The sequence below is a fragment of the Catellatospora sp. NPDC049133 genome, from assembly GCF_040648455.1.
In the GTDB taxonomy this organism is placed as follows: domain Bacteria; phylum Actinomycetota; class Actinomycetes; order Mycobacteriales; family Micromonosporaceae; genus Catellatospora; species Catellatospora aurea.
Genome location: NZ_JBEZDT010000035.1, coordinates 1 through 57,450, shown reverse-complemented (window position 1 = coordinate 57,450; position 57,450 = coordinate 1). Strand labels below are relative to the sequence as shown.

The following is a 57,450-nucleotide window of genomic DNA, read 5'->3' as shown; positions in this document are numbered from 1 at the left end:
ACGACGCGAGCCGGGGCGTTGGTCGAGTAGACCTCGTTGTCCCGCTGGCCGTAGTCGATCCGGGCCAGGTAGCCGCCGCGGTGGTACGCGGCGCCGTCGACGTCGGTGCGCCCGCCCCGGGCGAAGTGGTTGGTCTCCCGGCCGTAGAAGTAGGAGATCACGCTGCCGCGCGGGTCGATGACGTAGTCGAGGTTCCAGCGCCAGGCCTGGTTGCAGTACGAGTCGGCGAACCCGCTGCTCTGGTGGCAGGGCTCGCCGGAGTCGTCGCCGTACACCGGCGCCGACCACACCGACTTCGTCTCCTCCTTGTTGGCGCTCCAGCCGTTGAGCCGGTTCTTGCCGAAGAAGTACTGCGTGCCGTCGGTGGTGGTGACCTTCCAGTACTCGCCGTTGTCGTCGCCGTTCACGGCGCCTTCCAACCGCTCGATCTTCGCGCCGTCGTCACTGGAGGACTTCCACGTGTTGTCGTCGATCTTCACCAGCGTGCCCGAGGCGCCGTTCAGCATGATGGTGCCGTTGTGGAAGGCCCAGCACTGGTCGGCGGACGTGTCGTGGCCGTCGTCCTTGCACGGCTTGTAGCGGCGCTCGATGTATCCCGGCTCGTAGCTGAAGCCCTGGCCCACCCAGGAGCCCTGGTTGTTGGTGGCCGCGGTGCTGCCGTCCACGCCCTGCGACGAGTACGACAGCGCGACCTGCGGGCCGAGGCCGCTGGGGGTGGCGGGGACGCGAATCGGGTAGTTCCAGGCGAATCCGCCGGAGCTCAGCGCCGTCTGCCAGGACGACGACGGGGCGAGCTGGGTGGCCTTGTAGTCGCCCTGCGCGGACGAGTCGCCGGCGGTGAGGGCGAACATCATCGCCCCGGCGCCGGTCGCCGAGGCCTGCACGTCGGCGCGCAGCGTCTGGGTGCCGACGTCGTTGACCGAAGGCACCGGGCGCTGGATGCGGCACTCGGCCCGCTCGGGGGTGGTCGCGGCGCAGGCAGGCAGCGCGACCAGGCGCAGCCGCGCGCCGAAGTCGCCGCCGCGGGCGTGCGCGAAGCCCTGGTAGCCGACCTGGACCCGAACGGTCGCGCCGGTCGCGGCGCCGTCGGCCCGGGACAGGCCGAACATCGGGCCGCTGACTCCGGCGCGCTCCGATACGCGCCGCTCCACGACCTGCGCCGTGACCCGCTGCACCCGGTCGGCGGGCTGCGCGGCACGGCCCCGCCCGTCGGCCGCGGAAGCCGCCGCGGCGACCGTGACGGGCATGCCGCCCAGCGTCGCGGGCTTACCGTCAGCGGCCAGCTCGGCGCTGCCGGCACTCGGCCAGGTGACCTTGTCGGCGCGGGTCATCGTCTTGTCGGCGGTCGGGTCCGGTTTGGCCTTCTCCGCCTTGAGGGCCGTGCCCTTGGCCGGGGCGGGCTGCGCCTGCATCCGCGGGCCGTCGGGCCGTTCGGCCGCGGCGGGCGGCGCGGGCACCTGCAGCAGGCCGGCGACGAGCGGCAGCGCGAGGGCCGCCACCAGCAGCCGCTTGCGCCGGCCCCGGCCGACACGCGCCGTCAACGGGTGGCCCGCATCGCCGCCACCAGCCCCATCGTCGCCGCCATCACGCCGAACAGTCGACGCGCGGCCCACCGACAGGCCACGAATGATTCCCCGCATGACCAACCCTCCATAGGCACTTGGAGCGGGATGGTAGGCCAAACAGGGGTGCCCCGCTGCCCGGTGAGAGGACGGCCGAGGCGGGGACACCGGCCCTCGGCGATGCCGAATGTCGATGGAATGTGCGGAGCGGCCACACCCGATCACGCTCCGTATTCGCGTTGCGGACGGGCGTCCAGATCTTCGCAATGACATGCATCACATTGGAGAGAAGACACGAAAGGCCCCTGCACATCTCTGCGCAGAGGCCTGTCTCAAGTGGGGCGCGGACCGTCAGCGGCCCGCACCCCACCCGGATGGTTCGGTTACACCGGCTGCCGGAACACCCGCTCGCGCAGCTCGTCGAGGTCGACCGGCTCGCCTTCGGGCAGGTTGCCCAGCAACTCCGCCAGCAGGAGGAACGAGTTCAGCATCCGCACGCTGAACACCATGCCCGCCGACCGGGCCGTGATGGGTTCGAGCGGCTGCACCCCGTCGTGGTACATGGTCACCGCCCGCATCGCCGCATCCAGCCCGCTAGCCGGCGGCGCCTCGCCGCCCAACTCGGCCGTCAGCCCGAGCCAGGCGTACCACAGGTTCGTCATGCCGGAACCCACGGGCGAGTCGAACGGCTGGATGTCATCGGTGTCACCCCCGTCGTAGCCCATGGCTCTGCACCACCGCCAGAAGACCGCGTTCGCCTGCTCCGCCACTTCGGGTGCGCCGTGTTCCGCGGCAGCGCGAACAGTGGTCAGCGAGTCCGCGATCAGGGGCCGCCAATCCGATGGCGTCGACGCCTCGTAGAGGTCGTCCAGCTCCCTGGTGATGATCCAGGCAGCGGCCAGGTACCGCGGGTAGGGCAATGCACGCAGGGTCATGTGCACCGTCCGCGAGAACTCTCCGAGCTCCATCGTCAATCCCATCCGATCACGTCCTCGGCCCCAGGCCGGATCGGCGGTCCGCCCCGGCCTCCGCCACCCCGCCAGCCCTGGGTGATGGCCGAGATGATGATCTTAAGCGCGTCGCCTTGTCGCGGCCCGAGCCCCGCCCGCCTTCGCAGCTCCGTCATCATGTCCTTGTCGAGTTCCGTGTTGCCAATTTTGCCCCAGCTGTCCTTTTTCAACTTGAACTTGGTGCCTTCGAGGTCATCCAGGTATTCGCGGCCGTCGACACCGCATTCGTCGCTGCAGGTGGAGTTACCCGGCACATAGTTCGTCACCTCCTCGATCTCACCGCCGAGGTCGGCCACCTGCCGCGCCACATCATTTGCCAACGAGGCGGCCGCGGCCTCCGCATGCCCCTTCCCGATGCGGCCCGACTTCGGCGATGCCTGATAGATGAAGAAGCAGTTCTCCTTCAGATCCTCGAGAGTGTCGTCGTCAAGGCCTTCGTGACTCACGAAGGCGATTCCCCGAGTCTCGAGCTTGCCATTAATCCTCACCTTGACGGTCGTCAGGATCACGGTCCGTCTGATCTTGAGGAACCAGCTCTTCGACTGTCTCTCGTCCACCGCTTCCAATCCGAGACGCAGCCACCACAGGTCGAAGTTCGGATCGTTCTGGGCGACCCTGATGATCTCGCGGTTCAGCTTCGGCTTGTAGACGAGCGTCGGTGGCGGCGGAGTGGTGCTGTTGCCGCCGTCGCCGAAGAGGATCCACAGCCCGGCCGGGTCGGAGCTGGTGACCGGGTTGTTGGCGGCGTACTGGTAGGCGTTGTACTGCCGCGGGTCCTCGATGACGAACGCCGGGTCGACGCTGATGAACCGCCCGAGCACCGGGTCGTATTCGCGAGCGCCGAGGTGGGTCAGGCCGGTCGGGTCCTGCGTGCCGCCGACGAAGCCGCGCTGGTCCGGCACGGGCCCTGACGGGGTCTGCCTGGTGCCACCGTACGGCGTGGTGCGCCGCCAGGTTATCGCCCCGGTGGTGGCGTTGATGCTGCAGACCGCCGTGCCGTGATGATCGGTCGCCTGGAAGTGCACCCCGGCCGTGCCGCGGACGGCCACGTTCTTGCCGCCGAAGTCGTAGTACCGGGTGCCGGTGACCATGCCCTCGTTGAGCGCGAGCTCCGTGCCGGGCAGGTAGAGGGTGGTCTTGCCGCCCGGTTCCTTCCGGACGATCCGCTTGCCGTCGGCGTCGTAGACGTAGGTCGTGGCCTGCCCACCGGCGGGTGTGCTGCTGGCCAGGTGGCCCTCGGCGTCCCAGGCCAGTGCCTGGTGGGCGGTCGGGGACCCGGTGACGCAGCTGTTCGTGGCGGTGCTGTTCGGGCGGCAGACCGTGTTGCCGGTGCTGTCGTAGGTGTAGGAGTAGGTCCGCTGGCCGTTGGGGCCGTTCTCGGTGACGCCGGTCAGGCTGTGCGGCTGGTTCTGGCCGCTGCCGGGGGCCGGGTACGTGTAATCGCGTTCGGTATCGGCGCCGCCCGTGGTCGAGTGGATGGTCTCCGTGTCACGGCTGCCCGTCTCGTCGAACGTCCAGCTGTGGTGGTACGGAGCAGGCCCGCCGACCCCGGTCTGCCCGACCCCGTCCGCGCACACGTTGGTGGTGGACGCGGTGGACCAGGCCCGGGTGAGCCGGCGGAGCCGGTCGTACTCGAAGCACTGGACGTCGCGGGCGCCGTTGGCCGGGGTGTCGGCGATGGACAGGACGTTGCCCGCGGCGTCGTAGTCGTAGTGTGCGTCGAGGTCGATGTTGCCGACGGTCTGGCGGTCGACCCGGAACCGCTTCAGGCGGTCCGTGCCGCGCTCGTACTCGTAGGTCAGCCAGGCCTTCTTGCCGGTGCCTCCGGTGAACAGCTCGGCTTGCTTGAGCTGGCCGGTGGCTTCGTACTGGGTCGCGGTGACGTAGGTCGAGCTGCCGGTGAGGGCCGTCGGCCGCAGCAGGTTGTCGTACGTGGTGGCGACCGCTTCGGCGGACAGGCCGCCCGCCTCGGGGAAGCCGACCGAGCTGACCGTGCCGTCGGTGTTGTAGCCGGTCGTGAACTCGTAGCTCTTGCCCAGCAGGGTGCCGACGCCTCCACTGGGGAAGGTGTAGCGGATCTTGGTGGGCCGGTAGAGGCTGTCCCGGGTGACGTTGACGGCGAAGTAGTTCTGGCCGCCCGCGATGCGCTGGCTGTAGTGCAGCTCGCCGATGTTGCCCGCGTTGTCGTACACCCAGGCGGCCTGCTTGACGCCCGTGTCGAGCTCGCCCTGCCAGAGTTCGGTCTTGCGGTCGAGGTTGTCGTACCGGTAGGACAGCTTGACGCCGCGGCTGTCGGTGGTCGAGGTGAGCCGGCCCTCGGCGTCGTAGGTGTAGCTGGTGTCGCCCGAGTCGGGGTCCTCGACGAGCTCCCGGAGCTGGCGCTTGTTGTAGTGGTAGCGCCAGACGTTGTCCAGGGCGTCGGTGATCGTGCTCAGCGAGCCCGCCGGCGTGTACGTGTACTTCGTGACGTCGGCCGGGCCGGTGGGCGTGGCCCCGTGGTACTGGTGCAGCTCGACGATCTTGCCGCGGGCGTCGTACACCGTGGTGGTGGGCGTGCCTCCGGCAGGCGGTGTCTCGTGGACGCGGTTGCCCTCGTACACCGTCGTGGTGGCCCAGCGGGCGTCCCCGGCCACCTTGAAGGTGCTGGTGACGACCCGGCCCACACCGTCGTAGACCTGGACGGTCTGGCCGTTGACGGAGCCCTCCGCCGTCACCAGCGGCACGTCGCCGCCGGTGCCCGCGACCAGGTACGCGCTGTTGTTCTTGTACGCGTTGCCGCGGCCGTCGTAGAACGTGTCGGTCACCAGCCAGCCGCCGGGTCCGGGAACCTGGGTCTGCCGGACCCGCAGCAGGCCGTCGTAGAGCTCGTACCGCGGGCGGTAGGTCCCGTCGTTGGCGAGCGTCTCGGTGGTGATCACCGTCGCCTTGTCCTTGCGGACCAGGTAGCCGAACTTCAGGCTCGGGGACGCGCCCTGCGACCGGTCCCGGTCGGGCTGCCAGATCGCGATCTGCCTGCCGAGCGCGTCGAAGGCGAACTCGGTCTTCCTGCCGTTGGCGTCGATCTGCTGTTCGGGCTGGCCCGACTCCGCGCCGAAGACGGTGGTCGTCACGTGCGCGGTCAGCGGCTTGGTCACCTTCGTCTGGGTGGTCAGGCCGTTGGTCTCGGTGTACTCGGTCGTGCCGGTGTGACCGGACGCGTCCCGGACCGCGGTCGGCCGGCCGAACCCGTCAGCGGCCGTCGTCTCCGACGCCGTGACGTAGTGGATGTTCGTGCCGTCGTAGCGGTCGAGGATCTCGTTGCGGGTAGCGATGCCGGCCGTGGGCGCGGCGTTGCGCGCCTTGAGGTCGTAGCTGGTGCGCACGTCGGAGATCAGGTGCTGGGCCAGGTCGGGGTTGGTGACCCCGCAGTGGACCGACACCGCCCACTCCCGCGACACGTACGCGTACAGGTACAGGCCGGGGTTGTCGACGTACTCGGTGCGGATGCACTGGTCGTCGGCGTCCTGGCCGGAGCCGACCACGCCGAGGTCCTCGACCTTGACCAGGCGGCCCCAGGTCGGGTCGAAGGTGCTCTCGGTCCTGGTCTCGCGCCAGACCGCGTTGCCCTGCGCGTCGTCGGGCATGGCCGTGAAGGTGCGCACGACGTCGGTGTTGATCAGGGCGGCGACGTTGGAGCCCCAGGTCTCGGTCTGCGTCCTGGTGACATGGCGCCAGGGCCGGTTGATCGTCTTGGTGACCACCTCGGTGCCGTCGTAGACGATCGTCTCCAGCTCGTGGCCGGACAGCTCGTCGTGATCGGTGTGCGCGGTCCCCGTGGAGTCGCTGACCGTCACGGCCGGGCTGGTGCCGTCCGGGCGCTTCGCGCCGCTCATGCCGCGCAGGAAGAAGTGGTCGGTGCGGCCGGGCATGGCCTGCCCGTTGCCGGTACGCACGATCACCTGGCCGTAACCGCGCCACTGCGACCAGGTCAGCTCCGAGGTCTTGGTGATGCCGTCGGGCGCGGACTTGCGCCACGCCGGATCGCCGACGTACTCGTACGCGGTGACCATGTCCTCGATGCCGGAGCCGCCGAGCAGGTCGTCCTCGCGGATGTCCTCGACGACGTAGGTGTGGAACCAGTCGGTGACCTGGTCGTCGTCGTCACCGCCGAGCGGGTTCCAGATCACCGGGTAGCAGCGCCGCGTGGAGTGCCCCGCCGTGGGCAGGTTGTCCTTGGTGCAGTCGGGGTCCTTGTAGTTGACCGTGATCTGCGAGCCGGTGTCGGTCTTGATGGTCGCCAGGCGGTAGCGGATCAGTGGGCCCAGGTTGTCGCCGTCCTTGACGATCCGGTTGGGCAGCTGCTCGCCCTCCAGCTCGGTGGCGGGCAGGCTGAGGGTGGCGCCGCCCCGGTGGCCGCTGCGCGTGATCTTCTTCAGCCAGAGCGTGCGCGACGCGTCGTCGTTGACCTTGAACTCGTGTTCGAGGTTCCACGAGTCCACCGGCGACCAGCCGCCGCTGACGCGGATCTCCGTCTGGACCTTGGTCACGCGCTTGCGGGTGAAGAAGGTAGGCGACGACTGGCTGCTCTCGCAGTGCGTGTTCGGCTTGCAGATGCGGTCCTCGGGGACGTCCGGCCAGGAGGCGGCGGTGTTGTCGTTGAGGTCCTCGGGGTCGCAGTCGACGCTGCCACCGGCGATGCAGCGCTCGGCGGTGGTGAAAGCGACCCGGGCCGGGGCGTGGGTGGTGTAGACCTGCCCGTCGCGCTGCCCGTAGTCGATCCGCGCGAGGTAGCCGGCCCGGTGGTAGGCAGTGCCGTTGACGTCCGTGCGGCCGCCGCGGGCGAAGTGGTTCGTCTCCCGGTCGTAGAAGTAGGAGATGACGTTGCCGTGCGCGTCGACGACGTAGTCGAGGTTCCAGCGCCAGGCCTGGTCGCAGTAGGAGTCGGCGAACCCGGAGGTCTTGTGGCACGGCTCGCCGGAGTCGTCGCCGTAGACGGGCGCCGTCCAGGTCGACTCGGTCTCCTCCTTCGTGGCGGTCCAGCCGGGCAGCCGGCCGAGCCCGAAGAAGTAGCGCGTGCCGTCGGGAGTGGTGATCTTCCAGTACTCGCCGTCGTCGTCGCCGTTGACGGTGCCGGTGACGCGCTCGACCTTGGTGCCGTCGTCGTTCGACAGCTTCCACGTGTCATTATCGATCTTGACGAGGGTGCCGGAATGGCCGCTCAGCATGACCGAGCCGTTGTGGAACGCCCAGCACTGGTCGCCCGACGACTCGTGGCCGTCGTCGGAACACGGCTTGTACCGGCGCTCGATGTAGCCCGGCTCGTAGCTGAACCCCTCCCCCAGCCAGGAGCCCTGGTTGTTGGTGGCCGACGTGCGCCCGTCGACGGTCTGCGACGAGTAGCCGAAGGCGACCTGCGGCGCCAGGTTGCCCGGGACGGCAGGGGTCGTGATCGGATACGTCCAGGAGAACCCGCCCGAGGGCAGCGACGTCGACCACGACGACGACGGAGCCAACTGCGTGGCCTTGTAGTCGCCCTGGGTGGACGAGTCACCGGCGCTCATCGCGAGCACCGTCGCCCCCGACGCGACGCCCGCGGCGTCGACGCTCGCGGTGACCGTGCGCGCAGTGGTGTCGTTGACCGAGGCCACGGGGGTGGCCTTGCGGCATTCCGCCCGCTCCGGGGTGCTCAGCGCGCAGCCGGGCAGCCGCACCAGGCGCAGCCGCGCACCCCAGTCACCGCCGTACGCGTGCGCGAACGGCGCGTAGCCCACCGTGACCTCGACCGTCCCGGCGTCCGCGACACCGTCCGCCCGCGACAGCTTGAAGACCGGACCGTCCACCCCGGCGTTGCGCGACGCGCTGCGGTCGAGCACCTGCACTCGCGTACGCTCGGGCGCCTGGGCCGCCGAACGGGCCGACACCCCGGCTCCCGGCGGCCCGATGGCACGGGCCACCTCCACTCGCAACCCGCCGACGATCGCTGCCGCGGGCTTCACGGCGTCGGCTCGCAACTCCGCCACTCCCGCGACCGGCCAGGTCACGGTGTCGGCGCGGGCCATGACTTTGTCCGCCGTCGGGTCGGGAGCGGGCGCCTCCGACTTCAGCGGCGTCCCCTGGGCCGGCTTCGGCTGCTCCTGGACCGCGGGCCTGTCCTGGCCCGCCGAGGCGGGGCTCGGTGCGAGAACCTGCAACTGGGTCAACGCCAGCACGGCTGCCAGCGCGAGCGCCAGCCTTCTGGCGCCGCCGCGGCGTGGCCTGCTTGGCCATGATCTGGGTATGTTGGGCATGTTCGACACTCCCCGTGCCTGAGACGACGGATGCGACAGATGGCCGGCACCCCGCAGGGCACCGGCCATCGCGATACGCGGTTACCGGTCGCGCTGATCGGCGGGTTCGGTGGAGACGCAGCCCGGCCCGGCGACATGCAGCCGACCGGTCGGGAGTGGACCTTGCATCTCGTACCCTCCAAAAAGCACTTGGAGCGGCACGCTAGGCCAATCCGCCGGGCTGCGCTGTCCCTGGTCGATTATGCGCGGACACGGCCCGCTCGCCGGCGCACCAAGGTCGATCAATTGATGACATGGAGTGACGTGGGTCGACCTCCGGCGCCACCTCGCCGCCGGAAGCGGATAGCCCGTCCTCGATAAAAATGGTGAGATAGCTCACCACGCTGTCGGGCACGGTGGCGCCTGGCGGGACTCTTGTGTCGCTCGCGACACCAACCGGCCGCAGGTGAGGCGATTGTGGAGCGGATCTGCCCACACCGTCGAAGAAGCTCGCCGGCGCAGATCGCCGGCGAGCTTCTGGCAAGCACTCGGGCTCCCCTGGCAGGCCCGGTCGGCCGGTGACGTCATGCCACGTCACCGGCCGGCCGGAGGAGCCTAGTAGTAACGTTCGAGCAGGTTGTAGTCGTCGGCGTCCGGGTACTTGGTGCTGGTCCGGGACGAGTAGAGGCAGCTCTCGGTGCCGGTGTTGTGGTCGAGCCCGAGGACATGGCCCAGTTCGTGGCAGGCCGTGTTCCACTTCTGCGCCTCGGTGCCCCCGTAATAGTCGTTGAGCTTCACCGAGGCACTGGCGTAGTAGGTGTTCGCGGCGTTGAAGGTGCGTGAGGTGCTTCCCGTCCAGCCGGTGGCGCCGTAGTTGGAGCTGTAGACGTGGACGCAGTGTGCCGGCGCACCGTCACAGCCCGAACTGGCCGGGCGGTAGATGGAGTCGATGCCGGAGGTTTCGTTCCACTCCGTCACAGCGCGTCCGACGGGCCAGCTCGCACCGGAGTGGTCAACGAAGTCGATCACCGGGCGAACCGCACCGTTGTACGACCACCGGACGAAACAGGTCGCCGAACTGGGCCAGGTGCGGGCCGAGCCGGACGAACAGGCCGCGACCGCGGCTACGACGTCACCACTGGCCTGCTCCCCGGAGAGCACCGCGACGCCGGAAGCGCCCCTGGCCCGCAGGTTGTTCGCGAGTTCGGCACCGGTGAACCCGGGAGCGACCTGGTAGATCGTCTCGGTGAGCGTGCCGTCGGCGGCACGCTCCACAGTGACCACACGCTCGTTGGAACGCGCCGGCGCCGCGTGCGCCGGGACCGCGGCGATCGCCGTCACGGTCGCGGCGGCTGCGGTCAACGCCACGGAAATACGCCGTTTGCTGCCCGTTAGCACATGCACTCCCATTTCCTCGGGGGTTGTCTGTTGCGTGGTTATAGTGGTCGCTTGCGCTAAACCAAAGCTGTACGAAACATGGAAGGCGGTCGTGTGCTGCTGATTCGTTCGCTCGGCCCACTCGAGATCGTCGAATGTGGACTGGCGCGCGCTGTCGGCACACCGCGAATTCGGCAGGTGCTGGCCATCCTGCTGGCCCGGCGGGGCGGGCTCGCCGGCGTCGATCAGCTGATCGACGAGCTGTGGCCGGATCACCCGCCGTCGAATCCGCGGACGCTTGTTCACGGCTGCGTGTCGCGTTTGCGCCGCGAGCTCGGGGACGCGGCGCCGAAGCTGATGACACGCAAGCCGGGGTACGTGCTGCAGCTGGGCAAAGACGAGTGGGACGTCACGCTCTTCGAACAGTCGGTCCGCGATGCCCGGGCGGCACGCGCACAGGGCGACATGCACGAGGCCACGAAGCTCTACGCTGAAGCGCAGCGGCAGTGGCCGGGCGAGCCCTTCGCCGATGTTCCGCCCACGCCCACGGTTTCCGCTCTCGCCACCAGCCTGATCGAGCTGCGTCTCGCGGCCCTGGAGGAGTGGTTCGAGGCACGGCTGTCGGCCGAATCCGATCCGGAGCTGACCGCCGACCTCAGCCACTACGCGATCCGGCATCCGCTGCGCGAGGGTCTGGTCGCGCAGCTGATGCGGGCCCTGCACCGCGCGGGCCGCCAAGCCGAGGCGCTGTCCGCCTTCCAGGACACACGCGAGCTGCTGCTGAGCGAACTGGGAGTGGACCCGGGAGAACGCCTCCAGGCCGCTCATCAAGAGGTGCTGCGCCTGCCTGGTGCCCAGAAGGCGGTTTTCCGCGTGCCCGCGCAGCTGCCGATGACCGTGCCGGGCTTCGTCGGCCGCCGGCGAGAGCTGGCTGTGCTGGACCAGGCCACCGGTGCTGCGGTCGTGACCGGACCAGCGGGAGTCGGCAAGTCCGCCCTCGCGATTCACTGGGCCAGACGCGCAACGGACCAGTTCCCCGACGGGCAGCTCTTCGTCAACCTACGCGGCTTCGATCCCCATCCGTCGACCGTGGACCCGGGTGAGGTGCTGTCGGCCTTCCTCGAGGCGCTCGGCCATCCGGCTGACCGGATGCCGCCGGATGTGCAGGCCCGCGCGGCGCTTTACCGCAGCGTGCTCGCGGGCCGCAAAGTACTCGTGGTGCTCGACAACGCACGTGACGCCGAGCAGGTGCGGCCGCTGCTTCCGGGAACTGCCGGCAGTTTCGCGCTGATCAGCAGCCGCGATCCACTCGCAGGGCTCGTCGCCGTGGAAGGGGCCACGGCGGTGCCGCTGGACGTGCTGGCCGAGCCGGAAGCGCTGGATCTGCTCGCGGGAAGGCTGGGCACGCTCACCGACGCGGAGGCAGCCACGCGGATAGCCCGCCGCTGCGCCGGGTTGCCGCTGGCACTGGCCGTGGTGGCGGCGCGGCTTGCCATCGCGCCGGGGCTGACAATGGGTGCGCTGGCATCGACGCTGGAAGACGACGTCCTCGGAACCCTGAATGCGCATGATCCGAAAGCCGACGTGCGATCGGTGTTCTCGTGGTCGCTTCGAGCGGTCAGTGAGCAGGCCGTGCACCTGTTCCGGCTGTCGGGCCTGCACCCTGGCCCGGAAGTCGGGCCGGCCGCGGTAGCAAGCCTGGCCGGGCTGGGTGAAGCGGAGGTGCTGCCACTGCTGCATGAGTTGACCCGCGCACAGCTCTTGACCGAACAGGAGCCGCGGCGGTTCAGCACGCACGACCTGCTGCGGGCCTACGCCAAGGAGCTCTCACCGTCGGCGGGCACCGCCGAAGCCCGCGTCGCGCTGCGACGGCTCCTCGATCACTACGTCCATACCGCGCACACGGCCGCGGGACTGCTCGATCCCAACCGGGATCCGCTCCGCTTGGCGCCGATGTCGCCCGGAGTGACCGTCGAACGGCTGACCACCAGGGAAGCGGCGATGGCGTGGTTCGAACGCGAGCGGGCCGCCCTCGCCGCCCTCACCGAGGTCAGCGGCTTCGACGGGCACGTCTGGCGGGTCGCCTGGTGCATGAGCACGTTCCTGCGCCGCCGCGGTTACGGACGCGACTGGCTGACCACCCAGACCCGGGCACTTGCGGCGGCGCGGCGATCCGCCAGTGCTGAGGGGCAGGCGAACTCGGCCTTCCACCTCGCCATGGCGCACTTCCGGCACGGCGAGCCGGAAGAGGCAGCCGCAGCGCTTGAGGTGGCGGTCGCGCAGTTCACGTTGCTGGACGATCACAACGGGCTGGCAAGCACATACCACCTGCGCTGTCTGCGAAGCGAGAGCGCGGGTGACTTCGAGGCCGCGTTGGCGCACGCGCACAAGGGCTTGCATCACTATGAACTGGCCGGTCACCTCGCCGGACAGGGCCGGGCGCTGGGCGCGATGGGCTGGTACGAGGCCCGACTCGGCCGGCTCGAATCCGGACGCGAACACTGTGCGGCGGCGCTGAAGCTGGCGGAGACGTCGGGCGATCTCATGGGACAGGCCAACTGTCACGACAGCCTCGGGCTCATCAGCTACCTCGGCGGCGCCCTGGTCTCAGCGACGGAAAGCTATCTGCGATCAGTCGAGCTCTACCGCGCCATCGGCGACCGCTACAACCTGATCGAACCACTGACGGGCCTCGGCGACACCTGGCGCGCCCTGGGGCGTGCCGACGACGCCGCGCGGGCATGGCACGAAGCCTTCGAGATGGCGTGTGAACTCGGCCACCCCGCCACGGCAGGCCTCACCGAACGACTTGTCGGCACCGGCGGTGCTCGGCCCTCGCCATAGCGTCAAAGCAACGAACCCCTGGGCGCGCACGCCTCGGTCCGGTACCTGCTTCCCTGATCGTGAGATTGCCCCTTTGTCAGGCTCGCCGCACCCGAGTGGGGTGACTGTCGCCGGACCGGCGATCCCCGGCGACTTCTGGACGTCGACCAGGCGCATGCCGACCAGGTCGACCGCGCTGCTCTGCCGGCCCTGGATCACCCAGCTCGAAGTTCGTCCCGCCGTTACGGCGTCGCCGAGGCGACGGCGAAGCTGCGGTGCAGCAGCGCCACGAGCGTGTCCCGTACCGAGACGCGGTCGCGGGCATCGAAGGTGACCATGGGCGTGTCCTCGTTGAGGGCGAGCGCCCAGCGGACGTCCTCCAGGCTGTGGGTCAGCTGACCGTCGAAGAGGTTGAGCGCGACCAGGAACGGCAGGCCCGCCCGTTCGAAGTAGTCGACGGCCGGGTAGCAGTCGTCCAGCCGCCGGGTGTCCACGATGACCAGCGCACCGAGCGCACCCTCGGTGAGGTCCTGCCACATGAAGCCGAAGCGGTCCTGGCCGGGGGTGCCGAACAGGTACAGCTTCACCTCGTCGTCGATCGCGACCGTGCCGAAGTCGAGCGCCACGGTCGTGGTCGTCTTGTCCGGCACCTGGCCGGTGCGGTCGATCGCGGCGGCCACCTCGGTGATCGGCGCCTCCGTGGTCAGCACGGGGGTGTCGGAGATCTGCTCGACGGCCGTGGTCTTGCCCACGCCGAAACCGCCGGCGATGACGATCTTCACGGGCAGCGGTGCGCGGCGGATCTGCTCGTCACGTGATGGCTTGGAGTCCACGGATGACCCTTTCGATGATCTGCACCCGGTGCCGGGTGTCTTCGGGATGGCGTACCGCCAGCAGTCCGCCCTCGACCAGATCACCGACCAGGACCCGGGCGACTCCGAGGTGGATCCGCAGCTGAGCGGCGAGTTCGGCGACCGACTGGGGTTCTCGGCACAGGGCGACGATCGCGTGCGGCTCGTACGCCAGGCGGTACAGGCTCGCGACGCCCTCAGCGGTGGTGCACACCTGCGCCTCCAGCCGCAGGCTGGCGTCGTTGGGCCGGGACCGGCCCTGGGTGATCAGGTAGGGGCGTACGCCTGAGGCCGGTACTGCGTCGGGGACCGGGGCACGGCCGCTGCCTGGCTCGTCCACGCCGACGTACGGCCGAGGGCCGGTGCCGTCGTGCACCGGCTCCCACCAGTTCGCGGTCACGCGTCATTCCCCCACGACGGACTTCAGCTCGTTGATCAGGCCAGGGGTGAGCACCCCGCCGGTGCGGTTGGCGAAGACCGCCATCTCGTACGCCAGATCGCCGAGGTTCGCCTCCGAGCGGGCGAGCACGCCCAGCGTGGAGCTGCCGCTGATCGAGCTGACCAGCAGATATCCCCGCTCCAGGTCGATGATGACCTTCCGGGACGCGCCGAGGTCGTAGATGCGGGACGCACCGCTGGCGAGGCTGTTGACCGCGGAGACGATCGCGGCGAGCCGGTCGGCGTCACTGCGGCTCAGCCCGGCGGACATCGCCATGAGCAGTCCGTCGGCGGACACCGCGATCGCCGCCGAGACGCCTGCCGTCTCCGTGGCGAATCGGGTGAGCAGCCAGTTGAACTGCTGCGCTTCGTTGCTGATCTGGTGAGCGGGCGAGGTCATGGTGTGCTCCGGTGGTTGGGGTCGTCGGGGTCGGTGGCCCTGGCCTGCCCGGCCAGGAAGGCGGCGAGCGCGTCGCGCTCGGCGGCGGGATCGCGGGGCGGGCCTGCCGGACGTGCCGCGGGGGCGGCGGGCGCGGGTCGGCCCGCGGCGCGCAGCTCGGCGGGCAACTGTGCGCCAGGTACGCGGCGCACCAGGCCCTGTCGCGTCTCCGGCGATGGCCGCGGTTGGTCGCGGTGCCCGTCGGCGCGTTGCGAGCCCTGCATGAACGCGGCCAGACCGGCCCGCTCACGTTCGGGGTCGCGGGCGGCCTGCTCCGGCGTGGATGCCGGCGTCGGCAGCTCGTCCGTACCGCGCTGGCGGCGGCGCAGTCCGCCCCGGGTCTCGGGCTGCACCTCGGGTTCGGCGGCGGCGTACCGGGCGGGCGCGGTGGTCACCACCGCCGCAGCGGGTGGCGGTGCGGTGGGGGTCGCGGGGGCCGGTGGTTCGAACCAGCCGCGCACGCGAGCCTGGTCCGCGCTGTTCGCCGGAAGGCGCGCGGGCGTGAGCGCGGCCGCCGGGGTGCGGGCGGGGGACGCCTGGCTCAGGTAGCGCGCCGGAACCACGACCTCGGCGGTCAACCCGCGCGTCGGTGTCGTCCGCAGCACCACCGACAGGCCGTGCCGACGGGCCAGCCGCCCGACCACGAACAGGCCCAGCATCGTGGTCGGCGCGACGTCGAGCCGCTCGGACTCGACGAGTCGCCGGTTCTCCTCGGCCAGGCGCTGCTCCGACATGCCGATGCCGTCGTCGGTGACGCTGATCCGGCACGAGTCCGACCAGTCGACCGACACCGTCACCGGGGAGTCGTCGGGGCAGAATGAGGTGGCGTTGTCGAGCAGCTCGGCCAGCAGCAGGGTGAGATCGGGCGCGAGCGCGGCCGTGACGGTCAGCGGGGTCACCGCGGCGACCTTGACCTTCTGATAGCCCTCGATCTCCGCGGTCGCCGAGCGGATCACGTCGGACAGCAGCGTCGCGGAGCCCATCCGGGCCTCGTCGCGGGTGCCCGAGATGACCAGCAGGCTGTCGGCGCTGCGCCGCAGGCGCGTGGCGATGTGGTCGAGCCGGTACAGGGCGGCCAGGCGGGTCTCGTCGTGCTCGTCGCGCTCCAGGGCGTCGATCTGGGACAGCTGGCGGGCGGCCAGTCCGCGGGTGCGCCGGGCGATGTTGGCGAACATCACCGACACGTTGCGGCGCGAGTCGACCTGCTGCTGCATCAGCAGTGCCGCGGTCGCCTGGACCCGGTTGAACGCCGAGGCGAGCTCGCCCAGCTCGTCGCGGGAACGCACGTTGACGGCCGCGAGTTCCGGCGGTGCGCTGTCCACGGCGTCGGCGTCGGCGGCCCGCCTCAGCTCGCCCGCGGCGATGTCGGCCACCGCGGTCGCCGCGGCGGTCAACCTGCTCAGCGGTCGCGACACGGACCGGCCGACCAGGGTGCCGAGCCAGATCAGGGCTGCCAGCAGCGACACCGTGAACCCGCCGCCCGCGGCCGCCGCGGCGGTCGCCCCGCGCGCCTCCTCGTCGGCCTCCTCCTGCATGTCGCGGGCGACCCGGGCCTGGAACACCTGCCGCAGCAGGTTACTGGTCCGGGCCGCGGCCAGCGCCTCGGCCGGCGAGATCCGCGCCGGATCGGGGGCCGTCAGCCGCTGCGCCAGCGCGCCGTAGCTCAGCGACGACGGCCCCGAGGCGATGACGTCCAGGAGCGCCACATGGCCGGGCTGGGCGCGGATGCGGAACGCCTCGACGTAGAACGCCTGCAGGGCCTGGGCGTCACGGGCCTGCCGTTGCGCGCTCAGCGGCGTCGCCGAGGAGGCGACCATCGCCGCGCCGAACCTGGCGGCCTGCTCGTTGCCGCGCAGCAGCGCGTCCAACGCGTCCAGCAGCCGCTGCCCGGCGACACCGGTGTCGGTCCGCCCGCTGAGCCCCAGCTCGTCGATCAGCCCGTCGATGAGCCCTCGGTGGAACGCCTGCACGCGGTCGGCGTCGGCCCGGCCTTCGGCGACGTCGGCCCGCAGCGTACGCAGCAGCTCGAACTTGCTGCTCAGACGTTTGGCGACCGGGACGTCCGCGACGTCGTCGACAGCCGCGGCCGCTGCCACCAGCGTGGCCGTGTCGGCGTCCGGTGTGGTCAGGTGCGCCAGTTGGAGCAGCCGTTCCTGTTGCAGGCGCTGGACCAGCGTGCCGACCTCGGTCGCCTCCTGTGTCGCCGTGGCGACCGCGGCCGCCGCGCGGGCCTGGTCGACCCGCTCCACCACGAACGGCACGCCGGTGAGCAGAACGCCCGCCACAGGCAGGGCCACCAACAGACCGATCCGCTGTGTGATCGCGAGGTCACCGAACATCGTCGGCCCGGCCCCGATCGTGGGCGCGCACGGCCCGGCCGACGTGCTGCAGCTCTTCCATCGCCAGCAGCTGCTGCGGGTCGAGCTGCGGCAGGTCCCCGGCGACCCGGGCGATGTCAGGCAGGTCGCGTCCCGACCCGGCGCTGCCGCCCCGTCGCCCAGCCGCGGGCACCGCCCACCACAGCAGCGCCGCCGCGACGACGACACCGGCCGCCGTCGCGGTGTACGCCGACCGGCGCTCGTCGGAGAACCCGTCGATCCGGGTGGCGAGCACCTTGTCCAGCGCCACCAGGACGGCGTCGGCCAGCGGGCGGAAGGCGGCGGTGACCTGGCCGACGGCGCTGCGCAGCTCGGGCGCGTCGAGATCGACCGCGGTCGGCCGCAGCGGCGCGGGCGGCGCGACCGCGTCGATCGCGGCCCGGAACGGGTCGACGGCGACGAGCAGGGCTTCGCTCACCTCCGGTCCGGCGGCGCTGTTCGTCACCTTGTCCAGGTTCGCGCCGACCACGTCGGCGGACGTGGCGACGACGTAGCGCGCGGTGCTGATCCGGATGGCCGCGAGCTGCCGGGCGGCGTCCTCGGCTCGCCGCGCTCGCACGGCCTCGTCGGTGATCTGGGCGCCGCTCAGCAGCACCGTCGGCAGCTCGGTCAGCGCGACGTCGATGAGGTAGACGCTGCCCAGTTCGGGGTCGAGGGTCAGCTTGGAGCTGTCGCCGACGAAGTCCATCATGCCCGTGGTCAGGGCGATGAGTTCGTCGTAGCGCTGGTACGCGGCGGGCCCGGTGCCCGGTGCCGCGAGCAGCGCGTCGGAGCGCTCGCGCAGGTGTCGCCAGCGTTCGCCGGTGCCGAGTTCGGCGCCCCAGCGGGCCTCGGCCGCCGCCGTCTCGTCGACAGCGGCTCGCACCCCGGCGGGTTCGGTTCCCGAGCCCAGCGTCGCGGAGCGCGCTTCGACGAGCGCGGCCAGCAGGTGGTTCAGGGGCCGCAGGTAGCCGACGCCGGCGCGTTCGGCGGTCGCGGACCGGGTGCCTTGGTCGGTCAGGTCCCACAGCCTCGACAGCACGAATCCGAAACTGCCGATAGTCGCCGCGAGCAGGCCGATCGCGAGCAGCAACGCGCCGCCGCGCCGATTCCTGGTGTGTCGCGGGCTCATCTGGTGATGCCTCCCATGGCCGTGCGGGTGTGGTCGGAGTCGCCGCGCGGCAGGTCGGCGGCGGCGTGCCGGCCGGCGGGCCGGTCGAAGACGTAGGCCGTCTCGCCGTGCTGGGACAGGTCGAGACCGATCGCCTCGTCGCGCGCGGTGAGGCGGTTGCCGAACAGGCGGTCCGTGAAGCGGCAGATGACGACGGTGGCCAGCAGCGACCAGCCGATCACCGCCAGCACCGCCAGACTCTGCGCGCCGAGCAGGCTGTATCCGCCGCCCAGGAACAGGCCGTCGGGGGCCTTCGGGTTGACCGCGTGGCTGGCGAACAGGCCGACCGACAGCGCGCCGACCACACCGCCGACCAGGTGCACGGCGGCCACGTCCAGGGAGTCGTCCAGCCGCAGCACGGTCTTCAGACCGACGGCGAGCTGGCAGGCCGTGCCGCCGATGAGCCCGATGACCAGGGCGCTGAGCGGTGACACGTACCCGGCTGCCGGGGTGATGGCGACCAGTCCGGACACCGCGCCGGAGGCGATGCCCAGGGTGGTCGGCTTACCGACGCGTACCCGCTCCAGCCCGGCCCAGCCGAGCACTCCCATCGCCGCGGCGAGCTGGGTGTTGAGCACAGCCGTGGCGGCGACGCCGTCGGCGTGCAGGGCCGAACCGCCGTTGAACCCGAACCAGCCGAACCACAGCAGCGCGCCGCCGAGCAGCATGACCGGCAGGTTGTGCGGGCGGGTCTCGACGCGGCGGCGGCCGAGCACCCAGGCGCAGGCCAGTGCGGCGGCCCCGGCGTTGGCGTGCACTACCGCACCACCGGCGTAGTCGAGGGCGCCCAGGTCGGCGGCCCACCCGTGCGGCGAGAAGAGCCAGTGCGCGACGGGCGCGTACACGAGCACCGACCACAGCACCGTGAAGGCGGCGAAGGACGAGAACCGCCACCGCTCGGCCGTCGCACCGGTGATCAGCGCGGGCGTGACCACCGCGAACATCATCTGGAAGAACACGAAGGCCGGCAACGGGACACCAGCCAGGTCGATGCCGGGCACGCGGGTCGCCGCGTCCGCCCAGCCGGTCAGGCTGAGGTCGCCGAACACCGGGTTGCCGACGCTGAAGGCGACGGAGAACCCGACCACGATCCAGGTCACCGAGCCGAGGGCGAGCACCGCCAGGCTCTGGGCGATCGTTCCCAGCACGTTCCCCGCGCGCACCATGCCGCCGTAGAAGAAGGCGACGCCGGGGACCATGAGCATGGTCAGGGCGCCCGCCACCAGCAGCCAGCCCGTCGCGGCACCGTTCCACACGGTCTCGTTCACGGAAACCTGTACTCCCCTCGTCTCGCGCGCCGCGACCCGCGTCGCGCATCATCGCAATATCGGGCAAAGCCGATTAATGCCCTGCAATCCGGCGATGCGAACGGTATCGGCAGCACACGGGAAAGTCCATGCCCGAAGAGCTGATCCACAGCCACCTGAACGATCTTGCAGAGTCCGCCCCCGACAGACCCTCCCGGCACCGTCCGGCCAGCCGGCAACGGGTGCCGCGGATTCACTGAACGCCCGCTTCACCAGCCGTTCGGGGCCGGTACACCTCGCGCTACGTACGATTCGCTCCCCCGACCCCGGGCAGCCATCCGTCGAACTGGGAATGTTCACGGTCGTCAAGCCTCCCGAATGGACGGACATCCCGGTCGTATCCGGTTCACCGGCGAACCCCGGACAGCGAGTCCGGATTGCGCCGGACCGCCGCGCTCCCGCAGCCGCCGACCCGTGCCGCCCCCGGAGACGGCGCCGGTGCGGCCCGGTCGCCCACGGCCACAACAGCAAGGTCGTCAACCGGCGAGGCACGGCCGGCCGATCGTCTGGTCGATGCCACTGCCGCGATTCGCCTCCGCCTTCACCCGCCGCGAGACAGCCTGCCCGGCCAGGTCGGACCGGTCGTGCTGATCGACCGGCGTGAACAGGTTGGCGTGCAGGCTTTCCCAGGTCCTCGCCGGTCCGGCGAACCCCGCCTCGCCGATACCGCCGGACTCGCCGTTCCAGCCGCAGCGCAGCGGCTGACGGGCCCAGACCTTGGCCTGGCGGCTGCCAGGCCGATAGGCGCGCAGTCTTCGAGCGCGCCGAGGCCGCCGCGGTCCCGCCGGAGCGCATCCGCCGAGACATAGCTGGTACGGGTCACCGGCGGGTCGTAGGCACCGCTGCGGTGCAACGGGAACCCGTCGGACAGGAACGCCGTCCGGAACAGCCGGGTGCCATGCCGGGCGAATCCGCCCCGATGGTCTGCTCGTCGATGCGGGCGAGCCCCGGACCGGGCGGTGGCCGTCAGGCGGTAGGCCGGGATCACCCCGCCCGCATACTCGTGGATCAGGTCGTACCGGTATGGACCGTCCGTCCCCGGCGGCGGCTCCGGAGTGGCTCCGAGGCACGCCTCCGCCGAGCCGACTCCGGACGCCGCGACGACGACGGCGAGTGGCCACCGCGTTCTCCCGAGCATGCTGCTCCCCAGATCGGAATCGGCCGCGACGGTGTGCCGCAGTGGCCGAGATCATAAACTCGATGACCTTGAAACTTCACCGCTGCGACAGGCCCATTTGTGCAGTAGGCGGGCCCACGGGGGCCGACCCGGCGCGCCGGCCATCGGCCCGCACACGACCACTGCCAGCAACGACGGAGCCCACACGGCAACCGGCCCCGGAACGACCCTTTCAATGTGAAGCGAATCCTTTACACCTCGGAAACGGCCAGCACGTGTGTGATACTCGGCCGCCCAGCGTGGCAGCCCCGCGGCAGGCGAAAGATTTCTCGACATCGTGACAGCACTCGCCCACGCACAGCGCGTCCTTCCCCGCGAGGGCTCACCCCGGGAGAAGTAAATGAATGCACAAGACGAGACCGGCTTTCGCGAATTCGTTGCCGGGCGCTCACCGGCATTGCTACGCACGGCGTACCTCCTCGTCGGCGACCGAGGACGGGCCGAAGACCTGCTGCAGACCGCGCTGGTGAAGACCTACCTGTCATGGGACCGGATCAGGGACGGCCAAGCGACAGAGGTGTACGTGCGCCGGATCCTGATCAACACCGCGACCTCATGGTGGCGGCGGCGCTGGAACAGCGAAACGGCCACCGACCGGCTGCCCGAGACAGCGGTCGCAGACGCCGCCGACCGGATAGCCCAGTCCGACGAGGTGCGCCGCGCACTGCTGCGCCTGCCCGCGCGGCAGCGCGCCGCAGTGGTCCTGCGCTACTACGAGGACCTCGGCGAAGCGGAGGTCGCCGAGGCGCTGGGCGTCTCCCGCGGCACCGTCAGCCGCTACCTCACCCGCGCCCTGCACACCCTGCGCACGAAACTGAACGAGGAGGTCATGGCATGAACACCCCGATCGAGGACCGCCTACAGGACGACCTCCGGCACAGCGTCGCCGACATGGGCGCACCGGTCTTCCAAGCCGACGACGTGATCCGGAAGGGCCGATCCGTGCGTCTGCGCCGCACCATGTACGCGGGCGGTGCGGCGGTCGCCAGCATGGCCGCCGTCGCGGCACTGCTCGGCGCGGCGCTCGACCGTCCGGTCACCCCACCAGAACCGGCGGCCAGCCGGACCGCGACCGCCGGCCCGTCAGCGAGCGTCACCTGGCCGGGCCCCACCAGCCGTGGAATGTACCGGGACATGGTGGCCACGCTGGCCGCCGACGGCACCATCCGCCGAGGCGGCCACGTGGCCGCATACGTCCCGATACCCGAAAACGGCCGGGTCGTGAACGCCGCCGGAGTGAGCGGAGGATGGGTAGTCGAAACGGCCGGCCCCGACGCGGCGGCCGGACACATCACATCATTCCTCACCGCCTCCGGCCAGCTGCGCGACTTCGCGCCCCGGCTGGAAGGGGCCACCACCGCCTTCGCGCCCGACGGCAAGGCAATCGCCGCCTACCAGTACCCGTACCTGCACGTCTACGACCTGCCGTCGCTGACAGAGCACACCCGCATCGATGTCCGGCAGCACCCGCATGGCACCCAACTGCAGGACATGTGGCTTCGCGAAGGACGGCTCGCGGTCAGCTGGGGGACGGCCGGCGGCGCGCGCCCCGGCGCGATCACCGGCTTGGTGGCATACGACCTGGACACGGGCAAGGTGACAGTCACCGAGAACGCGGCCGTCGCGGACATCGCCGCCCGGGGCGCCTCTGCCGTCGTGTACGAAGGCGACAGCTGCCTGCGGGTGGGCCGCTTCAACGGGGCGGTGAGCCTGGACGGGACGCGAACCTGCTTCCCCGGCTGGGAGATCAGGCACGTGGCGCTGTCACCGGACGGGGTGGACACCGCGGTGTTCCTCAACCGGCCGGGCGGCCCCACCGACGGCGCGGAGCTTCGGATCATTCGCACCGAAAACCTGGCACAAGGCAGATCCGATGCAGCCGCCAGCTATCACGGCCGGCTGCGGCCGGTCCGGTGGCCGCACATCGCCTACCTGGTCGCCGCCACCGACGGACCCGAGAACGGACCCGCCGTCGTGTGCGGCGTCGCCCCACCACAATGCGACGAAGTCACGCTGCTGACCATCCCGCAGACAGTCATCGCGGACTACGCACCTTGAACGAGGCAGTTGTGCTCAGTGTTGGCATGATCAAGGCAGACTCAAGCGGTGAAGTCATCACCCCGCTCACGTTCGTGGTTGCTGCGAAGTTGGCATTCGCCGGGTTCCGGTTCCCCGAAGGTGATCGTGCTCGCCGCGCGGCGGTGCCCGCGGTTCGACCTGTCGTACCGCGATGTCGAGGGGTTGCTGGTCGAGCGCGGGGTCGAGGCCGATCACGTCACGGTCCAGCGATGGGCGCAGCCGACTCACCCCGCTGCTCGCCGACGCGGTAAGGCGGTCACTGCCGCACGGTCAGCGATCCCGGTCCGCGTTGGGTGGCGGTAGGGCTGCGAACGTCAACGTCGTTCGGGTGGGACGGTCTGGGCGACCACAGGGCGGCAGAAAGAGAACACGGTCCCACCTACGGCGGTTCGCGCTGGACCATTCGAATATTGCCCGCACATACGGCTCTACAGACATCGACGAACGAGCGAAGTCCCAGCTCAACGAGCTGGGACTTCGAAACGACGCAATCCGCATTCTGTGGGTGAACCGATGATACGGTGCTCGACACCCTTAGAACGCGATTGGCCTAGCTCAACGAGCCAGGCCAATCGGTATTTGGACACATCAGCACATGTCCGGTGGTGGACCATACCTGGCAGAATCCGAACCACATTGCAGCAGCTCACGGGCCGACCGTCACCGTACGGGCCGTCCGGACACGCCGAATGCAGCCAGTTCACGATGCGGGTGACGGGCGTCCGGGCACGACATTCGCCGTTGCCTGCCGGCCGCTCCTCCTCGGCCAGTGAGGCAGGCTACGGACCATCGTGGCGCTAGGACGAAGCCGGGGCTTCATGGACGCGACCCACTTCAGCAGGGCGTTCAAACACGCACACGTAATCTTCCCTCCGGCCTGGCGCGGCCGGAACCACCCCCGCCCCTCGGCGTAATGGTCTCTGCGCGGTCGCATTCCGGGACACGGACCGTCGATGCCGGTCTGGGCGCAGTCAGAGCGGCTGGACCATCAGTCGGTGGGGCAGTTCGACCGGCGCGACGTGTCAGCGAAAGGCGTCGATGTTGCGCGCAGCCCAGGCGGCGAAGGGGCGTGGCGATCGGCCCAGGACCCCGGCCACGTCTGGGCTGATCTGCTGCTCCCGTTCGGTCGGTGCGCCGAGGATCGCCAGCGTGCCCTCGACCACCGGTGGTGGCATGAACCGCAGCATCTGTTCACGGGCCTGGTCGGGCGTCTGCTCGACGAAGCCGATCGGCTCGCCGAGCGCGGCGGCCAGGTCGGCAACCCGTTCGCGTGGCGTGCTCAGCGCCGGGCCGGTGAGCTCGTACGTGCGGCCGTCGTGCGCGCCGTCGCGAAGGGCGACGGCGGCCACCTCCGCGATGTCGTCCGGGTCGACCACAGGCAGGCCGACGTCGCCGAACGGTGCGGCCACCGTCCGTCCGGCCCGGACCGATTCAGCCCACGCGAAGGCGTTGGAGGCGAAGCCGCCGGGGCGCAGGATCGTCCAGCCGAGGCCGGATCGGCTCACGAGGTCCTCGATGGCGTGCAGGGGTGCGTGCGACGCCGAACCGGGCCGCGTGCCGACCGCTTGCGAGGACTGCAGCACGATGCGCTTCACGCCCCCGGCCGTGGCGACCTGCAGGATTTCGGGCATGTCGAGGTTCGCCCCGGAACCCTCCACGAGCAGGAACAGAGCCTCGGCCCCGGCGAGCGCCGGGCCCAGGCTCTCCGGCCGCTCAAGGTCCGCGCGGTAGTGGCGAACTCCGTCTGGCACGGCGACCGGGCGTCGGCCACGGGACACCGCCGTCACCGCGGCACCCGACCTCGCGAGGATCGACGAGAGCGAACGGCCGACGTTCCCGGTGGCGCCTGTCACGACAAACATGTCTTGTGTCTCCAGTTCGACCGCGTCGTTCGCGCGGCTGGAGAAGACGCTAGTAGCACGGATATAGTAGGTACCTAGAGGAAAGTAATGGAGATGTGATGGAGGGCACGTGGAACGGTCGACGGACCCTGAGCTGGCGTGCCCGGTCGCACCGGTCGTCGATATCGTGTTCAGTCGTTGGACCACGCCCATCCTGTGGGTTCTCCATGAGCACGGCCGGCAGCGTTTCGTGGAGTTGGAGCGCCGGCTGACCAGCATCACGCCGAAGGTGCTCACGCAGCGGCTGCGCCAGCTCGAACGCGACGGGCTCGTCGCACGCACCTACCACGCCGAAGTGCCGCCCCGAGTCGAATACGAGATCACCGAGCTCGGCGCCAGCCTCGGCCCGCTCTTCGCGCACCTGGCCACCTGGGCCGAGGCCCGCCTCGGAGACGTGGAGCGGGCACGGCGCACCTACGACGGTGGGCGATGAGTCTGCGCCGATCTGATCATGCTGTTGAGCGGGCCGGACCTCCACGTCCACCAGCAGGCTTCGACTCCACGGTCTGCAAATCTGTGGTCGCCGAGGTGACCATGACCAGCGGTCGGCGCCACCTCCTCAGCATCCAGTTCTGATTCCGTCACCGGCGTTCAGTCCGGCCTCTGCCTGGACGTGACCGGCGCGGGCACCGGCAACGGCACGGCCGTGGTGCTGTGGACATGCCACGGCGGCAGCAATCAGCGCTGGACTCGATCCTGACCCGCAACTGAGCGCACGAGTCGGCAACAACAAAATCCGGGGATGGGATTCCGACCAGGGATTCCCACCCCATGCCTGTACCCATACTCCAGGCCCGCCCTGCCCGCTGGTCCGTGACGTAGCGGCCTACCTCGCCGCCAGCCGCCCGCACCAGCTCCCGGCTGGCAACCGGGGCCAAATCCTGATCACGTCCAGGGAGTGGATGACGGCATGGCTGAGTGCACCGGCTACACCGCCGCCCGGCGGCTGCCACGCGTGCAGTCTTGGCGATCGGAGCTGGTCGAGAAGGTCGACGAGCGGCAGCGATCGCGTCCTGCACCCCGCATGTGGTGCTCGCACACGGAGCGGACCGCCCGGACAACGCCCGCCGGATGCACGCCCTCGGACTTGCCGAGTGGCTGCCCGAGGCACGGTGGCAGGTCGACGCGGTAGCCGAGCTCATCATCCGCGTGCTGACCGAACCGGCATACCGCGACCGCGCGTACACATTGGCGACCGCATGGACCCGGACCGGACTGCCGCCGAGGCATGCATCCGCCTCGAGGCACTGCTCGGCCGGCAGGTCCACGGGAACTGATCGGGCTGCGGTGGGGTGGCCCACATCTTCCGGTGACCGCTGGCGCGCCGCCTCGGACCATCCGGCCCGACGTATCGGTGCAAGGGTCACCGGCCGGACGGGCCGCCGCGCCGCGACAACGCGGCACGGCAGACCCGAAACAGTCTGAAACTTTCGGAATCCCCAGGCCGTGCGTCGCCCCACTTTTTCGGGCTCGATATCGACATACCGACGTTCTCCCAACACGACCGACCCCACGCCACTTCGATCTGTGAAACGTCCCGCCGGTCCAGCCAACCCGGGCATGATTTCCGAAATGTTTCCGGAAGTTGTTGACAGTGCGACAAGGTGGGATCCATATTTGCGATTGACAGACATCACTGTCGGTCCGGGCCAACCGCGGCCCGGCACTCCGGTCGTCGAACGCATGACGACTGGCCCCACCACCGCGTGGTACGGCCCGCGCACGGTGGCCCGACACCACGGCCACCGACAGTCCTACCGGGTCGTATCACCCCACACCTTTTCGCCAGCCTTCACGAGGAGGAAGCACGCACATGCACGAGGCACCCATCCAACAGAAGAGCCGCAGAGGCGGCCGCCTCAGAATGCTCATCGGCGGCGCCTGCGCCGTCGTGGCGGCCGTCGCCAGCACGTTGATGGCCACCAACGCTTACGCCGAGGCCGACCGGCAGGTCTGCTCGAACACCACCGGCACGCACAACGGGTTCTACTTCTCGTTCTGGAAAGACAGTGGCGACGCCTGCATGGTGCTGCGCGAGAACGGCCGCTACTCCAGCTCCTGGAGCAGGAGCACCAACAACTGGGTCGGCGGCAAGGGTTGGGCCACCGGTAGCCGGCGGACGGTCAGCTACTCGGGCACCTACAACCCGGGCAACAACAACACCTACCTCGCCCTGTACGGGTGGACGCGAAACTCGCTGATCGAGTACTACGTTGTGGAGAACTTCGGCAGCTACAACCCGAGCAGCGGCGCTCAGCGGCTGGGCACGGTCACCACCGACGGCGGCACCTACGACATCCTGCGCAGCCAGCGGGTCAACCAGCCGTCGATCGACGGCACCGCCACGTTCTACCAGTACTGGAGCGTGCGCCAGCAGAAGCGGAGCAGTGGCACCATCACCTTCGCCAACCACGTCGACGCCTGGGCCCGCGCCGGCCTCAACCTCGGCAGCAGCTGGGCCTACCAAGTCATGGCGACCGAGGGCTACCAGAGCCAGGGAAGCTCCGACATCACCGTCCGGGAAGGCACCAACCCCGATCCTGGACCCACCACTGGTCCGCCGAGCGGTACCAGCCAGATGATTGTGGGTCAGCAGTCCGGCAGGTGTCTCGACGTCCCGAACTCGAGCACCACCAACGGCACCCAGCTCCAGTTGTACGACTGCTGGGGTGGCTCGAACCAGCGGTTCACTCACACCTCAAGCAGGCAGCTGACGGTGAACGGCAAGTGTGTGGACGCCTCAGGCACCAGCAACGGCACCGCGGTGATCCTCTATGACTGCCACGGCGGCGCGAACCAGCAGTGGAATGTCAACAACGGCACCATCACCAGCGCGCAGTCAGGGCTGTGCCTCGACGCCGGCGGCACCGGCAACGGGACGAGGATCCAACTGTACAGCTGCTGGGGCGGGTCGAACCAGCAGTGGAGCTTCCGGAACTGACCCGGCGCCACGGGGCCAGGCACGGACCGGTCTGACACCGAAGGCAGGTGCAGCTGGGGTGCCGACGATGGTCGGCACCCCAGCCTCCGTGCGGGGCCATCCGGCGGGGTGCCCGGGATGGACGGCTCCGGTCACGAGCGGGTAGATCCTGTTCCCGGCAGGTGCGCCTGGGACAGGTAGGCAGCGGCCCGGCGCAGCACCTCGTTCTCCTGCTCCAACAGCGGCCCGCCGAGCGGCGCCCTATAGCGCTCGGTCAGGCATACAGCGCGAAGTAGATCGCGATGTGGTGACAGGTCGCGGCGATCACCGTGCAGGCGTGGAACAACTCGTGGTGGCCGAACACTGCCGGCCAGGGATTCGGCCGGCGGCAGGCGAAGAGGATGGCGCCGGCGCTGTATCCGACTCCCCCGGCTGCGAGCATGATCAAGGTGGCGGGGCCTCCCGTGTGGAGGATGTCGGGAAGGATCGGGATCGCCGCCCAGCCCAGAATCAGGTAAAGCGGTGCGCTCACCCAGCGCGGTGCGTGCGGCCATAGCGTCGACAGCGCGACGCCGGCCAGTGCGCCGCCCCACACCAGCGACAGCATCACGGCGGCCTGGCCCGGCCGCAAGAGCAGTACGCAGAGCGGGGTGTAGGTGCCGGCAATGAACACGAAGATCATCGCGTGGTCGAGGCGACGCATAGTCAGATAGCCGCCCGGGCTCCATACGCGGCGGTGGTAGAGCGCACTGACGGCGAACAGGGCACACACGGTGGCGCTGTAGACCGCGGTGCTGACGACCGGCGCGACGCCAGGTCGGGACGCCGCGAGCACAACGAGGACTACGCCGCAGACCACCGCTGCGAAAGAGGCGTAGACGTGCAGCAGCCCGCGCATGCGGGGCTGGCCGAAGTCGGCGAGGGTGGCACGGTGGGCGGTCAGGGTCATGCCATCTGCCGCAATTGCGACAGGGTGCGGGTCAGCAGCCGGGAGATGTGCATCTGTGACAGGCCCAGCTGTGCGGCGATCTGTGCCTGGGTCAGCTCGGCGTCGTAGCGCATCGCGATGATGCGCCGGTCGCGTTCGGACAGGCGACCCAGTCGGTTGCGCAATAGCATCCGGTCCTCGACCGACGCCAGCGCGGGATCGAGCACCCCGAGCACGTCGGCCAGCTGCCCGTCGTCTTCTCCGTCGCCGTCGGGGCGCGGCCGGTCCAGCGACAGCAGCCGGTAGGAGTTCGCAGCCAGGCGGGCCTCGCCCACCTCCCGCTCGCTGACGCCGAGCCGTCCGGCCAGCGCTGCCGGGCTGGGGGTGCGAAGCAGCTCGTGGGTGAGCTCGTCGTTGGCCACCGCGACCTCCCGGTACAGCTCCTGGACACGGCGGGGTACCCGGATGTCCCAGGTCGTGTCGCGAAAGTGCCTGCGGATCTCGCCGAGCACGGTGGGGAACGCGTAGCCGATGAACGGGACGCCGCGGCTGGGGTCGTACTTGTCGACCGCTTTGATCAGCCCGATGGTCGCGGCCTGGGTGACGTCGTCGGCGGGCTCGCCGTGGTTGCGGAACCGGCGGGCGAGGTAACCGGCCATGGGCAGGTACCACTCGATCGCGGTGCGGCGTGCGGCCGCCCTGGCAGGGTCGCCGGCAGGCATCGCGTGCAGCAGGACCAGCAGCGGATCGGTCTCGCGCAGTTCACCCAAGCCGGCTTCCACGCCGGTGCCGCGGGTCCGCGTTCGCGGCTGCCACTGATCGGTGCGCTCAGGCGACCTCGCGTACCCGCAGGCGGGCGACCGGTGTCGGCTCGCGGTAGGCCGGGCGACCACGTACGGCACGGTCAGGAGTGCCGTGCTCGCCGTCGGGGGGTGGTTGATGCGGTCGTGGCCGTAGGCGATGTCGACCATCGCGTTCACGTTCCTTCACTGTGGCCGTGGATCAGGCTCTCGCGGCGTCTGCGCGGGAGTCTTTCGCAGGGGCGACAGGCACGTGCCGGGCGGACCGCCTGGTGATGGCGGTGCGCGGGTTCCGGTCGGGAGGGGTCGCGGATAGGCGGCGGAGGACGGCCCCCAGGAATCCGGGCGACGTCCGTACTGTACGCCCGTTTTGCCGTCAAGTGTTAGTGGGCCGAGCAGGTCCGTCCGGATGTTCGCGGGACGCAGGTGAGCCGTATCCCTACTGCGCACCCTCGATCGGCGACTGAACGCGGCGAAGGACTCTTCCCGCCCAAGGAAGCGCGCTCCGCACTTGAGCCGCACGAGCGCAGGCCACTGACCGGCGACGACGCGCCAGGCATGTAAGGAGCAAGGTCGGATTGACTCATTGACGGGGGGGGCATTTGTGGAGCAGATTTGCCCACCAACAATCGAAGAAGCTCGCTAGCATGATCGCTAGCGAGCTTCTGACCTGCGTACATCTGTGGGCGATACTGGGATCGAACCAGTGACCTCTTCCGTGTGAAGGAAGCGCGCTCCCGCTGCGCCAATCGCCCGCAACGGAATGGAACTCTACAGCACCCGCGGTACCTCGCGCATCTCGGTACCCCTCCCGCGTGTCGTACCCGACAAACCCCCCGAAACAGCACGAGACGAGGTGCTCATCGCGAGCACCTCGTCGGAGTGCTGACCGGATGTCCGGTCGGAGTTGCCTGGCTCAGGGAGTGATCATCAGGGCTGACCGTCGCTGGTCAGCTGCTGATCATCGACCGGCGAGCAGCCGGTTGACCGCTGCGTCGACGTCGAGGTGGTCGGTCTCGCGACCGCGGGGTACCACGACGTAGGTGCGGCGCAGGAAGCGTACGAGCACGCTTCGTGGGACTTCGAAGAGCGCGTTGCCGTCGGGCGACGACAGGGCGAGCGCGACGAAGTCGCCGCGCGGGGTGGCCCAGGGCCAGACCCGCACGTCGCCGATGCCGGCCGGTTCGTCGAGTCCGGTGACCAGGAGTTCGCGGGCGAACGACCAGCTCACCGCCTCGCCGCCGGCGGATTCGGCGTGGAAGAGCACATGCACCGCGTACGGGTCGACCGGGTCGTAGCGAAGACTCGCCCGCACCGGAAGCGAGGTCGCGTCGGGCGCGACCAGCCGCAACGATGTCTCGACCTCGACGGTCGTAGGACGGATAGCACTCATGGACGTACTCCCCCCGGCACTGCGGCGGAGCTTGACCGCCCCGCCCCTCCCATACTCAAGGTGACCCTCCCCTATACGCTCCGTCATCGTACGATCTCACCCGATAGCGGGAAGATCGATGATTACGTGGGCACGGACCCACCACAGGGAGTAAGATGCCGTGCTTTTGCCCGGTATTGCCGATCGTGCGATGCCGGCCAAGACCGTCGACACACTCCGGTAACGTCCAGTCATCGGGGTTGGTGACGGGTGATTCCGCGACCCCGGCGACATGGGCGACAAGGGTGTGGAGATGAGCGACAAACCGGACTTTCCACGGGGCTCCAGTACCTGGCGGGACCGGGCACGGATAGCGCATCAGACCGTTCGGGCTAATCCGACCGGGGCAGCCGTCCTCAAAGTGATCATCGGAGCGCTCGGTGCCGTGGTCGTGGCGATCGGCATCCTGCTGATCCCGCTGCCGGGGCCGGGCTGGCTGATCGTGATCGGCGGTCTGGCGATCTGGGCGATCGAGTTCGTGTGGGCGCGGCACCTGCTGCAGTTCACCAAGGACAAGGTGCGCGGCTGGACCGAGTGGGTCAAACGCCAGTCGCTGCTGGTACGCCTGCTGATCGGGCTGGCCGGGCTGGTGTTCGTGGCCGCGGTGCTCGTCACCACGCTGCGCTACAGCTTCGGCATCGACGTGGTCAGCCAGGCCTGGGGCTACGTCACCACGCACTGAGATCGCCCCGACACCCGCTGACACCGCACGGAAACATGCCGGAAGCAGGCGCGTGACCACCGGTGAGAGGCGCGGCCGAGCGCTCCGGACAGCGGGGCCCGTACGTCCGGAGGACTTGACCGGACGCCCAGCAAGCGGTGTGATCAGTGTGATCCGGCCGCGCCCGTCAACCTCCCCAGGTCAGCGCGGCCGGGTCCGTGCGTTGTGGCTGATCCGCGGCTCAGCGGCCCATCTTCTCGATGATCGGCTGCAGGTCGCGCCGTTCGATCGCCGCCGCCATCAGCTCCGGGAACGCGTCCGGTGTGCACGCGAACGACGGCACCCCCATCGCCGCCAGGGCAGCGGCGTTGCTGTGGTCGTACGAAGGCTGGCCTTCATCGGACAGTGCGAGCAGGACGATCACCTGCACCCCGGCAGCGGTCATCGCGGCGACGCGGCGCAGCATCTCCGCGCGCACCCCGCCCTCGTACAGGTCGCTGATGAGGATGAAGATGCTGTCCCGGGGCCGGGTGATCAGACCCTGGCAGTACGCGATGGCCCGGTTGATGTCGGTGCCGCCGCCCAGCTGCGTGCCGAACAGCACCTCGACCGGGTCGTGCAGCTGGTCGGTGAGGTCCACGACCGCGGTGTCGAACACCACCAGTGATGTGCGCAGGCTTTTCATCGACGCGAGCACCGCGGCGAACACTCCGGAGTAGACCACCGACGCCGCCATCGAACCGGACTGGTCCACGCACAGCACCACGTCACGGTGCACGGCCTTGGTGGACCGGCCGTAGCCGATGAGCCGCTCCGGCACCACGGTGCGGTGTTCGGCCTGGTAGTGCTTGAGGTTGGCGCGGATGGTGCGGTTCCAGTCGATGTCGCGGTGGCGCGGGCGGGTGATCCGGGCGGCGCGGTTGAGCGCGCCGGTGACCGCGGCCCGGGTGCGCTGCGCGACCCGGCGCTCCAGCTCCGCGACGACCTTCGCCACGACCATGCGCGCGGTGGTGCGGGCCTTGTCCGGCATCACCTTGTTCAGCGACAGCAGCGTGCCGACCAGGTGCACGTCCGGTTCGACGGCCTCCAGCATCTCCGGTTCGACCAGCAGCCGGGTCAGGTTCAGCCGCTCGATCGCGTCGGCCTGCATCACCTGCACCACCGTGGACGGGAAGTACTGCCGGATGTCGCCGAGCCACCGCGCCACCTTCGGCGCGGAGCCGCCCAGCCCGGCGCTGCGCCCGGACCCGCCCTCACCGCCGCCGTCGCGGTACAGCGCGGCCAGAGCCTCGTCCATGCCCTTGTCCACACCGGCCAGCGTCACCCCGGTGCCCTCGGCCCCCTCGCCGCCGAGCACCAGCCGCCACCGGCGCATCCGCTCGTCGTCGCTCACCGTGCTCCCCTTCCCGCTGCCAGCAGCAGTTCCAGCGTCGGCAGCACCCGCGCGACCCGCGCCAGGTCCAGCTCAAAATCGTCCACATCAGACCTCGGTCGGGTGCCGCCGCTGCCCAGCCGCCGGACCTGCTCGCCGACCGCCCGCCGTTCCGGGGCCGCGAACGCGGCGAAGGTACGCCGCAGCAGCGGCAGCACCGCCGTGAACACGTCCGGGGCCAACCCGGACAGCCAGCGGTCGGTCAGGGTCAGCAGCGCCTCGTCGTGCACCAGCAGCAGTCCCCCGCCCGACAGGAAGCCCTCGACATACCCGGCCGCCGTGACCGGCGGCACGCCGACGGTCAGCGCGCGGGCCAGCCGCAGTTCGGCGGCGTCGGCGTCGAGGGTGCCCGCGTCGCGCAGCATCCGCAGCAGCCGACCGGCGAGCAGGCCGGGCAGGTCCGGCCGGTCGACGAGCCTGGCCAGGGTGTCCAGCCACTCCGCGCGCAGCGGCAGCCGCTCGGCGAGCAGGCTCAGCGCCTCGTGCGTGGTGTCCAGGTGGGTGCGCATGGCACGGGCCGCGTCGTCGTCGAGGCCGGTCAGCGCGCCGGGCAGGCCCAGCCGGATCCGGGTGACCAGCCCGGTCAGCACCTCGGCGAGCGCGTCGGTGCTGGTGGCGCGGACGTCGCCGTAGCGCAGGGTGCGGGCCAGCGCGGGCACGGCCGCCATGAGCTGCGCGACGTCGGTGTCGAGCGCCGCCCGGTCGGACAGCTGCCGCAGCACTGCGGGCTGCGCGTCGGGCAGCTGCGCGAGCAGGCACGACTCCAGCAGCCCGGTCAGCGCGGCCAGGTCGGCTTCCGCGGCGGCCTCGACGGCCTTGGCGGTCGCGGCCTGCTCCACGGTGGTGCCGTAGGCGCTGGCGGCGATGAGGTCGACCGCGTACTCCGGGTGCCATTGCAGCTGCCAGGACTCCCAGAAGGTGCCCTTGCCGGACTTGCGCTGCACGGGGGTGCCCCAGCCGACGCCGAGCAGGCGCAGCCGGTGCAGCAGCCGGCTGCGTTCCAGGTCGTTCGGTTTGCGCAGGTCGAGGTCGTGGTCGGTGACCAGGGCCTGCTGGGCGAGCTTCAACCGGCGGGCGATCGCGTCCAGGTCGCGGGCCAGCGGCACCGCAGGGGCATCCGGGGGTACGGCGCCCAGCCGCTCCCCCACCACGACCCGCCGCTGCACCAGCTCCAGGCGGGTGTCGTCGCCCTCGCACAGCACCGCCCGGGTCGCCTCGGTCACCTCGGCCAGGCCGGGCACCGGCCGTCCCCGCAGCACGGCCAGGGTGTCGGCCAGGCGCGCCGACTCGATGACGTGCGCGCTGGAGACCGCGATGTCCTCGTCGCGCAGCACCCCGGCGACGCCGACGAGCCAGCGCTCGACCGGGGAGTCCTCGGCCGTGAACAGGTGGTGGTACCAGCCGGGCGCGGTGACGCCCGCGCCGTAGCCGCTCCACGACGCCAGCCGCCCGTGCGTCCACGGCACCCACGTCACCGTCGCCGGGACGCTCGGCAGGCCCTTGAGCAGCGCCGCGTCGTCCTTCGCGGGCGGCAGGTCACCGGCCAGCGCGGGCACGTGCCACGCCCCGCAGACCACCGCGACGCGCTGGTGGCCCTCCTTCAGGGCGGCGCGCAGCGCCTGACGCATGTACGCCTCACGCACCAGGTCCTCGGCGATCGCCGGCGCGACCTCGCGGACCGCCGCCATCGCCTCGGCCACGGCCTCGAACGGCGGCACGTCGCGCCGGTGCTCGATCACGTCCTCCCACCAGCGCTCCGGATCGTCGTACCCGGCCGCGTGCGCGAGCCCCGCGATCGGGTCGATCCGCAACTCCTCTTCAGGGTCGTCGGCGGCAGTGCCCGGCTCCCCGTGCCCGGTGGGCGCCTGCGACCCCGCCGTCGCGACATCAGGCCCGGCCGCCGGCTCCTGACCGGCAGGCGCACCGGTGGCCGACGGCTCTGCCGTGGGGGCGGTCCCGTCCAGCGGGCCGGCCGGTTCGGCGGCGCGGGCCGCGAAGCGGTGGCCGGCGGGCAGGTCGCAGAAGCGCAGCGGCACGTCGTGGGCCACGGACCAGCGCAGCGCCTGCCACTCCGGCGAGAACACCGCGAACGGCCAGAACGACGCGTTGCGGCCCTGCTCGCCCTTGGCCGCGTTCGTCGGGTACGCCAGCAGCGCCACCGGCGGTTCGAGCCGCTCGTCGGCGGCCAGCGCGACCAGGCCGTCGGCCTCGGGCGGGCCCTCCACCAGGATGATGTCGGGCTTCAGTTCGTCCAGCGCCCGCACCAGGGCCCGGGCCGAACCCGGGCCGTGGTGGCGGATGCCGAACACGTGCACCCGGTCGGTGCTCACTCCGCCTCCCGGGCGGCGCGGTAGAAGTCCTTCCAGCCGTCGCGCTCACGCGCCACGGTCTCCAGGTACTCGCGCCAGATCACGGCGTCGGAGACGGGGTCGCGGACCACGGCCCCGCGGATACCCGCCGCGACGTCGGCGGCGCGCACGGTGCCGTCGCCGAAGTGCGAGGCCAGGGCCATGCCGCTGGTCATCACCGAGATCGCCTCGGCGGTGGACAGGGTGCCGCTGGGGCTCTTCAGCTTGGTGCGCCCGTCGGCGGTCAGTCCTTCGCGCAGCTCCCGGAACACGGTCACCACGCGGCGGATCTCGCTGATCGCGTCCGGCACCGCGGGCAGCTCCAGGGCCTTGCCCAGCGACGCGACCCGCTGCGAAACGATCTCGACCTCCTCCTCGACGGTGCCCGGCACCGGCAGCACGACGGTGTTGAACCGCCGCCGCAGCGCGCTGGACAGCTCGTTGACGCCCCGGTCGCGGTCGTTGGCGGTCGCGATGACGTTGAAGCCCTTGACCGCCTGCACCTCCTCGCCCAGCTCCGGCACCGGCAGCGTCTTCTCCGACAGGATCGTCAGCAGCGTGTCCTGCACATCGGACGGCACCCGGGTCAGCTCCTCGATCCGGGCGATCGCGCCGGTGCGCATCGCGCGCATCACCGGGCTGGCCACCACCGCACCGGCGGTCGGGCCCTCGGCGAGCAGCCGCGCGTAGTTCCAGCCGTACCGCATCGCCTCCTCCGGGGTGCCCGCGGTGCCCTGGACCAGCAGCGTCGAGTCGCCGCTGATCGCCGCAGCCAGGTGCTCCGACACCCACGTCTTGGCGGTGCCGGGCACGCCGAGCAGCAGCAGCGCCCGGTCGGTGGCCAGCGTCGCCACGGCCACCTCCATCAGCCGGCGCGGCCCGATGTACTTGGCGCTGACGTCCTTGCCGTCGCCGAGCAGGTACGTCACCACGGCCTGCGGGGACAGCCGCCAGCCGGGCGGGCGCGGCAGGTCGTCGGCCGTGGCGAGCTGCTCCAGCTCGGCGGCGTAGAGCTGCTCGGCGTGCGGGCGCAGCACCGTGGGCGTGGCGTCGAGGGTGGCGGTCATGAAAGCTCCCGAGTGATGTCGTGGCGGATCTGCAGCATGGTGATGAAGCGGGCCAGCAGCTGCTGGTCCGGGATCGGCAGGGAGTCGTGCAGGGCGCGGGCCCGCGGCGCGTACGCCGGGTCGAAGCCCCATTCGGCGTGGCGCAGCAGCTGCCACCAGCCCGAGCGGCGGCGCTCGGCGTCGGCCAGGCACTCCAGCACCGCCTCGGCGACCGGCGCGGCCCACGGCGTGGGCAGCACGTCGAGCAGCCGGGTGGCGATGTCGGCCTTGCGCCGCAGTTGCGCGGCGATCAGTTCAGCCAGGTCCTGCTCGGGCATGACGGCGGCGAGTTCCCGCAGCTCGTTCATGTCTCGGCGGCCGAGTCCCTCGTGGATGAGCACGGCGGCCCAGGCTCCGTCGCGCTGGGTGATCGCGGCGCGGGTGAGCCCGGCGTGCAGCACCGGGCCCCAGGTGTCGTCGAACTTGCGGCCCAGCAGCCCGGCCGGGGTGTCGTCGAACGCCGTCCAGCAGTCCAGCGGCGCGTACTCGATGATCTGGCGCAGCCAGTGGGTGCGCTCGCCGACGCTCTGCGGCGGTTTGACGCTGATCCCGTCGCGGCGCATCGACTCGTCGCACTCGGCCGGTGCCGTCGCGACCAGCTTGCGCGCGGCGACGTGCACGCAGGCCAGCGCCCGTTCGGCCATGCGCTGCCGCCAGGCTGACCCGGGCAGCACGGCGAGCAGCCTCGCGGCGGCCTCGCGGACCTGCGCGCGCCGGTCGTCGAGGGCCTTCTCCAGCCACTGCTCGTCGTCGGGCCCGAGCCCGGCGGCGCAGGCGGCGATCAGCGCGGCCAGATCGGACGCCTTCTCCTGCGGCCACGCCTCCAGCAGCAGGTCCCGCCCGGCGGCGGCGTCGCGGGCGCGCAGCTCGCCGAGGTGGCGGACCCGGTCGGCAGCCCGGCCGGTGTCCCAGTCGGCGGGCTGCGCCGCGTCCTCCGGCTGCGCGGCCCAGGCCCAGCGGCCCGGCCCCTGCAGGGCCAGCCAGTTCAGCCGCGTCCCGCCGACGGCGCGCACCGCGGGGCGTACCGAGGAGTCGGAACTGCCCAGGTCCAGCAGCGCGACCAGCAGGCCCGGCTCGGCGAGCAGGCCACGCCCGGCGGCGATACGCAGCCACTCGCCGGCCAGTTCGCGGGTCGTGGTCCGGTCCAGTTCGGCGTCCCCGCCGGACAGCAGGGCCGCGAGCCGCTGCTGCGCGGCGGCCGACGCGTACGGCACGGTCTCGGCCGCGGCCGGGTCGGGGCGCTGCGGACGGGCGGGGACCTGCCCCGCGCGGCGGGCGACGGTCACCGTGGCCGCGGCGGACAGCAGCCCCTCGGGGTCCAGTTCGGTGCCGAGCGAGGCCAGCACCTCGGACAGCGGGCCGTCCACGCCGGTCAGCACCGGCCGCCGCCGGTCGGTGCCGACAAGCGCGCTGGACATCAGATCGGACCAGATGCTCGTGTTCATGCCAGCCGTCCCTTCGACCGCGCGCCGTAGATATAGGGAGTCATGCGCGGACCACCTCCGTGCCGTCGTACACCGCGAGCGGCCGCAGCCCGGCGGGTCCCCACTCGGCGGCGAGGGTGATCTCGTGTCCGCCCGCGACGGCGGCCAGCCGCCACGGCTCGCCGAGCGCCGGGTCCAGGGGCAGCGCGTCGCCGTCGGGGTCGACCAGGTGCCAGGGGGTGCCGGGGGCGAGCACGCCGCGCACCAGCACCGGCCACTGGAACAGCCACGGGTCGCCGGCCAGCGCGGCGCCGACCTCGTCGAGCGCCTGCGCGACGGTCTGCGCCGGGCCGGGTGCCGGGCACGGCGCGGGTGCGCCGTGACGCGCGGCGATCAGGGCCCGCAGTGGGGCCGCACCGGGGTAATAGGTCAGTTCGGCGTCGAGTTCGGTGCCGAGCACGAGGTCGACGGGCAGGGCCTGGCCGGGCATCGCGAACGACAGCACCAGCGCGGGGCGTCCGGTGTCGCGGCCGCGCAGCCATACCCGGCGGCTGGTCAGCTTGTCCTCGGTGTCGTCGCGGGTGCCGACGACCTGCCACCGGTCGCGCACCGGGGCTGAGGCCAGGACCTGCTCGGTGGGCACGGCCTGGCCGACGCGGCTCTGCACGGTCGCGGCCAGGTCCTCCGGCAGCGCCTCGGGATTCGCGGCGGCGCCCGACAGCAGGTGCAGCAGTGACAGCTCGGCCAGCAGGCGCTGCTCCCAGCCGGGCCCGGAGCTGGGCACCGGGGCCAGGCGGCGCACCGCACCGGCCAGACCCGGGGCCTGGGCGTCGACGAGCCGGGCCGCGACCTGCTCGAACGGGCGGTAGCCGGCCTGGTCGAGCCCGGCGATGCCGTGCCGGACCTGATCGGACAGCCAGGTGCGCAGCTCGGCGATGCCCGCGGCGACGGACTCGGCGCGTTTGTCGGCGCGGCGCTGCGCGGCCCGCTCCTGGGCCTCGGTGCGCGGCGCGGCGGCCTGCTGGGCCTTCTTCTCGGCGCGGGCCCCGCGGGAGGTGGTCCAGTCGGTCATGAACTGCGGGGGCTCGTCGGCCGCGACCTGGCCCGACGACCAGCGCAGCAGCAGCGCGAGCGCGTGTTTGCAGGGGAACTTGCGGCTCGGGCAGGAGCAGCGGTAGGCGGGCTCGTCCAGATCCACGCAGATCTGGTACGGCGTGCTGCCGCTGCCCTTGCACAGGCCCCACAGCCCCGCCGGGGTGCCGCCGTGGCCGGTGGCACTCCAGCCGGACGCCCCGGCGAGTTTGCGGGCCGCGGCGAAACTCGACGCGTCGGGGGCCAGCCCCTGAACCTGTTCGGCGGTCCAGGGCGGCTCGGTCGGTTCGGACATGCGCGCCACCGTAGCCACCCCGTCCGACAACGACGGTCGCGGCCCGTGCAACCCACGCGCCACCTGTTCGCATGAAGTCGGCATGAGCGACAGTCACGAACAAGACCACCGACCGGAGGGCGGATGAACGACTTCCGCGAGTACGCCGGCTCCCGGCGGGCCGCCCTGCGCCGCACGGCGTACCTGCTGTGCGGGGACTGGCACCAGGCCGACGACCTGGTCCAGGACGCCCTGGCCGGGCTGTTCGTGCACTGGCGGCGGGTGCGGGCCGGCGGCGACGTCGACCCGTACGTGCGCCGCATGCTCGTCAACGGCTACCTAGCCACGCACCGCCGCAAGTGGCGGCGCGAGGTGGCCACCGCCGACCTGCCCGACACGGCGGTCGCCGACCCGCACGACGACGGCACCCGCGACGTCCTGTTGCGGGCGCTGGCGCAGTTGCACCCGTCGCAGCGCGCGGTCGTGGTGCTGCGCTACTGGGAGGACCTGTCGGTCGAGCAGACCGCGGCGGCGCTGGGGTGCAGCACGGGCAACGTCAAGAGTCAGGCCTCCCGTGGCCTGGCGCACCTACGCGAGGCGCTGGCACGCTCCGGCGCCCTGGAAGGAGAACCCGCATGAGCGAAGACGAGGACGTCCGATCGGCCCTGTCCACGCTGGTCGCCGACGAACCGGACCTGCCCGGCGGCACGGCTGACATCGAGCGGCGCGGGGTGCGCCGCCGCAACCGCCGATACGCGGTGATCGGCGCGCTCGCGCTGACGCCGCTGCTGGCCGGGGCGGTCGCCGTGGCGGTCTGGCCGAGCGCACCGCCCGCGCAGGTCACCGCGCAGGTGTCGCCGTCGCCGGAGCCGGTGTTCGACCCGAACGCCGGCTCGCAGCTGGCCGTGGGCTTCCCGCTGGGCAGCGCGGTAGACGCCGTGGCGGGTGCGCTGCCGGCCGGGGTCGCGCTGGCCGAACTGCCGATGGACCTCGGCTGGGGCGAGGGCGGCACGCTGGTGCTGCCGCTGGCCTCCGGTGGCACGTTGACGGTGACGGTGACCGGCGGCTCCTGCCTGGTCGACACGGAGCGGCTGACGCCCGCGCAGGCCACGGCCACCGCGGACGCGGTCTGTGCGGCCTGGGTGGCGGCTGGTTCACCGCCGGTGCTGCCCGCCGACCCGAACGCTTCGCAACGCCCGGACCTCGCCGCGCAGTGACAGGCCGGCCGCGCCTGGCCGGCCGCTGAACCGCCTCGCGACACTGCGACTGTTCCCGGTCGCCGAACCGTTCCGCCACACCGCGGCCGTTCCCGGCCGCTGATCCGTCACATGGCGGCCAGACGTGGCCGCAGGCGTATTCGTACCGCGTCGTGTCAGGACGCGGGCGGGAGGGTCCGTCCGGCGCCGGGCGGACGTTCCCGTTTCCACCGGCAGGCGTGGCGATGGTCGCCCGGCGCAGGACCGACTCGGGCTACACCGAGCCTGGACTGCCCGGTTCCGGGCCGGCCCAGACTCCGCCGGGCGAGGCCTGCATTGCCACGCCTGGCTGCGGCACCGGTGGGGGTTCGAGCAGCTTGGCGCGGTCGTCGGGCAGCCGGGTGCGCGCGGGGTCCAGGAAGTCGATCAGGTCGATCAGCGCGTGCTGGGCCCGGATCAGCCGTTCGTTGCCCGCCCAGTCCTGCGCGACGACCTCCGCGACGTCGTCGACCAGGCGGCGGAACCAACGGCGGAACTCGTCGCTGTTGTCCAGCTGCGAGCAGAACGCCGGGTAGGTCATGCTGTCGGCCCGGCCGCCGGTGCTGACGATCATCAGCTCGCCGATGGCGCGTTGCTGCCCCTTGAACAGGCGGAAGTGGTCGCCCGGCAGCTTCAACGAGGAGAACGCGGAGCCGACCAGGTTGAGGTGCCGGTGGAAGGTGCGGTTGCTGTCCTCGTCACCGAGGTCGAGGAAGCGCAGGTCACGCCGGATGATCTCGACCCAGCAGAAGTAGTCGGCCAGCACGTAGACGGTGTAGTCGCGGGCGTAGCGGCGCTCGTCCTCGTCCGGGTGGTTCAGGTATTCGCGCATGTAGACGCCGCCGACGGCGTTGTGCAGGCGCGACTGCAGGTTGAACGCGGCCAGCAGCAGCGGCTCGCGGTAGCGGCTGATCACCTCCTGCGCCTGCTCGGCCTTGCTGGCCTCGTGGCGTTCGGCCGCCAGCCGGTGCTCGAACATGGCGTTGCGGCGCGCCGACCAGGTGGTCATGACGCCGGCGACGATCGCGCCGAGCACGGACAGTGCCGCCGAGACCACGGTGACGATGTCGCCCATCGATGACCCTCCAGGTATGAGGCCGAATCCGTGCGACAGTGTGCCGGGCGGCCGACGACCGTGCCAAGCCGGTGCACCCAAAGCAAGCACTCCATCGCCATAAGTGACCTTGTCCACAATGGACATCCACCGCAGTGGACAGGAACTCAAGAGCCGACTAGGTTCACTGCCCGGAGGCATTGTCAGATAGCGACCTGTGGCGTGTCATGGTTCCGCTTCGTGCACCGGTTGGCCCCCGGGACACGATGGTGACGTCGCGGTGAGCCGTACCTTGGACGTGGTCAGTGTGAGAAACCGTGGCTGGAGCATTCGCGCCAAGATCATGACCCTGGCAGTGGTGCCATTGGTGGCGATCACCGGCCTCTCCGTCTTCGGAGTGGCGGTCAGCGCGGGCGACGCGCTGAACCTGCTGGCCGCGCGCAACTACGAGCAGGTCTTCGGCGGCTTCGGCGAGCGCCTCATGGTCGAGATCCAGAAGGAGCGGCGGCTGTCGGTCGCCGAGAAGCCCGGCTCGACCGTGCTCGGCGACCAGCGCAAGGCCACCGACGAGCGCGAGCAGCAGTTCCGCGGCAGCCTGAGCAGCAGCAAGCTGCGCGACGAACTGCCCGCCGACCAGCTCCAGAACGTCGACGCCTTCGTCGCCGCCCTGAACAAGCTGCCCCAGCTGCGCCTGGACGTCGACAGCGGCAAGGCCGAGCCCGCCGGGGTCGTGCGCGACTACTCCACGATCGTCGACACGCTCTACCGGGCCTTCACCCCGATGACCAAGCTGGCCGACCCCGACCTGGCCGAACTCGCCCACGGCATCTTCGCGATCAGCCGCGCCCGCGAGATGATGGCCCGCGAGGACGCCGTCATCACCAGCGTCGTCGTCGACGGCAAGGTCACCGTCGCCGAGCAGAACTACCTGCTGCGCACCATCGGCGCCCGCCGCCAGGTCCACGACGAGGCGCTGGGCTCGCTGCCCTCGCCGCACAACGAGCAGTTCCGGCAGATCTTCGACAGCGAGACCTACCGCACCCTGTACGCCATGGAGGAGACGCTCTCCACCACGCGTCCCGGCAAGGTCCTGATCGACGCCGCGATCTGGCGCAGCACCAACGACGCCATCTACAAGCAGCTCGACGCCACCGAGGGCGCGGCCGCCGGGGCGACCTCCGACCTGGCCAACGAGCTGGGCATCGCGGCCTTCGCGCAGACCATCGTCGCCGCCCTGCTCGGCCTGCTCTGCGCGGCGATCTCCCTGGTCCTGGCCCTGCGCACCGGCCGCTCCGTGGTCCGCCGCCTGGAGCGCCTGCGCGTGTCGGCCCTCGAGGTCGCCCACGAGCGCCTGCCTCGCGCCATCGCCGCGCTGCGCCAGCCCGGCGCGCTGGTCAACGACCCTTCGCTGACCGACGTGCCGCTGGTCGCCGTCGGCACCGACGAGGTCGGCCAGGTCGGCCACGCCTTCGGCGCGGTGCAGCGCACCGCGGTGCGCGCCGCCGTCGACGAGGCCGTGCTGCGCCGCGGCATCAGCGAGGTCTTCCTCAACATCGCCCGCCGTTCGCAGGCGCTGCTGCACCGCCAGCTGACCCTGCTCGACCGGATGGAGCGGCGCACCACCGAGCCGCAGGAGCTGGAAGACCTGTTCCGGCTCGACCACATGGCCACCCGCATGCGCCGCCACGCCGAGGCGCTGGTCATCCTCGCCGGCGCGGCTCCCGGCCGCGGCTGGCGGCACCCGGTGCCGGTCATCGACGTGGTGCGCGGCGCGACCTCCGAGATCGAGGACTACCAGCGGGTCACCATCGACCGCCTGCCCGACGTGAAGATCGTGGGCCGGGCCGTCGGCGACGTCATCCACCTGCTGGCCGAGCTGCTGGAGAACTCCACCTCGTTCGCCCCGCCGCACACCCGGGTGCGGGTATTCGCCGAGCAGGTCGGCAACGGCCTCGCCCTGCATGTCGAGGACCGCGGCCTGGGCATGAGCGACGCCGAGCTGGCCGAGGCCAACGGCAAGCTCGCCGAGCCGCCCGCGTTCGACCCCGCCAGCAGCTCCCGCCTGGGCCTGCTCGTGGTCGCCCGGCTGGCCGCCCGGCAGGGCATCACCGTGCGGCTGCGCTCGTCGTCGTACGGCGGCATCACGGCCGTCGTGGTCATCCCCGCCGAGCTGGCCCTGACCGACCCGACCGACAAGGCTGAGCCGCTGGGCATCTTCGCCCCGCGCGCCCCCCGCGCGGTCGAGGCGGCCGCGGCCGCGCCGGTCGAGGAGCAGACCGTCGACCTGGGCAACGGCGGCGGCGACGAGACCACCACGGTGTTGCCCAAGCGGGTGCGCAAGGCGAGCGTCGAGACCGCCCCCGCCGCCGAGGAGACCACGATCTCCCTCGGCGAGTCCGCCCCGGTCCCCCGCCAGCGCAGCGCCGACCAGGTCCGGACGATGATGTCCGCGTTCCAGTCGGGTACCGTGCGCGGGCGTGCGAAGGCCAGCACCGAGAGCACCCCCAGCGGGGACGAACCCGCCACAGCACAGACCCCGCAAGACAGCGCCGGTATGGAAGACAGCTCCACCCTGGAAGGACGTGCCTGACGTGGTACCGACGACGACCCGACCCGCGACCGACTGGCTGCTCGACGACCTGCTCGCCCGAGTGCCACAGGCCCGCTGCGCCGTCGTGCTCTCCGTCGACGGCCTGCTCACCGGAGCCTCCAGCGGACTGTCCCGCGACGACGCCGAGCACCTGTCGGCGGTCGCGTCCGGGTTCTCCAGTCTCGCCACCGCCACCGGCCAGCGCTTCAAGGGCGGCCAGGTGCGCCAGACCATCGTCGAGATGGAAGAGGCGTTCCTGCTGGTGAGCACGGCCGGGCAGGGCTCCTGCCTGGCGGTGCTGGCCGACCCGGACAGCGACCTGGGCATCCTGGCGTACGAGATGGCCATGCTGGCGACCCGCGTGGGCACGCACCTGGCCACACCGTCCCGGCCGGGCACCGATGTCCACTGACCCGCTCGACGGTGTCGAGGAAGGCCCGGCCTGGTGGGATCACGAGGCCGGCCCGGTGGTGCGCCCCTACATGGTCACCGGCGGGCGGGTCCGGCCCGTCACCGTCGACTTCGACCTGATCACCTACCTGGTGGCCACGGCGACGCTCGCCGCGGACACCCCCAGCCCGGAGCACCAGGCGATCCTGGCGCTGACCCAGGAGCCCCGCGCGGTGGCCGAGGTGGCCTCCCGCGTGGACCTGCCCCTGGGTGTCGTCCGTGTGCTGCTGTGTGATCTGCTTTCGGACGGGCTGATCGCCCGCTACGATCCTCCCCCCACAGACCATCTCCCCAACGTCGAAACCCTGCAGGCGGTGATCCATGGACTCCGTGCGCTCTGAAACGGCACCGGTCCCCCAGGCGCTCAAGATCCTGGTCGCCGGAGGCTTCGGCGCCGGCAAGACCACCCTGGTCGGCGCGGTCAGTGAGATCGCTCCACTGCGGACCGAGGAAGTGCTGACCACCGCGGGCGTCGGCACCGACGACACCACCGGGGTCGCCACCAAGACCACCACGACGGTGGCGATGGACTTCGGCCGGATCACCATCAACCCGAGCCTGGTGCTGTACCTGTTCGGCACCCCCGGGCAGAACCGGTTCTGGTTCCTGTGGGACGAGCTGGCCACCGGCGCGCTGGGCGCGGTGGTGCTGGCCGACACCCGGCGGCTGGCCGACTCGTTCGCCGCGATCGACTACTTCGAGCAGCGCAACACGCCGTTCGTCATCGCGGTGAACTGCTTCGACAACGACCAGCGCTACACCGCCGAGCAGGTGCGCGAGGCGCTGGACGTGGACGGCCACGTGCCGGTGCTGCTCACCGACGCCCGCGACCGGATGTCGGTGAAGAACGTGCTGATCACGCTGGTCGAGCACGTGCTGACGATGGTCCGCAGCTCCGTCCCGGCCTGACCTGCACGACAGACGCCGGCAGGTGCGCCCCGCGCGCGCCTGCCGGCGTCTTCGCGTTCACTTCTTGCGGCGGATCACCAGGAAGACCACGCCGACGATGATCGCGATGACGACGAGGCAGCAGATCAGCCCGAAGATGCCGCCGAAGCCGAAACTGATGCCCTTCTTCTTGCGCACCACGTCGGCGACGCCGGACTCCTCGGCCCACGCGACCGCGGGCACGAGGACACTGGCCAGGAAACCGGCCACCAACGCGGCCCAAACACGAGAGATACGTTCCATGCGCGCCAGCGTAGAGGGCACGCGCCACGGTGGGTCCGCACTACGTCGGCATTCTGCTACCGTCGCGCCTGTGGATGATCTTGAGATTCGCCGGGCCGCGCTCGCCGACGTGCCCGTCATCGTCGCGATGCTCGCCGACGACCCGCTCGGCGCGACCCGTGAGGGCGACCCGGCCGATCCCGCGTACGCCATGGCTTTCGCCGCGATCGACGCCGACCCGCACCAGCTGCTGGCCGTCGCCGAACGCGGCGGCGAGGTCGTCGGCACGCTGCAGGTCACCGTCATCCCGGGGCTCAGCCGCCGCGGCATGAGCCGGGCCCTGATCGAGGCCGTACGGGTACGCGCCGGCCAGCGCGGCCACGGCACCGGCCGGCAGCTGGTCCAGTGGGCGATCGACCACGCCCGTGCCCAGGGCTGCGGCCTGGTCCAGCTCACCACCGACCGCTCCCGCACCGACGCGCACCGCTTCTACGAGGGTTTGGGCTTCGAGGCCACGCACCTGGGTATGAAACTGGCACTGTGACCGCGCCCCGCCCGCTGCTCGTCGTCGACGCCGCCAACGTCGTCGGCTCCGTGCCCGACGGCTGGTGGCGCGACCGCCGCGGGGCCGCCACCCGGCTGCGCGACGCGGTCGCCCGCATCGCCGACGACGGCCTGCCGCAACTGCCCGGCCCGCTGGACGTCGTGCTCGTCGTCGAGGGCGCGGCCCGTGGCGTCGCCGACACCCCCCGGGTACACGTGCTCGCCGCGCCCCGCAGCGGCGACGACGCCATCGTCGACCTGGTACGCCAGGAGACCGCGTTGCGTCCCACCATCGTCGTCGCCACCGCCGACCGCGGTCTACGCGACCGTGTCACCGCCCTCGGCGCGCAGATCGTCGGGCCCCGCACCCTGCCCTACCCCTGACCCCGCTGCCGCCCGTACGGCCCGCCTGCGGCGGCGCAGCAGCAACACCAGCAGCACCGGCGGCGTCAGACAGGCCAGCAGGCAGCCGAACACCCACGGCTGGGCGGCCAGCGGGTTCGCCGAGTGACTGGTGAACGTCCCGCGCTCGACCAGGTCCCGGGGCACGTTCAGCGCGCCGGAGCCCCCGGCCAGGGTCAGCAGCACCCGAGCCGAGCCGTCCGCCTCGGCCACCACCAGCTTCTCCGGCTCGTCGGTGTCGGCACCCCAGTGCACGAACACCGGCGCGCCGTTCCGCCAGCCCACGAGCCCGGCCGGTCGACCCTGACGTGCGGTGCCGGCCCCGTCGGTGACCTTGCCGGTGACCGGGTCCACGTACTGCATCCGCCAGCCCTGCAGGCTGCCCATGCCCGTGTCGCAGTCCGCCCAGGCGCACCCTTCCGAGGCCAGCAGCACGACCGAGCGGCCGTCGGGCGTCCACGCCGCCTCCCCGGCCAGCCGCTGCCGGTCGGTCAGCTCGTCCAGGAGGTTCGGCGTCCCGGTGGCCAGGTCGACGACCACCAGCCGCTGCGGCTGGGAGTGCTTGCCGGTGGTGACCGCGACCCGCTGCCCGTCCGGCGAGAACACTCCCTTCGGGGTGTCCGCGTCGGTGGTCAGCAGGAACGTCGTCTTGCCGGTGTCCAGGTCGAAGTACCCGATGTCGTCCGGGTGCGAGGGGTCGCTCTCGCTGCCGTCGGCGCGGTACTCGATGTAGCCGTCGTCGCGGTCGACGACCAGCAGCAGCCGCCGGCCGTCCGGCGACCACGCCAGCGGCAAGGCCCGGTCGACGGTCGGGATGCTGCGCCCCGTGGTCAGATCCACGATCTCGGACCAGCGCGCCAGATGGCGGCCGTCCGGCGAGACGAAACCGAACTCCTCACCCGGGTTCTTCGGGAACAGCCGGTACGAGCCGTCGCGGCCCACCAGCACCCCGGTCGCCTCCAGGTAGATCGTGCCCGGGTCGATGAACGCCGCCACCACCGGCCCGTTCAGGTCCTGCTCGTACGACAGCTGCCACGGATACGGCCGCCCCAGCGCCGCCGGAGCAGGGCCGCCGTCGGCCGGCTGCAGGCCGACACTGCCCGCGACCAGGCCGGGCAGCGTCGCTAGCCCGGCCGCCAGCAGCACCCCGGCCAGCGCCGTCACCGCCCGGCGCACCTGCCGCCGGCGGCGGCCCCGCCGCCACAACTGCTCGCCCAGCCGCGGCGCGGGCGCGGACTCCGCGGCCCGCCGCAGCGCCTCCCGCAACGTCTCGCTCACCGGTTCACCTCCGCCAGCGACCCCGACAGTTCCGGGGCGATCACCCGCAGCCGCGCCAGCGCGTCCCTGGTCTGGCTCTTCACCGTGCCGACCGCGACGCCGAGCACCGCCGCCGTCTCCGCCTCGCTCAGGTCCTCGAAGTAGCGCAGCACCAGCACCGCCCGCTGCCTCGGGGCGAGCCTGGCCAGCGCCTGGCGCACCGCCAGCGCGGTCGCCGCCTCGCCCGAGAAGTCGGCGGCGGCCAGCTCGGGCAGCACGGCGACCGGCAGCGCCTCCCGGCGCACCCGCCGCCACCAGGACACATGCTGGGTGTAGAGGATCCGGCGCACGTAGGCGTCCGGCTCCCGCGCGGCGGACACCTGCTCCCAACGCGACGCCAGCCGCAGCAGAGTCAGCTGCACCAGGTCGTCGGCCAGGTAGGCGTCGCCGGTGAGCAGGTACGCGACCCGGCCCAGCATCGGCAGCCGGGAGCGCGCGTACTCGTCGAACGACTCGGCGTCGGTCATCAGCACCTCCGCCTCGTACACGCGCCGGGCGGGCTCCGCGGAGGGGTGCCCCGGCGACCTATTCGATCGACTGATCCGCGGGGTGCGGCTAACGTGAGCCGCGACATGGACGTGAAGAAGATAAGCAAGCAACTGGCGTACGTGCTGCGGCACCGCCCCGACACCATCGGCATCACCCTCGGCCCCGGCGGCTGGGTGCCGATCGACACCCTCCTGGCCGCGCTGCGGGCCCACGGCAAGGGCATCAGCCGCGCCACCCTCGACGCCGTCGTCGCCGACAACGACAAGCAGCGCTTCGCGATCGAAGGCGACCTGATCCGGGCCAGCCAGGGCCACTCGGTGGAAGTGGATCTCGGGCTGACCCCGATCGCCCCGCCCGCCCTGCTCTACCACGGCACCGCCCGCCGCAACCTCGACTCGATCATGGCCGAGGGCGTCCACCGCGGCGCCCGCCACCACGTGCACCTGTCCGGCGACACGGGCACCGCGCACAAGGTCGGCAGCCGCCACGGCTCCCCCGTGATCCTGATCGTCGACGCCGCCGCCATGGCCGCCGACGGCCACACCTTCTACCGCAGCGCCAACGGCGTCTGGCTCACCGACACCGTCCCGGCCCCCTACCTCCGCGGCGAAGCCCCACCCGCGCCATGATCATCCGACTTGCCTGGCAAGTGGGCGAAAGCGGGCTCAAGATACGCACAGGTGCCGGGCAAGTCGGGCGATCATCACGGCCGCGGACCGGCCCCGGAAAGGCGAATCGCCGGTGACCCGTGGGGTCCCGGCGATTGCGGTGGAAAAGAGAGCGGATGACGAGACTCGAACTCGCGACCCTCACCTTGGCAAGGTGATGCGCTACCAACTGCGCTACATCCGCATGTCCCTCAGCCGACCTCGCGGCCCGCTGCCTGACAGGACAGAACTCTAGCGGGTCGCCCGGAGCAGCCGCCACCGGGTATCCCCCTCCGCGCCGCGAACCCGGTCGAGACGGTGATGCGAAACTCCCTCACCTGCCCGTACCCTCGTGCCGTGACGACCCCCCGCGCCGCGCGCCTCGCCCTCGCCCTGACCCTCGTCGCGGCCCTGGCGGCCTGCTCGGCCGAGGAACCCGCCGTCTGGCAGCCCGCCGGCACACCCCCGGTGCCCGCGCCCGCCGACAGCGCCGCGCCCAGCAGCGCCCCGCCGGCCGAGGAGATCACCCTGGCGTTCGCCGGTGACGTGCACTTCACCGGGCGCACCCTGCCCCTGCTGAACAACCCCGACACCGCCTTCGGCCCGTACGCCGAGCAGCTGCGCGCCGCGGACTTCGCCATGGTCAACCTGGAGACGGCGGTCACCGACCGGGGCACCCCGCAACCCAAGGAGTTCCACTTCCGGGCGCCGACGAAGGCGTACGCGGCGATCCAGGCCGCCGGGATCGACCTGGTCTCCATCGCCAACAACCACACCCTCGACTACGGCCAGGTCGGCCTGCTCGACACCCTCGACTCCGCGAAGACCGCCGGGATGCCGATCGTGGGCGCGGGGCACAACACCACCGAGGCGTACGCCCCGCACCTGGTCACCGTGAAGGGCGTCCGGCTGGCGGTCATCGGCCTGTCACAGGTCCACGAGCTCAAGGAGCAGTGGAAACCCACCGCCACCCGGCCCGGCATCGCCATGGCCTTCGACCGCAAGCTGTCCGTCGCCGCCGTCAAAGCAGCCCGCGCGCAGGCCGACGTGGTGATCGCCTTCATGCACTGGGGCACCGAGGGCCAGGGCTGCCCCAACGGCGACCAGAAGAGCATCGCCAAGGCGCTGTCCGACGCCGGCGCCGACCTGATCATCGGCACCCACGCGCACGTGCTGCTCGCCGACGGCTTCCTCGGCGGCGCCTACGTGCACTACGGCCTGGGCAACTTCCTCTGGTACTCGACCTCCAAGAGCACCGACACCGGCCTGCTGACCGTGACGATCAAGGACGGGAAGGTCAAAACCCGGCAGTTCACCCCCGGCGTCGTCGCGAACAACGGACAGCCCAAGCCCGTCACCGGGGCGGCGCTCAAGGCCGTCCAGGGCAGGCTTGACCAGGCCGCACGCTGCACCGGGCTGGCGAAGAACCCCGCTGCGTGACGCGCCGGGGGACCCCGGTTTGTCAAGACCTCTGCGGACCGGCTAAAGTTCTCATCCGTTGGGCAAGCACGCCGGAAGGCGGGCAAGCGTGACAAGCGGATGTAGCGCAGTTGGTAGCGCATCACCTTGCCAAGGTGAGGGTCGCGAGTTCGAGTCTCGTCATCCGCTCGGAGAACCGCCGCAAGGCGTCACCACGGTGGAGTGGCCGAGAGGCGAGGCAACGGCCTGCAAAGCCGTGTACACGGGTTCAAATCCCGTCTCCACCTCGTAGTACCGCACGGGCGATTGGCGCAGTGGGAGCGCGCTTCCTTGACACGGAAGAGGTCACTGGTTCAAACCCAGTATCGCCCACCAGCTCAGAGGGCCTGTCCGCTAGACGGACAGGCCCTCTGCGTATGCCTGAGTGACTAACTGAGTGACTAGGCGTCCGGAGCAGCGGAGGTCATAGCCGCCGGAGCCACGTGCAGCCAAGCATGACCCGAAGCCTTCCTTAAGTGAGTGTTTGAAAAGTTACCCTTGATCATCGGTATGCCGGTTGTTCAGTGCGTGCGGGTTCGTCCATAGTGATCGCGTGCCGCGCTCCCGCCGTTACCCGTCGGACCTTACCGATGCTCAGTGGGCGGTAATCGAGCCGCTGCTGCCGCAGGTCAAGACCGGTGGCGTCCGGAGAAGCACTCTCGCCGCGACATCGTGGACGCGATCTTGTACGTGGTCCGGGCCGGGTGCTCGTGGCGGCAGTTGCCGTTCGACTTCCCACCCTGGCAGACCGTGTACTGGTATTTCGTGCGGTGGGAAGAGGCCAAGGTTACCGAGCAGATCATGGGCGTGCTGCGCCGGCGGATTCGTGTGGCACAGGGTCGTCGGGAGGAGCCGTCAGCTGGAGTCATCGACTCCCAGAGCATCAAAGGGGGCGACACCGTACCGCTCCTGACCAGGGGATACGACGCGAACAAGAGGATCAACGGTCGCAAGCGGTTCATCGTCACCGACACCCTCGGCCTGCTTCTGGTTGTGTGCGTGATGGCGGCTTCGGTGCAAGACCGCGACGGAGCGAAGACCACCCTGCTCAGCCTGTACCTGTTCACCCCGGTCCGGTTCGTCTACGCCGACGCCGGGTTCGCAGGGCTCCTGGTCGAGTGGGTGCCAGCCCATCCTGCGTACCACCCTGCATATTGTGCGCAAAGCACCTGGCCAGAAAGGGTTCGCGGTGATCGCCCGCCGTTGGGTGGCCGAGAGATCGTTTGCGTGGCTCACCGCCCACCGCAGGCTCGCCCGAGACTACGAACGTCACCCCGCCACCGCCGAAGCCATGATCCGCTGGGCCGCGATCAGCGGTATGGTCCGCCGCCTCACCCGCTGCGGGCCCGCAAGCCGTCAGAGAGCGCTAACCCTCGACCAGCTCACAGGCTGATCCTTGTTCTGGACGTTGTCCGCACGTCGGGTTGAATGATGTGGTGATCACGCTGCAGGCGGTCGTCGAGGTAGCGGCGGCGCGGGACGAATCGACTCCATGGCCGGTAGCATCGCTGCCCCCATACTCATGGTTGGCGCTGAGCGGTGACTGCACTGATGAGGAACTGGGACTGTTCGTTGCCATCCTGGCTGACAAGATCGATGTCCCTCCTGCTCCCGGCCCGGCCGAGACCGTGGACGCGCTGCTGGCCGAGGAACTCCTGATCGTCGCCGGCGGTCTGCAAGTCCAGGACACCGGCACCGCGACGACCGTGATACCGGGTTGCTGTGCCGGTCTGGAGGATTGGCGGGACTGGGCCCAGGTGCTCTCGGACGTCTCGCCCTGGTGGGGTCATGACCCAGGCCCCGAGGTGGAGTTCGTCGACGGACGGCTGCGCATCTGGCAAGACGGCGGTCCCCATCGCCACAACGGCCGTGGGTCAGGGCTCTACGTCGACGTCGAGCGATCTGTCATGCCCGCACTGCTGGCCGGGGTCCAGCGCGACCTTGTCGCCTTTCTCGGTGGCCTGCGCGTCTGGACGCAACGGATCGGATTGGGGCTTCGGGGAGAAGCGCTGGTACAGGCGATCGACAGGGACTTCGTGATCACAGCACCGTGGGATTTACCAGCCAGCTCGGGCGGACATCCCGACCAAGTCCTCGACAGCAGGCCAGCCCCGTAGAAACAGGTCGCGATCCTTCTCAAACACTCACTAAGTGCTGCCATGCTGCGCGCGCATCGGCGACAGTACGACCGCTCTTGCCCGGCCCGGCCATGCTGGACAGGATGATCCCAGCCTGCATAGAGGAGCCGAGATGACAACACCACCGCCAGCGAAGCCTGATCGCCCGCCGAGGAAACCAGGGCATCCAGCCGATTCCATGAGCATGGCGGGTTTGGGCGTGGCATCAGCACTCGTGGGGTTAGGTCTCCTCTGGTCAGGCTCGGAGGGCTATATGACTCCGCTGGGCGTTGGGGCTGCTGCACTGTTTCTGGGTGTAGGTGTCGTATTGATCGGTGGACAGATCGCGGCCGGAATCGCCAAGCAGCACACGCTGTGGCGCGAAGGTAGAGATCAGCAATAGACCGCGCGCGGGGGCCATCCCAAAGGGCTGGCCCCTACCTACGCAGTCACACGGCTTCTTCGCCCTTCCCATCGGCGAAGATCTGGTCCATAGCCGTTGCGCCGTTGAGCAGCATCGGGCGCAGTTGGTGACGGTAAACGGCTTCCGTCACCCGCGTGCCCGCATAGCTCGGCGATGTCCTCCAGCCGCATTCCGCTGTCGGACAGCAGCAACACGAAGCTGTGCCGCAGCTCGCGCGGTGTCCACTCTGTGTGAGCGAGACCGGCCGACTTCGCAACACGACGGAAGGCGCGACGAACGTTGGCGGCGTCCAGGGCGGTGCCGACGCTGGAGGTGAAGAGCAGGCCGGTGTCACGCCACATCTGGCCTGCCTGCTGGCGCGCGTGCTCCTGCTGGGTCTTGTGGCAAGTCAGCGCGTCGGTGCCGCGCAGTGGCAGCGCCAGCGTTCGGCGTGACTTCTTCGTCTTGGTGTCTCCACCAGCGCGAACCGAGCGCCACACGTGGATGCACGGTGGTGCCGGCGGACGGTCGAGTTCCACGTGATCCCGGTCAGTGCGCGCAGTTCCTCCGTCCGTGCGCCAACTACTGACGTAAGTGCATGTATGGATATGGGTCGGCGGCGCGCCCGACGCTCGTGCATGCGTAGCGCGCTGACCAAGAACGTTGACCGGGTTGGTGACACGCCGGGTGTGGTCGGCCCGGCCCGCGCTGGCGCGGGCCGCCTGAGGTCAGCCCGTCGTATCGAAGTGCCGGGTCGTACGGCCGTCGGCCGATCGTGCAGTGGTAGCAGTGCTCAACAGCGCCATCGGCGTTGCACGCCGCAGTCGGTCGCTCCTTTGCCCGCAACACCCCGGTCAACAAGGAGCCACGGCAGCCGCCGCCGAACCCACGTCCGCCACCGATACCGACCATGAACTTCAGCACAAGGTACGGCGGCTGAGCTCCGCCATACACTCGATATCAACCCGGTGAACGTTCATGGTCGGTGCACAAGCGTCCTGACGCAGTGCCGCTCTATAGGCGTCGCGTCCAGCTGGGCGTAGGCGTCGCGCTCCGCCGTGGCGGAGCGCATAGAACAGTTAGGCCGCCTCCGGCGGCTCATTGCTCAGGGCCGGCTGCGCCGCCCGGCGGGCCGCACTAGCCGCGAGTGTCACCCGCCGAGGCCCTCAGAACTGAGTGACCATCGGGGCGCACAACGGCGGACGACCACGCACACCAGCGGACTGTTTGTGCAGGTGAGAACCCACATCTTACGAGATCAACAGTGCGTGATCTTTGCTTGACAGGGAAGAGACTGCCTGACCGCGACCGCGGCGGGGCCGGCGCGAGCGAGCTGAGTTCGGGCTTGATCACGTGCGAAGCGTCCGGCAGGCGCCCGCCCATTCTCTCGATGGGCGGGCGTCTCGCCGTCATGGCTGGGGTTCGGCGTCGGCGGGGTACCAGCGCAGCTCGACGGTGTTGTGGTCGGGGTCCTGGACGTAGAGGGAGGTGGCGGTGCCTCGGGCGCCGAAGCGCTGCACCGGTCCCTCCAGGACGGTGAACACGCCGGAGGCGATGACGGCGTGCCAGTCCAGGGGGTCGACGACCAGGCAGAGGTGGTCGACGTTCGATTCGCCGCGGGGCCGCCGGACCAGGTCGATGATGGTGTCGGCGGTGACCCGCACGGAGGGGAAGCCGACCTGGCCGGCGCGCCACTGCTCGACCCGGACCGGTTCGAGGCCGAGCAGCCCGCAGTAGAACCCCAGTGCGCGTTCGACGTCGGTGACGTTGAGGACCAGGTGGTCGAAGGCTTTGACGCGCATCAGTTCGCCTCCAGGGCGCGCGCCTGGCGCAGCCAGTCGGCGAACAGGACGGGGTCGATGTCGGCGGCCGAGCGCAGCTTCACCGAGGCCATCTGCCGGGCTCCGGGTTCGAGCCGGCCGGACGGGTCGGTGATCTCCTGCCCGCGCCACAGGCCGAAGGTGACATAGGAGGTGTACGCCTTCAGCAGGCAGATAGGCCTACGGCCGGGATTCTCGCCCAGGCCCCACACGGGGTGGCCGTGCCACATCGCGCTCCCGGCGTCGGGCAGGGCGCCGTCGATGACCGGCCGGGCTTGCTCGCCGACCTCGCGCAGGGCGGCGTCGAGACCGGTCAGGTAGTCGGTGATGCTCGTCGTCATGGTGGATTCCTCGTCCACGAGAGGTCGGGGGCGGGTCCGCTCCCGGTCTGTCCGGATGACCCGGTGACACCTCTTACGATTCGCCATCCGGCGGGTCCGACCAAGCCATGATCGGACTACGATCGTTTACTCGTATTCAACGAACCGGGGGCGGCATGCTGGAGCGGCACGAGCTGGAGACGTTCCTGACGCTGGCCGAGGAGCTGCACTTCGGGCGTACGGCGGAGCGCCTGGGCGTGACGACCGGCCGGATCAGCCACGTGGTCAAGAAGCTGGAGCGGCGTGTCGGCGCACCGCTGTTCGAGCGCACCAGCCGCGTCGTGCGGCTCACGGCCATCGGCCGGCAGCTCGCCGACGACCTGGCCCCACTGGTGGCGCAGATGGACGAGGCGCTGCGCCGGGCCGTCGACGCCGGGCGGGGCGTGGCGGGGCGGCTGCGGGTGGCGTTCCTCGGTGAGTACCTCGCCCCGGTGCTGTCCAAGGCGGTCGGCCTGTTCACGTCCCGGTTTCCCGAGTGCGAGGTCGAGGTGCACGAGGTGCAGCTGTACAACTCGCGGGCGAGCCTGCTGGACGGCTCGATCGACATCCTGGTCGCGGCGTACCCGTTCGACGGGATGGCGTGCGGTCCGGCGCTGATGACCGAGCGGCGGGTGCTGGCGGTGCCCGCGGCGCATCCGCTGGCCGGGGAGGAGTCGGTGCCACTGGAGGTGCTCGGCGACCACCCGGTGGTCCAGTACCCGGCGGTGACGTCGGCGGAGTTCAAACGCGACCGCACGCCCGAGCACACGCCGTCGGGCCGGCCGGTGCCGAAGGGGCCGTCGGGCCGGACGTTCTCGGAGATGCTGTCGCTGGTCGCGCTGGGCCGAGGGGTGCTGCCGGTCGGCGAGCAGACGCGGCGCTACCACCCGCGGCCGGACATCGCGTACGTGCCGATCTCCGACGCGCCGCCGATCGAGCGCGGGCCGGTGTGGCTGGAGTCGAACACGACGGCCCGGGTGCGCGAGTTCGTCCGCGCGGCGGCGGACGCCAACACCCCGGCCACGAACTGAGCATCCTCCGATTTGGCACATCGAAGACCTTGACCCGCGCGGCGATCAGCCTCCTTAATCTTCCCTAAAGGAAACGCTGTTTCACCAAGGGAAACCGGAGGCACCATGTCGTTCCGCAGAGCCGCCCTGGTCCTGGCGCTGGCCGCCAGCTTCCTCACCGCACCGGCCGCCGCGTCCGCCGCCCCTGGCGTCGTCGAGGTCAGCAACACCGTCGACATCCGCTGCGCGTTCTACACCATGAAGGCCAGCGCCGACTGGTACTTCCCGGCCGGCGCCCCGCGCGGCCTGGTCTACCTGCAGCACGGGTTCTCCCGCAGCAACGGCAACCTGCAGGACCTGGCCGAGCAGTACGCCACGGCGGGCTTCGTGGTCTTCGCGCCCACGCTGCCCTCAGCCAACCTCTACGGCTGCACGGTCAACAACATCGGCAACAACACCGACTTCCTCGACAACGTCGCCGACCTGCTCGGCAAGGCCGCCGACAGCACCGACAAGCTCGGCCGCAGCTTCGCCGACGCGCGCACCCGGGCCGGGCGCGCCGGGCTGGCGCTGCCGAGCAGCTACGTACTGTCGGGGCACTCCGCGGGCGGCGAGGTCGTCTCGTACGTCGCCAACCGGCTGCGCACCTCGTACGCGGCCCAGTTCGCCAAGGTGAAGGCGCTGGTGCTGCTCGACCCGGTGAAGTCGCCGGTCGGGCAGAGCATGGCCAACGCGTTCAACGGGCTGAAGACCACTTCGCTGCCGATGTACGCGATCTCGTCGCCGCCGTACCTGGCCAACAGCAACGCCAGCGGCACCGTCGAGCTGACGAACGACGTGCCCCGCCCGTTCCTCGGCGTACGGCTGAGCACCGGCTGCCACTGCGACGCCGAGGGTGCCAGCACCGACGGCCTGTGCACGCTGACCTCGGGCACCCCGCAGGCCCAGAACGTCGCCGCGCTGGGGGCCCTGGCCGTCACCTGGGCCGTCGACGGCGTCGCGGGCACGACGACCGCCACCCACTACCCCGGCGGCGCGTACTACGACGGCCTGCTCGCTGCCGGCGTCACCCAGACCCTCAGCGGCCTCTGACCAGCACCGCAGCACGACGCCCGTTAAGAAGGGCACCTTCTACAACGCGGAGCGGGTGGATTCCAGTGGTCGTTGCAACACTGCTGGTTAGTTGGTGGTGTTGAGCAGTTTGGTGAAACGCTCGGCTGGGGTGTCCCAGC

Annotated in this window: 45 protein-coding genes, 5 tRNA genes and 4 pseudogenes (1 of these 54 only partly in view); 26 read left to right on the top strand and 28 right to left on the bottom strand. The window is 70.7% G+C overall.

Translation table 11 applies throughout. From position 1 onward, the window contains the following. The 4 genes from AB0B35_RS32375 to AB0B35_RS32360 all read right to left on the bottom strand — a co-directional run. Positions 1-1,541, bottom strand: the 5' portion of a protein-coding gene (locus tag AB0B35_RS32375; protein WP_361052685.1) for a polymorphic toxin-type HINT domain-containing protein. 5,257 nt of this gene lie to the left of the window's left edge; only the first 1,541 of its 6,798 coding nucleotides appear in the window; it begins with the start codon at positions 1,539-1,541; its stop codon lies beyond the left edge, outside the window. Between the two features lie 404 nt (positions 1,542-1,945). Then, positions 1,946-2,530, bottom strand: a complete 585-nt coding sequence (locus tag AB0B35_RS32370; RefSeq protein WP_361052682.1) for a hypothetical protein — start codon at positions 2,528-2,530, stop codon at positions 1,946-1,948. Positions 2,531-2,532: 2 nt separating this feature from the next. After that, entirely contained in the window at positions 2,533-8,760 is a 6,228-nt protein-coding gene (locus AB0B35_RS32365; protein WP_361052679.1) for an RHS repeat-associated core domain-containing protein, read from the bottom strand. Positions 8,761-9,432: 672 nt separating this feature from the next. After that, on the bottom strand, positions 9,433-10,185 hold the full coding sequence (locus tag AB0B35_RS32360) for a reprolysin-like metallopeptidase (protein WP_361052676.1): 753 nt from the start codon (positions 10,183-10,185) through the stop codon (positions 9,433-9,435). A gap of 123 nt (positions 10,186-10,308) precedes the next feature. Between AB0B35_RS32360 and AB0B35_RS32355 the strand changes: the two genes are divergently transcribed. Then, on the top strand, positions 10,309-13,038 hold the full coding sequence (locus tag AB0B35_RS32355) for a transcriptional regulator (protein WP_361052673.1): 2,730 nt from the start codon (positions 10,309-10,311) through the stop codon (positions 13,036-13,038). Positions 13,039-13,259: 221 nt separating this feature from the next. Here the strand turns inward: AB0B35_RS32355 and AB0B35_RS32350 are convergent, their stop codons facing one another. From AB0B35_RS32350 to AB0B35_RS32325, 6 genes are read right to left on the bottom strand one after another with little or no spacing between them, the layout of a single operon-like run. Then, positions 13,260-13,850 carry an ATP/GTP-binding protein gene (locus AB0B35_RS32350; protein ID WP_361052671.1) on the bottom strand — a complete coding sequence of 197 codons (591 nt, stop codon included), beginning with the start codon at positions 13,848-13,850 and terminating at the stop codon, positions 13,260-13,262. Further along, on the bottom strand, positions 13,828-14,268 hold the full coding sequence (locus tag AB0B35_RS32345; RefSeq protein WP_361052668.1) for a DUF742 domain-containing protein: 441 nt from the start codon (positions 14,266-14,268) through the stop codon (positions 13,828-13,830). Before AB0B35_RS32345 ends, AB0B35_RS32350 begins: the two co-directional genes overlap by 23 nt. Before the next feature lie 3 nt (positions 14,269-14,271). Then, complete coding sequence (locus tag AB0B35_RS32340) at positions 14,272-14,706, bottom strand: roadblock/LC7 domain-containing protein (RefSeq protein WP_361052665.1); 435 nt, start codon at positions 14,704-14,706, stop codon at positions 14,272-14,274. Then, a complete protein-coding gene (locus AB0B35_RS32335; protein ID WP_361052788.1) occupies positions 14,703-17,042 on the bottom strand; it encodes an ATP-binding protein in 2,340 nt (779 codons plus the stop codon). Before AB0B35_RS32335 ends, AB0B35_RS32340 begins: the two co-directional genes overlap by 4 nt. A 31-nt stretch (positions 17,043-17,073) precedes the next feature. Continuing rightward, positions 17,074-18,234, bottom strand: a complete 1,161-nt coding sequence (locus AB0B35_RS32330) for a hypothetical protein (RefSeq protein WP_361052662.1) — start codon at positions 18,232-18,234, stop codon at positions 17,074-17,076. Then, positions 18,231-19,541 carry an ammonium transporter gene (locus AB0B35_RS32325; RefSeq protein ID WP_361052659.1) on the bottom strand — a complete coding sequence of 437 codons (1,311 nt, stop codon included), beginning with the start codon at positions 19,539-19,541 and terminating at the stop codon, positions 18,231-18,233. The genes AB0B35_RS32330 and AB0B35_RS32325 overlap by 4 nt, the downstream gene beginning before the upstream one ends. 1,556 nt (positions 19,542-21,097) lie before the next feature. On the opposite strand from AB0B35_RS32325, the gene AB0B35_RS32320 reads away from it, so the two are divergent. The 3 genes and pseudogenes from AB0B35_RS32320 to AB0B35_RS32310 form a co-directional block, all read left to right on the top strand. Continuing rightward, a complete protein-coding gene (locus tag AB0B35_RS32320) occupies positions 21,098-21,595 on the top strand; it encodes a SigE family RNA polymerase sigma factor (RefSeq protein WP_361052656.1) in 498 nt (165 codons plus the stop codon). Further along, entirely contained in the window at positions 21,592-22,815 is a 1,224-nt protein-coding gene (locus AB0B35_RS32315) for a hypothetical protein (RefSeq protein WP_361052652.1), read from the top strand. The genes AB0B35_RS32320 and AB0B35_RS32315 overlap by 4 nt, the downstream gene beginning before the upstream one ends. A gap of 89 nt (positions 22,816-22,904) precedes the next feature. Then, a pseudogene (locus AB0B35_RS32310) lies at positions 22,905-23,055 on the top strand (IS6 family transposase); the annotation flags it as partial. A gap of 803 nt (positions 23,056-23,858) precedes the next feature. Here AB0B35_RS32310 and AB0B35_RS32305 read toward each other — a convergent pair. Then, positions 23,859-24,890, bottom strand: a complete 1,032-nt coding sequence (locus AB0B35_RS32305; protein WP_361052649.1) for an NAD(P)H-binding protein — start codon at positions 24,888-24,890, stop codon at positions 23,859-23,861. Between AB0B35_RS32305 and AB0B35_RS32300 the strand changes: the two genes are divergently transcribed. The 4 genes and pseudogenes from AB0B35_RS32300 (at position 24,808) to AB0B35_RS32285 (ending at position 27,678) form a co-directional block, all read left to right on the top strand. Further along, positions 24,808-25,170: a helix-turn-helix domain-containing protein gene (locus AB0B35_RS32300; protein WP_361052646.1), complete on the top strand. Its 363-nt coding sequence runs from the start codon at positions 24,808-24,810 to the stop codon at positions 25,168-25,170. The genes AB0B35_RS32305 and AB0B35_RS32300 overlap by 83 nt on opposite strands. Before the next feature lie 159 nt (positions 25,171-25,329). Next, positions 25,330-25,437: pseudogene (locus AB0B35_RS32295) on the top strand (RICIN domain-containing protein); the annotation flags it as partial. Positions 25,438-25,655: 218 nt separating this feature from the next. Continuing rightward, complete coding sequence (locus tag AB0B35_RS32290) at positions 25,656-26,162, top strand: nucleotide disphospho-sugar-binding domain-containing protein (RefSeq protein ID WP_360528837.1); 507 nt, start codon at positions 25,656-25,658, stop codon at positions 26,160-26,162. A gap of 388 nt (positions 26,163-26,550) precedes the next feature. After that, positions 26,551-27,678, top strand: a complete 1,128-nt coding sequence (locus tag AB0B35_RS32285) for a glycoside hydrolase family 11 protein (RefSeq protein ID WP_361052643.1) — start codon at positions 26,551-26,553, stop codon at positions 27,676-27,678. A 253-nt stretch (positions 27,679-27,931) separates the two neighbouring features. Here AB0B35_RS32285 and AB0B35_RS32280 read toward each other — a convergent pair whose 3' ends face one another. The 4 genes from AB0B35_RS32280 to AB0B35_RS32265 all read right to left on the bottom strand — a co-directional run bounded on the left by AB0B35_RS32280 (position 27,932) and on the right by AB0B35_RS32265 (position 30,778). After that, positions 27,932-28,606 carry a hemolysin III family protein gene (locus tag AB0B35_RS32280; protein WP_361052640.1) on the bottom strand — a complete coding sequence of 225 codons (675 nt, stop codon included), beginning with the start codon at positions 28,604-28,606 and terminating at the stop codon, positions 27,932-27,934. After that, complete coding sequence (locus AB0B35_RS32275; protein ID WP_361052785.1) at positions 28,603-29,556, bottom strand: SigB/SigF/SigG family RNA polymerase sigma factor; 954 nt, start codon at positions 29,554-29,556, stop codon at positions 28,603-28,605. The genes AB0B35_RS32280 and AB0B35_RS32275 overlap by 4 nt, the downstream gene beginning before the upstream one ends. 512 nt (positions 29,557-30,068) lie before the next feature. Next, a tRNA-Val gene (locus tag AB0B35_RS32270) sits at positions 30,069-30,140 on the bottom strand. Between the two features lie 206 nt (positions 30,141-30,346). Further along, the gene (locus AB0B35_RS32265) at positions 30,347-30,778 is read right to left on the bottom strand and encodes an SsgA family sporulation/cell division regulator (RefSeq protein ID WP_120318938.1); all 432 of its coding nucleotides are present in this window, start codon (positions 30,776-30,778) and stop codon (positions 30,347-30,349) included. Between the two features lie 292 nt (positions 30,779-31,070). On the opposite strand from AB0B35_RS32265, the gene AB0B35_RS32260 reads away from it, so the two are divergent. Beyond that, a complete protein-coding gene (locus tag AB0B35_RS32260) occupies positions 31,071-31,499 on the top strand; it encodes a TIGR02611 family protein (protein ID WP_361052636.1) in 429 nt (142 codons plus the stop codon). A 220-nt stretch (positions 31,500-31,719) separates the two neighbouring features. On the opposite strand, the gene AB0B35_RS32255 is transcribed toward AB0B35_RS32260, so the two are convergent. From AB0B35_RS32255 to AB0B35_RS32235, 5 genes are read right to left on the bottom strand one after another with little or no spacing between them, the layout of a single operon-like run. Beyond that, positions 31,720-32,871 carry a VWA domain-containing protein gene (locus AB0B35_RS32255; protein ID WP_361052633.1) on the bottom strand — a complete coding sequence of 384 codons (1,152 nt, stop codon included), beginning with the start codon at positions 32,869-32,871 and terminating at the stop codon, positions 31,720-31,722. Continuing rightward, the gene (locus AB0B35_RS32250; protein WP_361052630.1) at positions 32,868-35,240 is read right to left on the bottom strand and encodes a DUF5682 family protein; all 2,373 of its coding nucleotides are present in this window, start codon (positions 35,238-35,240) and stop codon (positions 32,868-32,870) included. The genes AB0B35_RS32255 and AB0B35_RS32250 overlap by 4 nt, the downstream gene beginning before the upstream one ends. Beyond that, positions 35,237-36,325 carry an AAA family ATPase gene (locus tag AB0B35_RS32245; protein ID WP_361052627.1) on the bottom strand — a complete coding sequence of 363 codons (1,089 nt, stop codon included), beginning with the start codon at positions 36,323-36,325 and terminating at the stop codon, positions 35,237-35,239. Before AB0B35_RS32245 ends, AB0B35_RS32250 begins: the two co-directional genes overlap by 4 nt. Continuing rightward, entirely contained in the window at positions 36,322-37,809 is a 1,488-nt protein-coding gene (locus tag AB0B35_RS32240) for a DUF5691 domain-containing protein (protein WP_361052624.1), read from the bottom strand. Before AB0B35_RS32240 ends, AB0B35_RS32245 begins: the two co-directional genes overlap by 4 nt. Positions 37,810-37,849: 40 nt before the next feature. After that, positions 37,850-39,175 carry an SWIM zinc finger family protein gene (locus tag AB0B35_RS32235; protein ID WP_361052621.1) on the bottom strand — a complete coding sequence of 442 codons (1,326 nt, stop codon included), beginning with the start codon at positions 39,173-39,175 and terminating at the stop codon, positions 37,850-37,852. A 123-nt stretch (positions 39,176-39,298) separates the two neighbouring features. Here AB0B35_RS32235 and AB0B35_RS32230 point away from each other — a divergent pair, with 123 nt between their 5' ends. Continuing rightward, on the top strand, positions 39,299-39,793 hold the full coding sequence (locus AB0B35_RS32230; RefSeq protein ID WP_361052618.1) for a SigE family RNA polymerase sigma factor: 495 nt from the start codon (positions 39,299-39,301) through the stop codon (positions 39,791-39,793). After that, on the top strand, positions 39,790-40,371 hold the full coding sequence (locus AB0B35_RS32225) for a hypothetical protein (RefSeq protein ID WP_361052614.1): 582 nt from the start codon (positions 39,790-39,792) through the stop codon (positions 40,369-40,371). Before AB0B35_RS32230 ends, AB0B35_RS32225 begins: the two co-directional genes overlap by 4 nt. Positions 40,372-40,624: 253 nt before the next feature. Here the strand turns inward: AB0B35_RS32225 and AB0B35_RS32220 are convergent, their stop codons facing one another. Further along, the gene (locus AB0B35_RS32220) at positions 40,625-41,464 is read right to left on the bottom strand and encodes a hypothetical protein (RefSeq protein ID WP_361052611.1); all 840 of its coding nucleotides are present in this window, start codon (positions 41,462-41,464) and stop codon (positions 40,625-40,627) included. Positions 41,465-41,786: 322 nt separating this feature from the next. Between AB0B35_RS32220 and AB0B35_RS32215 the strand changes: the two genes are divergently transcribed. Genes AB0B35_RS32215 through AB0B35_RS32200 form a run of 4 tightly spaced genes read left to right on the top strand, consistent with a single transcriptional unit; the run spans position 41,787 to position 45,392 of the window. Further along, positions 41,787-44,033: a nitrate- and nitrite sensing domain-containing protein gene (locus AB0B35_RS32215; protein ID WP_361052608.1), complete on the top strand. Its 2,247-nt coding sequence runs from the start codon at positions 41,787-41,789 to the stop codon at positions 44,031-44,033. Position 44,034: 1 nt separating this feature from the next. Then, positions 44,035-44,445, top strand: coding sequence for a roadblock/LC7 domain-containing protein (locus AB0B35_RS32210; RefSeq protein ID WP_230686981.1), 411 nt, complete (start codon positions 44,035-44,037; stop codon positions 44,443-44,445). Then, positions 44,435-44,824: a DUF742 domain-containing protein gene (locus AB0B35_RS32205; RefSeq protein ID WP_360528801.1), complete on the top strand. Its 390-nt coding sequence runs from the start codon at positions 44,435-44,437 to the stop codon at positions 44,822-44,824. Before AB0B35_RS32210 ends, AB0B35_RS32205 begins: the two co-directional genes overlap by 11 nt. Next, the gene (locus tag AB0B35_RS32200; protein WP_360528798.1) at positions 44,805-45,392 is read left to right on the top strand and encodes an ATP/GTP-binding protein; all 588 of its coding nucleotides are present in this window, start codon (positions 44,805-44,807) and stop codon (positions 45,390-45,392) included. Before AB0B35_RS32205 ends, AB0B35_RS32200 begins: the two co-directional genes overlap by 20 nt. A gap of 57 nt (positions 45,393-45,449) precedes the next feature. Here the strand turns inward: AB0B35_RS32200 and AB0B35_RS32195 are convergent, their stop codons facing one another. Further along, complete coding sequence (locus tag AB0B35_RS32195; protein WP_361052605.1) at positions 45,450-45,674, bottom strand: hypothetical protein; 225 nt, start codon at positions 45,672-45,674, stop codon at positions 45,450-45,452. Between the two features lie 70 nt (positions 45,675-45,744). Here AB0B35_RS32195 and AB0B35_RS32190 point away from each other — a divergent pair, with 70 nt between their 5' ends. Next, positions 45,745-46,197, top strand: a complete 453-nt coding sequence (locus AB0B35_RS32190; RefSeq protein ID WP_361052602.1) for a GNAT family N-acetyltransferase — start codon at positions 45,745-45,747, stop codon at positions 46,195-46,197. Then, positions 46,194-46,580: a hypothetical protein gene (locus AB0B35_RS32185; RefSeq protein WP_361052599.1), complete on the top strand. Its 387-nt coding sequence runs from the start codon at positions 46,194-46,196 to the stop codon at positions 46,578-46,580. Before AB0B35_RS32190 ends, AB0B35_RS32185 begins: the two co-directional genes overlap by 4 nt. On the opposite strand, the gene AB0B35_RS32180 is transcribed toward AB0B35_RS32185, so the two are convergent. After that, positions 46,515-47,876: a hypothetical protein gene (locus AB0B35_RS32180; protein WP_361052596.1), complete on the bottom strand. Its 1,362-nt coding sequence runs from the start codon at positions 47,874-47,876 to the stop codon at positions 46,515-46,517. The two genes, AB0B35_RS32185 and AB0B35_RS32180, sit on opposite strands and share 66 nt — an antisense overlap. Then, entirely contained in the window at positions 47,873-48,382 is a 510-nt protein-coding gene (locus AB0B35_RS32175) for a SigE family RNA polymerase sigma factor (protein WP_361052593.1), read from the bottom strand. Before AB0B35_RS32175 ends, AB0B35_RS32180 begins: the two co-directional genes overlap by 4 nt. 105 nt (positions 48,383-48,487) lie before the next feature. Here AB0B35_RS32175 and AB0B35_RS32170 point away from each other — a divergent pair, with 105 nt between their 5' ends. Further along, positions 48,488-49,033, top strand: a complete 546-nt coding sequence (locus AB0B35_RS32170; protein ID WP_361052782.1) for an RNA 2'-phosphotransferase — start codon at positions 48,488-48,490, stop codon at positions 49,031-49,033. 150 nt (positions 49,034-49,183) lie between these two features. Here AB0B35_RS32170 and AB0B35_RS32165 read toward each other — a convergent pair. Continuing rightward, positions 49,184-49,256 (bottom strand) — tRNA-Gly (locus AB0B35_RS32165). Between the two features lie 152 nt (positions 49,257-49,408). Here AB0B35_RS32165 and AB0B35_RS32160 point away from each other — a divergent pair. The 6 genes and pseudogenes from AB0B35_RS32160 to AB0B35_RS32135 all read left to right on the top strand — a co-directional run bounded on the left by AB0B35_RS32160 (position 49,409) and on the right by AB0B35_RS32135 (position 52,626). After that, positions 49,409-50,491 (top strand): CapA family protein, encoded by a 1,083-nt coding sequence (locus AB0B35_RS32160; RefSeq protein ID WP_361052590.1) that lies wholly within the window; start codon positions 49,409-49,411, stop codon positions 50,489-50,491. Between the two features lie 95 nt (positions 50,492-50,586). Continuing rightward, a tRNA-Gly gene (locus AB0B35_RS32155) sits at positions 50,587-50,659 on the top strand. A gap of 27 nt (positions 50,660-50,686) precedes the next feature. Continuing rightward, positions 50,687-50,757, top strand: a tRNA-Cys gene (locus tag AB0B35_RS32150). 13 nt (positions 50,758-50,770) lie between these two features. Next, a tRNA-Val gene (locus AB0B35_RS32145) sits at positions 50,771-50,845 on the top strand. Positions 50,846-51,062: 217 nt separating this feature from the next. Further along, positions 51,063-51,902 (top strand): annotated as a pseudogene (locus tag AB0B35_RS32140) (IS5 family transposase). Between the two features lie 43 nt (positions 51,903-51,945). Further along, positions 51,946-52,626: a hypothetical protein gene (locus tag AB0B35_RS32135; protein WP_361052587.1), complete on the top strand. Its 681-nt coding sequence runs from the start codon at positions 51,946-51,948 to the stop codon at positions 52,624-52,626. 449 nt (positions 52,627-53,075) lie between these two features. On the opposite strand, the pseudogene AB0B35_RS32130 reads toward AB0B35_RS32135, so the two are convergent. From AB0B35_RS32130 to AB0B35_RS32120, 3 genes and pseudogenes are all read right to left on the bottom strand, one after another. Continuing rightward, positions 53,076-53,636, bottom strand: a pseudogene (locus AB0B35_RS32130) (tyrosine-type recombinase/integrase); the annotation flags it as partial. Positions 53,637-54,438: 802 nt separating this feature from the next. After that, entirely contained in the window at positions 54,439-54,831 is a 393-nt protein-coding gene (locus tag AB0B35_RS32125; RefSeq protein ID WP_360528765.1) for a VOC family protein, read from the bottom strand. Further along, positions 54,831-55,190 (bottom strand): DUF1801 domain-containing protein, encoded by a 360-nt coding sequence (locus AB0B35_RS32120; protein WP_361052584.1) that lies wholly within the window; start codon positions 55,188-55,190, stop codon positions 54,831-54,833. The genes AB0B35_RS32125 and AB0B35_RS32120 overlap by 1 nt, the downstream gene beginning before the upstream one ends. 155 nt (positions 55,191-55,345) lie before the next feature. On the opposite strand from AB0B35_RS32120, the gene AB0B35_RS32115 reads away from it, so the two are divergent. Together AB0B35_RS32115 and AB0B35_RS32110 are read left to right on the top strand one after the other, a co-directional pair. Then, positions 55,346-56,239, top strand: a complete 894-nt coding sequence (locus AB0B35_RS32115; RefSeq protein ID WP_361052581.1) for a LysR family transcriptional regulator — start codon at positions 55,346-55,348, stop codon at positions 56,237-56,239. Positions 56,240-56,344: 105 nt separating this feature from the next. Further along, positions 56,345-57,310: an alpha/beta hydrolase gene (locus AB0B35_RS32110; RefSeq protein ID WP_361052578.1), complete on the top strand. Its 966-nt coding sequence runs from the start codon at positions 56,345-56,347 to the stop codon at positions 57,308-57,310. The last annotated feature ends 140 nt before the right edge of the window (positions 57,311-57,450 follow it).

Bases quoted from the DNA above. Each gene is read 5' to 3' on its own strand.
- AB0B35_RS32370 (WP_361052682.1), bottom strand. From the start codon at position 2,530: ATGGAGCTCGGAGAGTTCTCGCGGACGGTGCACATGACCCTGCGTGCA.
- AB0B35_RS32340 (WP_361052665.1), bottom strand. From the start codon at position 14,706: ATGACCTCGCCCGCTCACCAGATCAGCAACGAAGCGCAGCAGTTCAAC.
- AB0B35_RS32330 (WP_361052662.1), bottom strand. From the start codon at position 18,234: ATGAGCCCGCGACACACCAGGAATCGGCGCGGCGGCGCGTTGCTGCTC.
- AB0B35_RS32320 (WP_361052656.1), top strand. From the start codon at position 21,098: ATGAATGCACAAGACGAGACCGGCTTTCGCGAATTCGTTGCCGGGCGC.
- AB0B35_RS32315 (WP_361052652.1), top strand. From the start codon at position 21,592: ATGAACACCCCGATCGAGGACCGCCTACAGGACGACCTCCGGCACAGC.
- AB0B35_RS32305 (WP_361052649.1), bottom strand. From the start codon at position 24,890: ATGGGCGTGGTCCAACGACTGAACACGATATCGACGACCGGTGCGACC.
- AB0B35_RS32285 (WP_361052643.1), top strand. From the start codon at position 26,551: ATGCACGAGGCACCCATCCAACAGAAGAGCCGCAGAGGCGGCCGCCTC.
- AB0B35_RS32280 (WP_361052640.1), bottom strand. From the start codon at position 28,606: ATGACCCTGACCGCCCACCGTGCCACCCTCGCCGACTTCGGCCAGCCC.
- AB0B35_RS32275 (WP_361052785.1), bottom strand. From the start codon at position 29,556: ATGGTCGACATCGCCTACGGCCACGACCGCATCAACCACCCCCCGACG.
- AB0B35_RS32265 (WP_120318938.1), bottom strand. From the start codon at position 30,778: ATGAGTGCTATCCGTCCTACGACCGTCGAGGTCGAGACATCGTTGCGG.
- AB0B35_RS32260 (WP_361052636.1), top strand. From the start codon at position 31,071: ATGAGCGACAAACCGGACTTTCCACGGGGCTCCAGTACCTGGCGGGAC.
- AB0B35_RS32245 (WP_361052627.1), bottom strand. From the start codon at position 36,325: ATGACCGCCACCCTCGACGCCACGCCCACGGTGCTGCGCCCGCACGCC.
- AB0B35_RS32240 (WP_361052624.1), bottom strand. From the start codon at position 37,809: ATGAACACGAGCATCTGGTCCGATCTGATGTCCAGCGCGCTTGTCGGC.
- AB0B35_RS32235 (WP_361052621.1), bottom strand. From the start codon at position 39,175: ATGTCCGAACCGACCGAGCCGCCCTGGACCGCCGAACAGGTTCAGGGG.
- AB0B35_RS32230 (WP_361052618.1), top strand. From the start codon at position 39,299: ATGAACGACTTCCGCGAGTACGCCGGCTCCCGGCGGGCCGCCCTGCGC.
- AB0B35_RS32225 (WP_361052614.1), top strand. From the start codon at position 39,790: ATGAGCGAAGACGAGGACGTCCGATCGGCCCTGTCCACGCTGGTCGCC.
- AB0B35_RS32220 (WP_361052611.1), bottom strand. From the start codon at position 41,464: ATGGGCGACATCGTCACCGTGGTCTCGGCGGCACTGTCCGTGCTCGGC.
- AB0B35_RS32215 (WP_361052608.1), top strand. From the start codon at position 41,787: ATGACCCTGGCAGTGGTGCCATTGGTGGCGATCACCGGCCTCTCCGTC.
- AB0B35_RS32205 (WP_360528801.1), top strand. From the start codon at position 44,435: ATGTCCACTGACCCGCTCGACGGTGTCGAGGAAGGCCCGGCCTGGTGG.
- AB0B35_RS32200 (WP_360528798.1), top strand. From the start codon at position 44,805: ATGGACTCCGTGCGCTCTGAAACGGCACCGGTCCCCCAGGCGCTCAAG.
- AB0B35_RS32195 (WP_361052605.1), bottom strand. From the start codon at position 45,674: ATGGAACGTATCTCTCGTGTTTGGGCCGCGTTGGTGGCCGGTTTCCTG.
- AB0B35_RS32175 (WP_361052593.1), bottom strand. From the start codon at position 48,382: ATGACCGACGCCGAGTCGTTCGACGAGTACGCGCGCTCCCGGCTGCCG.
- AB0B35_RS32170 (WP_361052782.1), top strand. From the start codon at position 48,488: ATGGACGTGAAGAAGATAAGCAAGCAACTGGCGTACGTGCTGCGGCAC.
- AB0B35_RS32125 (WP_360528765.1), bottom strand. From the start codon at position 54,831: ATGCGCGTCAAAGCCTTCGACCACCTGGTCCTCAACGTCACCGACGTC.
- AB0B35_RS32120 (WP_361052584.1), bottom strand. From the start codon at position 55,190: ATGACGACGAGCATCACCGACTACCTGACCGGTCTCGACGCCGCCCTG.
- AB0B35_RS32115 (WP_361052581.1), top strand. From the start codon at position 55,346: ATGCTGGAGCGGCACGAGCTGGAGACGTTCCTGACGCTGGCCGAGGAG.
- AB0B35_RS32110 (WP_361052578.1), top strand. From the start codon at position 56,345: ATGTCGTTCCGCAGAGCCGCCCTGGTCCTGGCGCTGGCCGCCAGCTTC.